Origin of the sequence: Ligilactobacillus sp. WC1T17, from assembly GCA_900110005.1 — a bacterium.
Taxonomy (GTDB): Bacteria; Bacillota; Bacilli; order Lactobacillales; family Lactobacillaceae; genus Ligilactobacillus; species Ligilactobacillus ruminis_A.
In genome coordinates this window covers 1-46,842 of sequence record FOCC01000013.1, presented here as the reverse complement: position 1 = coordinate 46,842, position 46,842 = coordinate 1, and the positions used below count along the sequence as shown (strand labels likewise).

Below are 46,842 nucleotides of genomic sequence, written 5' to 3'. Positions count from 1 at the left end.
GGTTTCCAAAACCTGTCAAGCTATGGCCAAAATAAGACGGTTTACTATGACAGTCAAGGACATATGCTTTATGGCAGTCAAACAATCAATGGTAAAGTTTATTACTTCAATAAAGTTACGGGCGCTTTGGAGTCGGTGACTGACGCAACAACAGATACAGCGGATGATTAATAAAAGGGCTGGGGGGACCAGCCTTTTTATTTACTAATTTTTTTGTGGTAAAATATGACTAAGTAGAAAAGTTAAAGGTTGTGACAACATGGAAAATCTCATTGCATTGCCAGGCGATACAATCGGAATTATCGGTGATAGTCAAAATGGCATTATGCTGGCCCGTGCTATTAAGCAGATGGGGTTTAAGGTAGCTGCTTATTGCAGCAGTCAAAGTGTACCGACGTTAGCAGAGGCTGATGTAAAAATCGTGGGTAAGTTGACTGAAAAAGATAAATTGCAAGATTTTGCCCAACGTTGTAATTTAGTAACATATGAATCTGAATATCTTAATTCAGAAGTAATTGCCTTTTTAGAACGGTTTACAAAGGTTCCGCAAGGCCGCAATACTTTAGAAATTACGCAAGACCGTCTTTTAGAAAGAGCTTTTTTTGAAAGCTTAAATTTGAATATTGCGCCTTATGCAACAATCATCAGTATGGATGATATTTACCAAGAAATTAGTTCGATTGGCTATCCTTGTGTTTTAAAGCCGATTCAAAAAGGCTTCGGTAAAAGTCGGCAAAGGATTATCAAAAAGCAGGCTGATATTGTGAAATGTGCTGATATTATTGATTATGGCACTTATATTTTAGAATCTTGGGTGGAAAGTCAAAAAGAATTGTCACTCTTTATGGCGCGCGACAGTTCAGGTCAGGTGAAATTTTTCCCAATGGTTGAAAATATTTACCGCGACCGCGTTTTGCATGAAAGTTTAGCGCCAGCTGACATTGAACCGGACGTTGAAGCTGAAGCTAAAAGAATTGCACAAACAATTGCTGATAACTTAAAATATGTCGGTGTGATGCAGGTGGCTTTCTTTATGACTGATGAAAAAAATTTATATGTTAAGCGGCTCGTACCGACTTTAAGTGTAGCCGGCTATGTTTTTGATCAAGCTTCCAGTGTATCGATGTTTGAAGAACATGTGCGTGCTTTGATTAATATGCCTTTAAAAGAAGCACAGCTAACCACGCCTAGTGCGATGGTCTTAGTTTCCACCAAAGATCGTGATAAGGTCCGTTTGCAATGGGCCTTAAAGGACAATTGGTCATATCGTGTTTTCCGAATTCCTGAAACATTGCGTCCAGTTGAAAGGGAAGGCTATGTTTTAGTAGCGGCTTCCAGTGCTCAAAAAGCTGCTTTGCAGGTTGAAAGTACTGGTATTTGGGATGCATTGCCAGAAGAATAAAAATAAGCTTGGACCTACTTGGTCCAGGCTTTTTGTTTTTAGTTAATTTTAAAAGAAGTTAGAGGGCTTTTTTGCTATAATAAGAAATGATTGATTATTTTTAGAGAGGATTGAACAAGGTGACGCAAAATAATTTATTGAGCGGGATGAATGACAAGCAGTCAGAAGCGGTGATGTGTACTGAAGGTCCGCTGCTTATTATGGCAGGTGCCGGCAGTGGCAAAACGCGTGTTTTAACGCATCGTGTAGCTTATTTAATTGAACATGAAAATGTCAACCCTTGGAATATTTTAGCGATTACCTTTACCAATAAAGCTGCTAAAGAAATGCGGGAAAGAATTGATAAACTCGTTGGTGAAGGTTCGCAGGATGTATGGGTTTCAACGTTCCACGCTCTGTGTGTGCGCATTTTGCGTCGAGATGCTGAAAAAATCGGTTTTAGCCGCTCATTTACGATTGGCAGCCCTAGTGAACAGAAGACTTTGATGAAGCACATTGTAGCTGATACCTTAAATCTTGACACCAAGCAGTTTGATCCGCGCACTTTCTTAGCTGCGATTTCGAATTGGAAAAATGACCTCATCGAACCTGAGACAGCTTTGAAAAAAGCTCAGATGGAAAAAGATTTTATGGCGGAAAACATTGCCAATGCCTATAAGATTTATCAAGAAGAATTGCACAAAAATCAAACCATGGATTTTGATGATCTGATTATGAAGACGATTCAATTGTTTGAACAAGATGATGATACTTTAGGATATTATCAACGTAAGTTCCACTATATTCATGTCGATGAATATCAAGATACCAACGAAGCACAATACCGCTTGGTCAATATGTTAGCGCAAGGTTATCGCAACCTGTGTGTTGTAGGGGACGCCGACCAAAGTATTTACGGTTGGCGGGGTGCTAATATGAAAAATATTATGAATTTTGAACAGGATTATCCTGATGCGACTGTCATCAAATTGGAACAAAATTACCGTTCTACCAAGGTTATCCTGCAAGCTGCCAACGAAGTGATTGAGCATAATTTGGAAAGACAGGCCAAAACTTTGTGGACGCAAAATAATGAAGGCGATAAAATTACCTATTATCGGGCGCAAAATGCTAACGATGAAGGAGCTTTTGTGGTTAAACAAATTCAAGCGGGACTTAAACAAGGCCGTAATTACCGCGACTTTGCCATTTTGTACCGAACAAACGCCCAGTCAAGAACGTTGGAAGAAACATTTGTGAAGACCAATATTCCTTATAAATTAGTGGGAGCCCACCGTTTTTATGACCGCAAGGAAATTATGGACATTTTAGCTTACCTGCGCTTAGCTTCAAATCCGCATGATTCGATGTCTTTTATGCGGGTGGTTAACGAACCCAAACGCGGGATTGGAGCTACATCAATGGCCAAATTGCAAACTTTCGCTGATATGCATGGGATGTCTCTATTTGATGCCGGTAAAAATATTGTGCTGACGGATATTCCGGCGCGGACCGGCAACAAAATTGCAGCTTTTTGCGATATGCTGGAAAAATTCAAGCAACAGGAAGAAAAATTGTCGGTCACAGAAATGACGGAAGAAATCTTAAAGCAGACCGGCTATCAAAAGGCTTTAGAAGATGCTGATAATTTGGAAGCACAAGGACGCTTAGAAAACTTGCGTGAATTTTTGACGGTTACTAAACAATTTGATGAAACATGGGAACCGGAAAATGAAGATAGCGATCCTTTTATTGACTTTTTAGCTGATTTAGCCTTGGTATCTGATCAAGATGGGGTTGATGAAACCGATGATGTCGTGACCTTGATGACACTGCATGCGGCTAAAGGCTTGGAATTTCCAGTCGTCTTTTTAGTAGGGATGGAAGAAGGCATTTTCCCACTAGGCCGCGCTGTTGCTGATGAAACGCAGCTCGAAGAAGAGCGTCGCTTGGCTTATGTGGGAATTACTCGAGCTGAGGAAAAATTATACCTCACCAATGCTTTTTCACGGATGCTTTATGGTCGTACTCAGCAAAATAGCGCTTCGCGTTTTATCGGTGAAATTTCCGATAGCTTGCTTGACGAAGCTAATGAAGTTGTCAGCCCAGCTAAAACACAAACCTTTGAAGCACATCCATTTGACAAGCCTTTTATTAAGAAGACTACAGTTTCGCAGCAAACAACAGGTGCTGACAAAAAGACGTGGAATGTGGGCGATAAGGTGCAGCATAAAGCTTGGGGCCAGGGAACGGTCGTTAAAGTTAACGGTCAGGGTGAAAGCATGGAATTAGACGTTGCTTTTGCCGGCAAGGGCATTAAACGTCTTTTAGCTGCTTTTGCACCAATCACCAAAATTTAGAAAGGATGCAAGATGGATAAAACAGTAGCTGAAGCTGAAATTATACAATTAAAGGAACAATTGAATAAATGGAGTCAAGAATATTACGTTGATGATAATCCTTCAGTTGAAGATCATGTCTATGATGCTGCTTACCAGCGCTTACTTAGTTTAGAAGCGAAATTTCCTGAGCTTAAGACGGCGGATTCACCGACGCAAAGGGTTGGTGGCAAGGTTTTAACCGGCTTTGAAAAAGTGAACCACGAAATTCCGATGTTATCGTTAGGTGATGTTTTTTCCAAAGCTGAGCTGGCCGATTTTAGCGAGCGCCTGTATCAAGCCAGCGGCAGTGAATTTCCTTACAGCTGTGAATTAAAAATTGACGGCTTGGCCATTTCATTGACGTATGAAAATGGGCTTTTTGTCAAAGGCTCGACGCGGGGGAATGGCTTGATTGGCGAAGATATTACCGAAAATTTAAAAACCATCAAGGCTATCCCGATGAAGTTAAACAAGCCGGTGACAGTTGAAGTCAGAGGTGAGTGCTATATGCCTAAAAAAGCCTTTGTTGCTTTAAATGAAGCCCGCGAAAAAAAGGGACAGCCGATTTTCGCCAATCCGCGCAATGCGGCTGCTGGTTCTTTACGGCAACTTGATACCAGCGTAACTGCCAAAAGAAATTTGAGCACTTTCATTTATTATTTAATGGAACCGGAAAAATTCGGCGTTACAACGCAAAGTGAGGCTTTAAATCTCATGGCTTCATGGGGCCTAAAAGTCAACCAAGAATCCCGCGTTTGTCAAGGCAGAGCACAAATTGAAGCTTACATTGATGAATATCAAAAAAAGCGGCCTGATTTGACCTATGATATTGACGGGATTGTCCTGAAAGCCGAACCATTTAGTGTGCATGAAAAAGTTGGCAATACGATCAAAGTGCCGAAGTGGGCAATCGCGTACAAATTTCCGCCAGATGAACAAGAAACAATCGTCAGAGACATTGAGTGGACAGTAGGCCGTACGGGGGTGGTGACGCCCACAGCTGTTATGGATCCGGTTATTTTAGCCGGAACAACAGTTGAAAGAGCCAGTTTGCACAATCCTGATTATTTGAAAGATAAAGACATTCGTCTTTTAGATACGGTTAAATTGCACAAGGCAGGCGATATCATTCCCGAAATTTCTGAAGTTGTCTTGGCTAAAAGACCTGAAGATGCTAAGCCTTATGCCATTCCAACCCAATGTCCCGCCTGTCAAGCTGAGCTGGTGCATTTGGATGATGAGGTTGCTTTAAGATGTATTAATCCGCAATGTCCCGCCCAAATCAAGGAAAGCTTAGCGCATTTTGCTTCCCGGAATGCGATGAATATTGGCGGCTTGGGGCCGCGCATTATTGACCAGCTGTTTAGCAAAGGCTTTATTCATGATGCGGCTGACTTATATAAATTAACCTTTGAGCAGCTGTTAACCCTGGATAAATTTAAAGAAAAATCAGCCCAAAAACTGTTAGATGCCATTGACCGCAGTCGTGAAAATTCCTTGGAACGCCTGCTGTTTGGATTAGGTATCCGCCATGTCGGCACTAAAGCGGCGCAAATTTTGGCTGCTCATTTTAAAGATAGCAATCATTTAATGCAGGCCCGCGTTGATGAAATAACAGCGATTGATAATTTAGGGCAAATTATTGCTGACAGTGTAGCGACTTATTTTGCCCAGCCGGCTGTTCAAAACTTAATGGCTGAATTTAAGGCTGTAGGTGTCAACTTAACTTATCTGGGAACAGGTAATGATAGTCAAGTTCAAAATAGCAGTTTTAGCAATTTGACGGTTGTTTTGACAGGTACCTTGGACCACATTAAGCGTAGCGATGCCAAAGCTTATTTAGAAGCGCATGGCGCTAAAGTTACCGGCAGCGTGTCGAAAAAAACAGACTTGCTGATTTGCGGACATGATGCCGGTTCAAAATTGGCTAAGGCGCAAACTTTGGGAACTAGAATTATGAATGAAGAAGAATTCCTGCAAAAGATGGAGGAAGAAAAATAATGATGAAGAAAAAACTGGTTGCAGCGGTTATGTGTGCAACAGCCCTGCTTTTAACTGCTTGCGGCAATTTAGGCCAAGCAACGTCAGGAGGAACGACCAGCCAAACGACGACAACTAGCAAAAAAGGCTATCAAACCACCGGTCAAACCGATAGTACTTATTATCAAGGGGTTATTAAAAACGGCCGCTATTTGACCAACAAAGCTCGTGGGATTGGGGTCTATCAAAATTCTGAAAATATTCTCAATTTAAAGAGTTTTGAAGCGGGATTGACTAATTTATCCAAAGAACAATTTTCTACGAAGAATTATATTTTTAGAGAAGGACAGATTTTAAATAAGGCCACGCTTATCAACTGGCTGGACCGCAAATCAAACAGTAACCCCGATGGCTTAAACCCCGTTGATAACGGAAAAACCGATGCTGATAAGCGTAATCCGATTTATGTTCAGCAGATTGAAGAACAAGATTACATGCAGGAAAAAAATGGCAGTTTGACTTTGGCTGGCATTACCATTGGGATTGGGATGAACCAAAAGGATTACTATCAAAAAGTTGAATATGGTGCTACTTATACCACCACCATTTCCAATGCAACCATGGTGGCTGAAGGGAAAAAGGTAGCAGCTACCGTCTTAGCTCGTTTAAGACAAAAATCAGCGGTAGGCAATAATATTCCGATTTTAATCTGTATGTATAAACAAGCACCAAATGACAGTTTAGTTGGCGGGTCGTTTTATGCTTATACTTTGAGCAGTTCTGGTACCTCTATTGGTTCTTGGACGGATACGGATGTCAAAAGCGTGGTTTTCCCCGCAACCGATACCTCCAGTCTGCCTAATTCAAATGATGAAACGTCATTTGAAAGTTTCAAGAATAAAACCCAAAGTTTCTTCCCTAACTTAGCAGGTGTGACGGCTCAAGCACAATATAAGGGTAAGACCATGCAGGGGATGCATGTTAATATTTCAACCCAGTTCTATAGCACTACTGAAATCACCAGTTTTACCCAATTTGTTGCGCAAATGGCTAAAACCTACCTGCCGTCAGGGATTCCGGTTGACATTACGGTCAAGGGTTCTGATGGAACAGTACAGTCGTTCTTGTCACGAGACGCGGATGATTCGACTTACTACACCCATGTCTTTAACAGTTACTAATTAGATACTTTATAAATTTAAGATAATCGATTAAAATAATAATAACTAGATGAAAAAGAGGGATAAAGATGGCAATTACTGCAAATGAAGTTGAGCACGTAGCTTCCTTAGCAAAGCTCAAATTTACCGACGAAGAATTGCAAAAATTCACCGGCCAAATGGATGCAATCATCGATATGGTTGAACAGTTACAAGAAGTTGATACGACAGGTGTTCCTGTGACTTCAACTGTGACTGATGCAACCAATGTGATGCGTGAAGATGTGGCGGTTAAAGGAACAGACCGCGACTTATTAATGGAAAATGTGCCTGAACATCAAGATGGTCTCATCAAGGTTCCAGCCATTATCGATGAAAGTGAGGAAGCTTAATGGATTACTTTAAAACTGATTTAAAAGGCGTGCACGAAGCTTTAGTTAAGAAAGATTTGAGTGTTGAAGAACTCACCCAAGAAACTTTTGCCACCATCAAAGACCGTGATCAAAAAATTGATGCCTTTTTGGCTTTAAATGAAGAAAAAGCTGTCAAAAAAGCTCAGGCAATTGATGCCCGCGGCGTCAACCAAGACAATGTTTTAGACGGGATTCCTGTTGGTATTAAAGATAATATTGTTACTAAAGGCTTGACGACAACAGCTGCCAGCAAGATGCTTTATAACTTCAATCCTATCTACAATGCGACTGTGATGGATAAGTTGGATGAAGCAGGGATGATTACAGTCGGCAAACTTAACATGGATGAATTTGCCATGGGCAGTTCCACTGAAACCAGTACTTTTAAAAAGACAAAGAATGCTTGGGACCAAACCAAGGTGCCTGGTGGATCGTCTGGCGGATCAGCTGCTGCAGTTGCTTCCGGGCAAGTTTTAGCAGCTTTGGGTTCTGATACCGGTGGTTCCATCCGTCAACCGGCTGCCTTTAACGGAATTGTCGGGGTTAAGCCAACGTATGGCCGCGTTTCCCGCTTTGGGTTAATTGCTTTTGCTTCCAGCATGGATCAAATTGGACCTTTGACCCGCAACGTTTATGATAATGCTCTGATGTTAAATGCTATCAGTGGACATGACAGTCGTGATTTTACGTCATCTGCTAAAGAAGTTCCTGATTTCACACAAGGTATTGATCAAGGCGTTAAGGGTATGCGGATTGCTGTGCCTAAGGAATACTTCAGCGAAGGTGTTGACGCGGATATTCAAGCTGCTGTTAAAGACGCGATTAAGACTTTTGAAAAATTAGGCGCTACGGTGGATGAAGTTTCCTTGCCTTATAGCAAGTATGGGGTACCAGTTTACTATATCATTGCCTCTTCTGAAGCTTCTTCTAACTTACAACGTTTTGACGGTATTCGTTATGGCTTTAGAGCAGACGATGTCAAGAATTTGGAAGATGTTTATGTTAAATCACGTTCCGAAGGCTTTGGCGATGAAGTAAAACGCCGGATTATGCTGGGGACTTTCTCCCTTTCAGCCGGGACTTATGATGCCTTCTTCAAGAAAGCAGCTCAAGTAAGAACCTTGATTTGCCGTGATTTTGAAAATGTTTTTGCAAATTACGATTTGATTATCGGACCAACTACCCCAACGACTGCTTATGGCTTGGGTGAAAGAATCGACGACCCTGTGACAATGTATATGAATGATATTTTGACAATTCCGGTTAACTTAGCTGGTTTACCTGGGATGTCGCTTCCAGCAGGCTTCAGTCATAAGATGCCAATTGGTTTACAACTCATTGCACCACGATTTAGAGAAGATACAATGTACAAGGCAGGATTTGCCTTTGAACAAGCTACTGATTTCCACAAGGCATTTCCTGTGATTGGAGGTCAAAATTAATGAATTTTGAAACAACTATCGGACTTGAAGTCCACATCGAATTAAAAACCAACTCAAAGGCCTACTCACCAGCGCCGGTTGTCTATGGGGCTGAACCAAATACCAACACGAATGTTATCGACTGGGGCTATCCGGGTGTTTTGCCACAAGTTAACAAGGGCGCTTTGGAATTTGGGATGCGGGCTGCTTTGGCTTTAAATTGTGAAATCAGAAAAGATATTCACTTTGACCGCAAAAATTATTTCTACCCTGACAATCCTAAAGCTTACCAAATTACCCAATCTGATACACCAATTGCCCATGATGGCTGGCTTGAAATCGAATTGGAAGATGGTACTAAAAAGAAAATCGGGATTGAAGAAATGCACGTTGAAGAAGATGCAGGTAAAAATACCCACAATCCAGACGGCTATTCTTATGTCGATTTAAACCGTCAAGGTACACCATTAATTGAAATTGTCTCTAAACCAGACATTGCTTCTCCTGATGAAGCTTATGCTTACTTGACCAGATTACGCCAAATTATCCAATTTACCGGCGTTTCTGACGTTAAGATGGAAGAAGGTTCCATGCGGGCGGACGTTAACATTTCTGTACGTCCGGTCGGTTCTGATAAATTCGGCACTAAGACAGAAATGAAGAACTTAAACTCCTTTGAACACGTCAAAAAAGGTTTGGAATACGAAGCTAAGCGCCAAGCTAAAGTATTGATGGCCGGTGGTAAAGTTCAACAAGAAACCCGTCGTTTCGATGTACCAACGGGGACGACTATCTTGATGCGTGTCAAGGAAGGTGCCAGCGATTACCGTTACTTCCCAGAACCAGATTTGCCGCCAATCCATATTTCGGACGATTGGATCCAAGAAGTCAAAGCTTCCATTCCAGAAATGCCTGATGTAAGACGTAAGCGTTATGTCAATGAATGGGGTATCCCAGAATATGACGCCGGCGTTTTGACACAAACCAAGGAAATGTCTGATTTCTATGAAGCAACCGTAGCTGCCGGAGCTGATGCCAAGTTAGCTGCCAACTGGCTGATGGGTGAAGTTTCAGCTTATTTGAATGCTAATAAAGTTGAATTGGCTAAAACAGCTTTGACACCCGCACATCTGGCAACAATGATTCAATTGATTGAAGATGAAACGATTTCTTCTAAGATCGCCAAAAAGGTCTTCAAAGAAATTATCACCAATGATACTGAACCTAAAGCTTGGGTTGAAGCTAAAGGCATGGTTCAATTGTCTGATCCAGTTAAATTGCAGCCGATTATTGATGAAGTCTTGGATAACAATGAACAATCAATCATTGATTTTAAGAATGGTAAAGATCGTGCTGTTGGTTTCTTAGTTGGTGCTATTATGAAGCAAACACGCGGTAAGGCTAACCCTAAGGTGGTTAATAAGCTGCTCATGGCCAGCTTGAACGCCCGCTAATTTTTGAGGTGAAAAGATGCAAAAAAGATGCCGCATTATTTACAACCCAACTTCTGGGCGGGAAATGATGAAGAATAATTTGGTTGATATTTTGAACATTTTAGAAGGGGCAGGTTATGAAACAAGTGCCTATGCCACGACCCCCGAAAAAGATTCAGCTAAAAATGAAGCTGCAAGAGCTGCTAAGGCAGGTTTTAATTTAATTGTGGCTGCCGGTGGGGACGGTACGATTAACGAGGTTGTTAATGGTTTAGCTCCTTTGAAGCATCGGCCTAGATTAGGGATTATCCCCGCGGGGACAACCAATGATTATGCGCGTGCTTTGAAAATTCCGCGTGAAAGTCCGATTGATGCTGCGAAGGTTATTGCTAAAGGCCAAACCGTCAAAATGGATATTGGCCAGGCCAATGATAAATATTTTGTCAATATTGCAGCCGGCGGTTTATTGACGGAACTGACTTATGGGGTTCCTTCTGAAATTAAGTCATTATTCGGCTACTTAGCTTACCTGGTTAAGGGAGCTGAACTCTTGCCGCGAATTAAGCCGGTTAAAATGCGCCTTGAATACGATGATGGTGTTTTTGACGGCATGGCCTCCATGTTTTTCTTGGCCTTGACTAATTCTGTGGGTGGTTTTGAACAGATCGTACCTGATGCATCATTTGATGATGGTAAATTTACTTTGATTATTGTTAAGACCAGCAATTTGCTCGAAATCTTACAATTAATCCAAATGGTCTTTAATGGCGGTAAACATGTTAATGATCCAAGAATTTTATATGTGAAAACTTCTAAAGTAGTCGCTAAAGCACCAAAAGACCGGATGATGATTAATATCGATGGTGAATATGGCGGCGATGCTCCAATGATCTTTAAAAACCATAAGCAGCACTTAGAAATTTTTGCTAACACAGATGAAATTCCTGATGATGCTATTACAAGTAAGGACGAGGCTGCCGAAGAAAATGCTAGGGAACAATTTGTCGAAGGTGTGGACAAGTTGCGTAATCTTTCTGAAGAACAGCTTGAACTAAGCGATAAAGATAAGTAAAAAGCACATTTTAAAGCTTTCAAGAAAAAATCTTGAAAGCTTTTTTGTTATATAAAACGATGTGGTTTACACAATAAAGTCCAACAGGATGTAGTGATTTAAGCGGTTAACTATTTGTGCAACCGTTTAAAAAACATGTGCTATATTATCCTTGGAGAAAATATGGCGTAATTTAAGGGAGATTATGTTCAGGGATGGACAAAGGGGCGCCATAAAAATATCTGGGGAGATGAAAAAATGAAGGTTTTGTGGGAAAAACAATTTGAATTAAGAGCCATTATTGAAAATTATTTACGGCAAAAGGGGTATAGTAAAAAAAGCCTTGCAAAAACCCTGCCGTCAGCGAATATGTTAAAAGATACGGTAAGTATTAGCGATGAGGGGTTAAAACTTTTTGAAAATTCAATTAATAATACCAGCATAACGCCGCAGAGTTAGCCAAAGCTCCTGCACGGATTGATGCGGATGATTCTTGGCAGGGTGATTATAGTGGCGGTATTTCCAGTCATTATAACTAGGTTCGGAGCGTGTATCGTTTTTTAATGTACACGTAATGTAATCGCGTGACGCGATTCCTACGATTTTAATCGTAGGTAGTTCAATTAGTAAAATTATAACGGTTGTTTTTAGCACGCTGCTTTTACGTTTTGGGGTTAAATGTACCTTCTTTTTGAGCTATAATAGTAGTTATGAATTAACAAGGAGAAAAAAATGGCTAGAATTAATGCACCAGTTAAAAATAAAGAAGAGTTGGAAGTTGAAATCCAAGATCTCAGTTATCAAGCGATGGGGGTCGCTAAAGTTGAAGGTTACCCTCTTTTTATCGAGAATACCTTGCCAGGTGAAGTTGCACTAGTTAAAGTGACTAAGACCACTAAAAATTTCGGCTATGCTAAATTACTGGAATTGATTAAAAAATCGCCTGATAGAATTGAAAGCCAAAATCGCAAGTATATGCAGACAGGGATTGCGCCTTTAGGCCATTTAAAATATGAAGCACAACTAAAATTTAAGCAAAAGTTGATTCAAGATTTGCTCAAAAAAGCACATTTAGACGATATTGAAGTTCAAGCTACCCTAGGGCAAAACCCTCCTTATGGCTATCGGAATAAAGCTCAGGTTCCTGTGAGAAAGGTCAATGGTAAGCTTGAAATCGGCTTTTTTAAGCAAAATAGCCATGATTTTATGCCGCTTGAGCATTTCATGATTCAAGATCCAAGAATCGATGAAGTATTGCTGGCTGTCAGAGATATTTTGCGCGATTATCATGTTCCTGCTTACAATGAAGAATTGAATACGGGTGTTATCCGGCATATTTTAGTTCGCAGAGGCCATTATTCCAAAGAGGTCATGGTTGTTTTAGTAACCAGACTCAAAGATTTGAGGCAGGGACAAAAGATTGCCCAATTAATCCAAGCCACCTGTCCTGATGTCGTTAGTGTTTTACAAAATGTCAATCCTAAAAGAACAAATGTTATTTTAGGACAAGAAACCAAACTCTTAGCGGGTAAAGAGACAATCACGGATACCTTAAACGATTTGACCTTTGAAATCGGGGCTAAGTCCTTTTACCAAGTCAATCCAACACAAACTGAAAAGCTTTACAATGAAGCAATTAAGCGTGCTCATTTGACGGGTGAAGAAGTGGTCATTGATGCTTATTGTGGTATTGGTACGATTTCTTTAAATATGGCCAAGCATGCTAAAAAAGTGTATGGGGTGGAAATTGTTCCGCAAGCGATTAAAGATGCCAAAGAAAATGCCAAAAGAAACTTTTTAGCCCACAATACTGAATTTGAATTAGGAGACGCTGAATCGTGGATGGCCCGTTGGCAGGAAAAAGGTATTAAACCGGATGTTATCATGGTAGATCCACCCAGAAAAGGTCTAACGGAAAGTTTAATTGAAAGTGCTGTTTTAATGCAGCCGCAAAAAATTGTTTACATTTCCTGCAATCCGGCCACACTGGTGCGCGATTTAGGCCAATTTAAATCCCGCGGATATGAAGTAACCCAGCCGATTTTACCAGTTGATCAGTTCCCACAGACAACGCATGTGGAGACAGTAGTCTTGATGTCAAGAAAAGATAAATAAGTGCCAGAAAGTGGCGTATTTCCGGGCTTTTTCGGAAATTTAGATTTGAAGCCTGACTTCTGAAAAAGCCCGGTTTTCTTATATGTAAACATATCTACTGCAAAATGTGTGTCAGGTTGTGACCTCGGATTAGATGTCACGATTTGAGATAGTGGATTAGATGTTAAGAGAGGTTATACAAATCGAGATTTGTCTGTGAAAAGCCCGTGAATAAGAGGATGTTAATATGTATTGCTTGTGGCAACGGCTCTATTGAATATAGAATTGAGCTATCAAAAACAAGGAGGCAGAGATTATGCTAAATGAAAATATCAAAAGAATTAGAAAGTCAAAAGGGCTGTCGCAAGAAGAACTGGCAATTAAACTGAACGTAGTAAGACAGACAGTATCAAAATGGGAGAATGGTTTGTCAGTTCCAGATTCCAGTATGCTGATTATTTTGGCGAATGAACTGGATACTACTGTAAGTGAATTACTTGGAGAACCTGTAGCAGAACCGACTACCGATGATTTAAAGATTCTTTCTGAAAAATTAGAAGCTATTAATTTGCAGCTTGCAAAAAGAAGTATAACAAAGGTAAAAACGATTCGATGGATTCTTATTTCATTGTGTGCGGTTATAGTGGTAATATTTATCGCACTTGCATCTACGAATAGTTTTTATTTGAATTGGAATTACAATGATCCTGAGTTGGCAGTGGCAGGAACAATACTGCATGGGTTTGAATTCTTGTTTGTAAGACTAGCACCGATTGTTTTTTTGACTTCGGTGGTTGGAGTTGTGGTGACATATAAGAAAAGATAAATTCCAGTTTGTCTATTCAATCCTCTATAAACCCTGTATTTTCAAGGCATATCGCCTATTAAATGTTCAAACCTTATGTATTTTCCCTTGTTTTTGCCCTTATGAGCCGAAACAAGGGAAATTTTTTATTCTCCGCCGATTACCTTATCCAGCAGTCTTGCGGAAGTACGCTTCGCTTCCCTTGTAGCGTGAGCGTAAATGTTCATTGTGGTACTAACATCAGCGTGTCCGAGAAGTTCCTGCACATCTTTAGGTGCTGCACCGTTTGAAAGCAGATTGCTTGTATAGGTGTGTCTGAGCATATGGAAGTGGAAATCCTCCAATTCCTCCACCTTTTTTCTTGCTGTTCTGCACATAATCCCCACCGTACTCGGTGCTTCAAATGCCCCGTCAGGTCTAAGGCAGACAAAGGATAATTCCTTGTATCCCTCTGGGACTTCTTCCGACCTCGGCAGACTGTAAACCTCATAATAGGTGCGGTCTTTTTCTTTGACCTCCAAATAGTAATTAAGGCTGTACAGTTCCCCGTATCGGAAACGGTTTTTGTGTTGTTCTGTTTTCGCAGTTTTCAGGATTGCGGCAAGCGTATCGCAAAAGTCCACGGTGCGGATTTTTTTACGCTTTGTTGCCCCTATTTCTGTTTTGTGCCTTGCCCCGTTGTAACGCATACTGCGGCGTACTGTCAGATATTGTTCTTCAAGGTTGATGTCCTGCCAAGTCAGACCACAAACCTCTCCAATACGCAAGCCTGTATAATAGGCTATCTGTATAGGAAGAAGTGCAGGATTGTTTTTCTTTTTCAGGAAGTCCTCTAATCTCTGATACTGTTCGTAGCTGAGCGTTGGTGTGGAAGCAGTTTCTCCGTCCTCGTCCGAGAACAGTTCGTATTCTTCTTTCTTTCCTCGCCATACCACATACTGCATCGGGTTAAAGGTTATCAGCCTTTTCGGGAATACTGCAAAACGGAACGCCCCTTGCAAAACAGCCGAAAACAATCGGAGATACCATTTGCTGAGTGCCTTTGCGGTTGTACCGTCAGGATTTGTACCGCCAAAGCTGAGAAAATCTATATACGCCTGTAAATGGTCGGCAGTTACGGTTTTCAGCTTTCGTTTTCCTATCGGGTGCTGTTTGATACGGTTGACCGTTCCCTGATAGGACATTACCGTACCATTGCTGAGATTGCCGGGTTTCAGTTCTTCCTCCACCCACAGATCGAGCAGCATACCAACTGTGATGTTTTCAGACTTCGCAACGAATTTCTTTTCCTCATAGTCAGCGATTGCTTTTCTGAGCAGGGCTTCTGTTTCAGACTTGCTTTCTGTTCCCACAAACTCTTTCTGTACTTTTCTGCCGCTTTCATCTTCGATGTAGAAGCGTGCGTACCACTTTTTACCTTTTTTTCTTACAGAACCTTTTGCCATAGATAAATTTCCCCTTTCTATCCGTGGCAATCGGGACTGTGACATATGGTGTGCGTAAAGTAATAAGGTTACTTATGCCGATGAATGTCAATCGGCATTTTCACTTGTCAAAGTGCCACGGAAATTTTCTTTTTCAGCAACCCTTTCCTCGGCTGCTGTCACTATCCCGAACAGGTCGCCCATCTTTACAGCGGTGCGTCCCTCATCGTAGATATGTAAAATTCCATCTAAAAACTGTTTCATATCCTCGATAGGAAGTTCCATTTCTTTACGGTAAACTCTTTCCATAATCGCCCCTGACTCAATCGCATAGCGGCGTAAGGACTGCTTTAAGCCCTCGTCCTCCGCTACACGGTCAACCTCAGCCATAGCGTCTGCAAAGTGATAAGTTATAACCGTATAGAGGTCAATCATCTTTCCGAGGAATGTCGTGAGCAGCTGTTGGTGCGGTTCTCCCTTTACCACAGAAGAAACAGTATCAAGATAATTTTTGATATGTTCCTCCATATCCTTTGCACATAAAGTGCGGCTGTCATATTCCTTATCTTCGGAAAGTCCTGTCAGCCCTCCACCACAATAAACGCAAAACCAATTATCATATCCATCTTATCTTCAGCGAAAGAAAACTGCTTCCTGAGCCTGACATCAAGAGAGCCACACGCAGCGTGTTCTATGATGAAACAGGCAAAAGGGTACGCACCAAGAAAGAAATCACAGGGGCGGACGGGCAGATACGAAAAGGCTGCACCGTCATAAAAAAGGGAGAAATTTATGAAAGCCACCTTTTTACCGTGAAAGATGATAAATTCAAAAGTGAGCCTTTTCTTCGGGAGGTAAAGGAGATTTACACCGACCTTATCAATCGGCATATCTCCGATCCCGAACAGCAGTTAAAGGTCTTTGATAAGAACAGCGTTTATCTTCCCACGAAGAAAATCGGTAAGAACAATCCCAAAGCCGCAGAGATTGAAGCGGATAACGCCGCAAGGCAGGAATGGAACAGGACAGCGGATATGGCACTCATATCGGGTATTTCCGAAGCAAAAATTTTAGAAGTCAAGCAGACCGAGATACACGAAAAAGCAAGCCAATCTATCAAAAGCAAAGGCTGGCTGCCTAATCTGTTCCGTGGGATTGTGGCAAAAGCAAAAGATTTTCTGCAAAACCTTATCCGTGAAAAGGATATGCCACCCAAGCCTACACTTGATATTGATATGGCAGAGTTCCGTCATATGCGAAATCTGATGATAAAGGTACAGGATAAGGCAAGGGAAATTAAAAACTTGCAGGATAAAGTTTTGCCGCAGTTGAAACAGCAGCTTGCCGAAACAAAGGGGCTTTTCAAAGGCAAAGAACGAAAAGCGTTGGAGGTAAAAATCAAAGAAACTGAAGCGGAGATTGCCGGCAGGTTGGATAAAATCCCCGATACACTCAAAGCGGACGGTTATCCCGATGTACAAGTTTTTATGAGGACTTTCCGAGAAATGGAAAGCGTTGTAGAACAGTACAACCGTGACCTTGCCGAGTGGGAATATCAAGTCAGCAGGAAACCGACAGCCGCCGCTAAAGAACAGCACAGACCTCCCGAAAAGCAGAGCGTGTTAAAACATCTGCGTGAGATACAGGAACGCAACAAGCAGAAACCGCCGCAAAGACAGCATAAAAAATCCATTGACAGAGATAGCCGATAGACATTGAAAAACCGCCGTTATGGAGTTACCCATAGCGGCGGCATACATAATCATTTGCAGCTACAAAATTAACAGTTATATTTTTTTGATTTGTTTAACAAAATATAAATTCCAATCAATACCAAAATAGTGATTCCAAGTATCATATACATCGTTCCGATATTTACTTGACTTCCGAAAAAATAAAGATTGCAATCAAGGGAATCTTTTAGTTTTTCAATAACCTCTGTTGGAATACCTTGATTTTGCATTTCGGCAAGCGCCCCTTGCATTGTATGATTTCGGATAAGTGATGTACCATAAGTACCCGGCAAAAATGAGATTATTTTTTGCAGCCCTTCTCCAAATGAAGAAATAGGCATATATGCACCACAAATGAAACCATATCCCGCACTGATGATTGTGCCTACCGCTGAAATTTGTCCTTGTGTTGATAAGAAAAAATTAATAATCGAAGATAATGCTGTTCCAAACAAAACAAGGAGTAAAATATCAAGAAACAAAAAGAATATATCTGCGAGCGACATATACCAACCGACAATAGCCACATAAGTAAGACAGATACCCGTTGCAGCAAAGCAAATAATAAGTGTTGAAAGCAAGGTTGCAACATAATAACTCAGCGAAAGTGTAGCTGACTTCACAGGAGATATTCTTAAATCTCTTATCGTACCATTTGCTTTATCTTGCACCATTAAAAAATTAGAACAAAAAGCAACCGTTACACACGAAACAGCAAGAATAGATGAGATAAGTTGACCGCCTACCAGTCCCTCTATTATGCTTTCTGATAGTTTTAATGAATTAGGTAAATTAGATGTAAAACTATCCCGATACACATTCCCAAGAAAAGTCACATAAAGTACAAGCAATATAGCAGGCGTTATCAAAGAGGTAAAGAACATTCCCTTATCTTTGAAAAACAATTTGATATTTCTTTTGATAAGAATGAAAGCCATACTCATTTTTCTGCACCTCCCACCAATGTTTTGCCCGTAACAGCAAGAAAAACATCGTCCATTTTTCCTTTTGTTATTTCGTAATCATTAAACAACTGCGGATTACGAATAATCAATTCAGTTGCAGCCTTTGTATTCGGTACAGAAAGGCGATAACCGTTTCGGATTTGCTCATATTCTACATCAAGTTCTTTAATATCCTTTTCATCTACATCATAAATTGTGATGTAATCCCCAGTATAAATATTTTTTAATTCAAGCGGAGTACCCTCTGCGGATATTTTCCCATCATCAATGATTACAACATAATCAGCTTCCGCAGCTTCTTCCATATAGTGCGTAGTTAAAAATACAGTCATATTTTCATCTTTGCGAAAACTTGATATAACATTCCAAATAAGTCGGCGTGTCTGCGGATCAAGCCCTGTTGTCGGCTCATCAAGAATAAGGATTTTAGGCTTATGAAACAAAGCCCTTGCAATATCAATTCTTCGGCGTTGTCCTCCTGATAATTTACCAACGGTGCGTTTCAATAAGTTTTCAAAATCTAATATTTTCGCCAGTTCCTCAAGTCGTTTCTTAAACTCCATTCCAGTAATGCCATATAAAGCGGCACGACTTTCCAAATTATCATAAACAGAAAGGGCAGAATCCAAGACAGATGATTGAAAAACTACACCCAGTTCACGCTTAATATAGTCCATATCCTTATCTAAATCGTGTTTATCAATAAAAACGCTTCCACTGTCTTTCGACAGTTGTCCACACATAATATTGATTGTAGTTGATTTTCCTGCCCCATTGATACCAAGAAAGGCAAACAGCTCTCCTTTTTTCACACGAAAACTCAAATTCTGAACAGCGTTTAAACTTCCAAAACTTTTATTAAGATTATTGATTTGAATAATATTGCTCATTCAATTTCCTCCTGTATAATCGGTTTTAATCTCGCATAGAGAGCAATCAATATAATCTTTTCCTGTTCTAATCGAACTCCAAATTAGTAGATGCAGTGCGATACCGTAAATTAAATTCATTATAGCATAATGAATTGCCAAAGTCATTATGAAAGAGAACACATCGAATCATAATTGTGGCAGACAAAGTTTTAATTTTTGACTGCCACAATTTTAATATTCTATATGTTACATTTTTTACTTATAGATAATATCGGCATATACAATTTCTCGTGCTCTTGCCTGTATCTCATTCATTCGACCAACCCACAACATCGGGTTTTCTACTTTAAGTTGTTCGGTCACGCCCTCCTTGTCAGCCATTTGCTCAACCAATCGAAACATCATTTCCGTTGCTTGTTCGTCAATATCGGCAAGGTAATTATTCAATTCGCCGCTTGTGAGCAGCGAAATATAAACCGTCCGTTTATGTTCCTGTAAGTAGTGTTTGTGTCGCTGCCCCCACAAACTGATAGGTTTGTTTTCTTTTTCAGCTGGTAAAGTAAGGCAAGGAATATAATAATCCCCCTGCAACTCATACCATAAACCATTGCTTTCATCATAAATATACTTGTCCATTAAAAAATCCTCCGTTATAATATATTCGCACATATGTCACAGTTCTCCGATTGCCACACTCTGTTATATCTTGTTATGAGACTTTCTTGCCCTTGATTTTGCCCTTATAAGCAGGCAGGGAAAGAGTAAACTTGTGTGAAATCATATAAAGGGATAAGGCGAACACATTGCGATAAATCCTTTATTTTCAAGGCTTTTGGAGGATTTTATTGATAACCTATGGAGAGCAATAATCACTCATAATTTTATGGTTTTCAAATTCAAATTTGCAGGGATGACATGAAAAATGAAGTTTAAGGAACAGAGCTTTATCCTGTTTGCCTATACAAATTATAGGACAATTCATGGTTCTCACGGGCTCGAACCACTGGATTTTAAGGGAAAAGGTGCGTTCCACCATTTCCTTGTACAATAGAGGTTGAGTATGTTTTTCGTTGAACAACCGAGCCATGTTGAAAGCGTAACGGTATTGTAAAAAATAAACTAAGCTACTTGGAGTTCCATTTGCGAACTTGCCAAAAGTATATGGAGGCAGTATGCGGTATTTGTATGGCACTCAGTGTGTGGTTGAAAAATTTATTAAAATTGTGCAAGAAAACATGTTCTTTTAAGGACGTGATGAATTGCATCTTGACTGTTTGGCATACGAATTCGAAGACCGTCTAGTAAGATGGTCTTTTTTGTGATACGATAATTAATATGAAAGACATATTCAACGTCGAAAAGAGGTGAACATAGATGACCAAAGTCGTTAAGGGAATAAAACTGCGATTATATCCCAATCAATCTCAACGGGAACAGATATGGCAAATGTTCGGCAATGACCGTTTCGTTTGGAATCAGATGTTGGAGATGGCTAAGGAACGCTATCAAAACAATCCGAACAGTCTTTTCATCAACGAGTACGGCATGAACTATCTTTTGAAACCGCTCAAGCGTGAGTATACGTTTCTTAAGGATAGTGATTCCACCAGCTTTCAGGTTGTAAACCACAATCTCGCTCAGGCGTTCAACACGCTGTTCAGACATCGGGGTGGTTATCCGCATTTTAAGAACCGGCACTCATTACGTCAATCATATACCGGACGTTCGACTTGTAAAGTGCTTGCCCGACGGAGAATGCAATTGCCCAAACTGGGCGCAATCCGCACAAGCAAAACAGGTCGTGTCGGCGATGCTAAGATCAAGCGTTATACCGTCAGTTACGAACCGACAGGCCGTTACTATCTGTCGTTGATGGTTGAAGCAGAGGTTAATCAGCTGCCTAAGACTCATCAAGCCGTTGGTCTGGATATGGGTCTCGCCGATCTGGCAATAAGTTCTGACGGCGTCAAGTACGGCACGTTTAATGCAAAACGGTTGGAAAAACAGGCCGTCCAATGGAAACGCAAATATTCTAGACGCCGTTATCTCGCTCAATGTCAGGTGTGGAACTGGAATCACAACCGCTCTGACCATTTGGAAGATCTTGATGATTATTCCAACTGGCAGCGTGCAAGGGTCAATAAAGCCCGCTGTCAGAAACGGATTGCCAATAAACGCAGAGATTACCTCCACAAGCTGACAACTGATTTAGTCAGGAACTATGACGTGATTGTAATTGAAGATTTGAGAACCAAGAATCTGCAAAAGAATCACCACCTAGCCAAATCAATTGCCAATGCCAGCTGGTACCAATTTCGCACAATGTTGGAATACAAGTGTGCTTGGTACGGCAAACAATTAGTCGTCGTGAAGCCTGATTACACCAGTCAGATCTGTTCGAACTGCGGCTTTAACAGCGGAAAAAAACCGCTGGAAGTCCGCGAATGGACATGTCCGAAGTGCGGTATTCACCACGACCGGGATGTCAATGCGGCAGTTAACATCCTGTATAAAGGTTTAAATGCCATCGGTCAGGAACTGGCCTTGGTAAAACAGCGGAGTTCTGTAAGTCAGGTGGCTGGAATACCAGTGTAACATCCTGAATACTACTTCGTGTTCCCAGAAGCTCGGTCATTTATGGCCGAGTAGTTCACTTAAAGAGAGTAGTGCCGGTAAGTGCCAAATTCCACATCGCTACGTGAAATACTGATGAAACTATCCGGGTCAACCGTGTGGATTAATTTACGCAATTCATTCAGCTGAGCTTTAGGGGTGCAGACTAAGATAACATCGGTAGGCTGATTGGTATAAACACCTGTCCCATGTAAAAGGGTAGCCCCGTGACCAAAGGTTCGCAGCTGAGCAGCAATGAGCTCGGTTTTTTTCGTATAAATTGTAACGGACACATCTTCTTGCAAAACGAAGGTATGATCCATCATCAAACTTGTTACCAACATCCCAATCATGCTGTAAACCAGGCGACTGGGTCCAAAACAGATAACACTGACAACTAAAATGGAACCATTAACCAAGCTGTTGAGAATGCCGACTTTTTTATGCAGCTTTTTTTGACAATAAGTTACGATGATATCCGATCCACCTGTGGTAAAACCTTGGTTAAAACAAAGCCCAATGCCAATTCCTAAAAGACCGGCTCCCACAACGGTATTGGTCAATTGATCATGCACTAAAGCAATCTCAGGAATGAATTTAAGGAAGATAATATTAAAACCAACGGCCAAAACGGAGAATAAAATATAGCTAAAGCCGAATTCATACCAGGCAAAAACAAAGAGCGGTATGTTCAAAAGAGCCACTAAAAGACTCATGCTAACGTGAATTCCTGCTTGCAAGAACAAGGCTTGTATGAGTTGGGATACCCCTAAGAGACCGGAAGAATAAGAATTAGCATGTGATAAAAAAATATTAATAGCCATGGCCGAAAGGATGCCGTAGCAAAGAGCCATAAGTAGTTTAAGCCAGATTTTTTGTTTGCTGTCTTTGAGGTTAAGGTTATTCATAATAAAAAAACTCCCACTTTGTTTTTGTAAGCGATTCCATTGCTTTACTTTAATCTTAGCAGGTTTTTTCGCTGATTTTCAAATTTCATCAAAAAAACTCACCCAAAAATTATTTTAGCCTTTTAGAAGCAATTAAGCCAGCTTTCTCAGGACAAAAAAGTAATTTTTTATTCAGCCAACTTCAAAAATACTCAAAAGAGCCCTAAACACAGTTGGCTTAGGGCTCTTTTAGCATTTATTTTTAAAGATTCTTATCTTGCACAATCTTAGTTTGCTTAGAGGCATCAATCATCAATTGCTGGTTAAGTTTGGTAAATTGACTCTGAGCATAATCAGCATTAGTTTGGTTAGCCTGCAATAAGAAATTGTTCAATTGAGAACCTGATAATGATTGGGCTTTTTGCGTAGTATCTTTTAAGTTAGCATTGAGTTGCTTTTTGACTTTCTTTTGAACCTTGGTGACATCTTTATTAACCAATTTGTCTTTGTAAGAATCAGTTAAAATCTTCGTTTCCTTGTATGTCCAGTAAGCTGAAGTATTATCCGGTGTCGAAGTTCCTTTTTGATATTGGCTTGGAGTATTGTTTACGTTTGTGTAAAATGGCACATAAACGCTGGTAGCTGGTGAAGCCATGGCTAACCATTGGACAGCAGCGATGGAACTTGGAACATTGTTGCGGATTTGCAAGATGTGGGATTCAACATCAGTTGGCACGTTGATAGGACGGTAGACGCCGACCCATTTGCCGTTGGTATCATATTTAGTGCCGGTAAAGTGAGAGCTTAAGACTTTTTGTACATTAGCGACCGTAATCTTTTTATCAGCCTTCATAAACATTGTAAAATGTTTTTGAGTGATGGATTGTATTTTGCTCGGGGTCAAAATACGTTGACCATCCCAGACACGTGGACGGTTGTAGACGGAATCTTCTTTGTTATTAGTCCCGAAAGCTTTGGCAAAGTTGACTTTGCCGTTTTTAAGGCCATTTAATTTGTGCTTTTTAACAAATTTAACCAAATCAGGGGAAGCCAGGTAATTTTTTGAATCCTTCAAGTTAAGGCTGCCAATCATCATTTGGTTAGGGATAACGGCGTATTTGTTGTCAGGAACGCGCACAGCTGCCCATTTATGACCTGCACCGATTTCCATGTACCAAATTGAATCTTTGTCGCTGAAGATAACCCCATTATTTTCAGCAGATCCCTTGGTTTCGATGATATGCCCCAGGTATTGAACCCCTTCTTTAGCGGAATGAATATAAGGCAAGACTACATCGAGCATGGAAGTTTCAGCTAAGCCATTTTTGACAAAAGGATCAGCCTTTTGAGATTTTTTATTAGTGGTTCCTGATTCAGTAGCACTCATCGTGACGTTGGCACTGTTAATGCCGGCTTCACCGAACTGATATTGACCGGATTCTTTTTCCCAGTCTGGCGTAGCGGTGTAGCGCAAAGCTTGTTTAGGCAGGGTAACGGTAAAACTGTTAGACTTGGAAACGTATGTCGTAGGTCCATTATTGGTAGCTGGATGGACAATAAAATGTTTAGCCCAAGCGGTGTCAACATCTTCGTTGCGGGCAATGATGGTTGAGCCGTCTTGGCTGGCTTTTTTGCCGACTAAAATAGTTGTACAGGCCTTGGCCGAACCCCCCAGGCCAAGTGTAATAGTAAAAGCTGCTAAACCTGCAGCATTTTTAAGTGGATACATAAAAATTCCTCCTTAGCGTAAGTCTCCTCAAAAGCATGTTAACGCTTACATTTAAAAAATGTCAAATTTATATTTAAATAATATTAGTTTTATATTTTGAAAAATAACTAATTCAGTTGAAATTAGCCAGTATTTATGTTTTTTATAAGAGTAGTTTTTTAAATAAAAATGAATAGTTGCTTTCGTTAATGAAAGCGCTTATAATCGAATTTATCTTAAATAAAAGGGGCATTCACCATGAAAATTGAAATTATACCGGCCCTGGCTGATAAGAAAAACGATGTTTTAACCCTGCAAGAGGTTGCAACGGCTTCTTTTACGGCGATGTTTGGACCTTATCATGACGCTAGCGAAGTTAAAAAATATACAGATGAAGCTTATCAGGTATTTGTCTTGATTAGGGAATTGCAGAATCAAAACAGCAAGACTTATTTTTTAAAGCTGGATGATAAGGTTATCGGATATTTAAAGCTTAATTGGAAGGATGCACAAACGGACGCGGTGTTTGAAAACGCGATGCAGTTACAGCGGATTTATTTGCTGCCTGAATATTGGAACCAGCATTTAGGCGGCTACTTGATGGATAAGGCCCTAGATAAAGCTAAAAAGTCACAGGTGAAAACGGTGTGGCTGGGTGTATGGGAACATAATGATCGAGCTCGCCATTTTTATGAGCGGTATGGTTTTAAAAAAGCAGGCGAACATGTTCTTACCATTGGCAAAGATCATCAAAAAGATTATTGGTATGCTTTAGATATTTGAGACTTTTGCTAAATATTTTTGAAGGTTGGCCAAGCATTTATTAAGATTAATGCTAGTAGTGACAAGAAACATTAAAGTAAGAAAAACAGGATAATTTAATTTTGGATTATCCTGTTTTTTTGAATTTCATAAGAGGCTGAATCATTTCTTTTAGTACTGACTTGGTGTATGATGGATAAAAAGTTGAGAAATGGGGTATGGCCATGAATTTAGAAGATTTTACCAAAGAAGAACAAGCCCAAATTAAAGCCGGCCTTTCAACCGCTGAGATTACGGATAAGGAAGCCGCTGAAAAAATTTTAGCGCTGGTTCCGGCTGAATGGATTAAAAAGATTCCCTTCCTTGTCAGAAAGCATGCTACGACTAAGACCGTTGAACGGCTTGCTAAGCAAAATCCAGAGCTTTATGCGGTAGCTAAAAAGAAAGGCGCTTTGCCTGAAAAAGAACGTGAAGAATTACGGCAAATTGTGACCGACATCTTTGAAGAAAAGATGAATAAGCACAAAATCAAATAAAAAAGATGGCTAGTTTTGATTAGCCATCTTTTTTTATTTAGTTGCTGATTTTAATTAACTGTAGTATGCAATGCTGTGGAAAAAAAGAATAAAAAAACGAGATGCTTAATTTTGGCTAAGCTTGTCATTATAAAAAGATGACAAAAACATTTTGCAAAAAGCTAGTTTTAAAAAATAAAATATAATTACTTTTTATCTATGTAAACGGTTACCGGAGCTGTATAATATAAATATATAAGTGAATTAATTCACTAAAGTTCTTTTAAAGAGGTGAGCATTTTGGAAAATGCAACAGAAAATAAACATCGTTTTAAAATGCCTTCAGCATTTACGATTTTATTTTTCATTATTATTATTTTAGCCGTTTTATCCTGGATTATCCCAGCCGGCAAGTATGCTACCGATGCTTCAGGTAATATTATTGCGCACACTTATCATCAAGTAGCATCGCATCCGCAAGGAATTTGGGACGTTTTTATGGCCATGGTCGTTGGGATGATTGGCGACAGTAAAACTGAAGGTGCGATTCAGATTTCATTATTTATTTTAGTTATTGGCGGCTTTTTAGGGGTTGTCAACAAAACCGGTGCGCTCAACAATGGGATTGCCGCGGTCGTCCACCGCTATAAAGGACGGGAACGCAGCTTGATTCCAATCTTAATGATTGTCTTTGCCTTAGGTGGGACAACATATGGTATGGGAGAAGAAACTTTGGCTTTTTATCCGCTTTTGATTCCTGTGATGATGGGGTGCGGGTTTGATTCAATTGTGGCTGTAGCAGTAGCTTTAGTTGGGACACAAGTCGGTGTTTTAGCAGCTACAGTGGATCCATTTGCGACCGGAGTAGCTTCAGCCACTTTGAAGATTTCGCCAGGTGATGGCTTGGTAACGCGGTTAATTTTACTGGTAATTGTGACAACAATCAGTATTTTGTATGTGATGCATTATGCCAGCGAGATTAAAAAGGATCCGACAAAGTCCTTGGTCTATGCCCAACGCAAGGAAGATGAAAAACGTTTTATGGCTGATAATGCCGAAGTTAAGCCTTTGACCAAGGTGCAAAAGCGGGTTTTATGGCTCTTTGCTTTAGCCTTTATCATTATGATTATGGGGTTGGTGCCCTGGACTGATTTAAATTCACATTGGACCTTCTTTAATACCTTGACTGATTGGCTGCACAACCTGCCGGTATTAGGCATTTTAATCGGCAAAGACCTGCCGGCTTTAGGAACTTGGTGTTTCAATGAAATTACCTTATTATTTATTGTGATGTCAATCATAGTGATGCTGGTAGCTCATATGTCGGAAAGTGAATTTATCGATGCTTTTATGGGAGGCATGGGTGAATTACTCAGTGTTGCAATTATTGTAGCGGTCGCTCGTGGGATTCAGGTTGTGATGAACAACGGGATGATTACCGCGACAGTTTTGCATTGGGGTGAAGTAGGTCTTAGCGGTTTATCACGAAGTGCCTTTATTATTTTGACTTATATCTTCTATATTCCAATGTCATTTTTGATTCCATCAACTTCTGGTTTGGCAGCTGCTACCATGGGTATTATGGGACCTTTAGGCCATTTTTGCCACGTTTCAGGCAGTTTGGTCATTACAGCTTATCAAGCAGCTTCAGGCTGGATTAACTTGATTACCCCGACATCTGGTATTTTGATGGGGGCGATGGCGATTGCTCACGTTAATGTCAGTGTTTGGTGGAAATGGATTGCTAAATTGATGGTTATTTTGTTTGTTATCAGTTGTGTCTTTTTGGGCATTGCAGCAGTACTTTAGAAAAGAGGCAGAAAAAATGTCAGAATTAGTTCAAGCAGCTGATAGAGAGGCTGCCTTAAAAGCTTTAAAAAAAATGATTGCTGTTCCTTCATATAATGAACCAGCAGAGCCTGGTGCTCCTTTTGGCCCTAAGATTAAATTGGCGCTGGCAGAAATACTCAAAATTTGTGCAGAGTTAGGTTATCAGACTTACCAAGATCCAAACGGTTATTATGGTTATGCTGAAACCGGCAGCGGTAAAGAAACCTTTGGCATTATTGGACATGTGGATACGGTACCTGCAGGTGATTTAAGCACTTGGATTCATGATCCATTTTCAGGTGAAATTATTGATAATGCGGTTTATGGCCGGGGTGCTCAAGATGACAAGGGCCCGGTAGTGGCAGCTTTATTTGCCGTGAAAGCCTTGGAGAATCGCGGCTTTAAATTTAAGCAAAAGATTCGCTTTATTTTTGGTACCGATGAAGAAATTTTATGGCGGGGTATTGCACAATATAATAAAAAAGAAGAATCGATTACGCAGGGCTTTTCGCCGGATGCCAGTTTCCCTGTAACCTATGCTGAAAAAGGTTTGCAACAAGCCTATCTGGTAGGACCGGGGTCTGATGAAATTACGGTTGATACCGGCAGTGCCTTCAATGCGGTTCCTGACCGGGCTGAATATTTTGGCTCTAAACAAGCTGAAGTCAAAGCGGCTTTAGCAAAAAGGGGATTTGCCTACCATGAAGAAGATAGCAAAATTGTGGTGGAAGGCAAAGCTATTCATGCGATGCTAGCACCTAAAGGTGTTAATGCGGTCTTAAGGTTAGCCTGCGCTTTGGATGATGTTTTTGAGGGCTTTTTACCGTTAGATTTTATTGGCAAGTGCTTCAAAGAAGATGCGACAGGCAAAAATCTCTTAGGTGATGTGCAGGATGAATCAGGTCATTTAACTTTTAATATTTCAAGTTTAAAAATCACTCCAAAGGAAACCCGTATGCAGATTGATTTAAGAGTGCCGGTTACCATTAACCATGAAGCTTTACTGGACCGGTTGCGTCAAAAAGTGAAAGATTATGACTTGATTTATGAACCCTTTGATTATTTAGCTCCTTTGTATGTGCCAAAAGATACGGCTTTAGTACAAACATTGATGCAGGTCTATCAGAAAAATACCGGTGATATGACGGCGCAACCGCAGGTTAGTGGCGGTGCAACCTTTGCTCGGACTATGCCTAATTGTGTAGCTTTTGGCGGGATGCTGCCTAAGACACCTGATTATATGCACCAAGCCAATGAACAGTGGCCTGTTGATGACATGTTTAAAGCGATGGACATTTTTGCTGAAGCAGTCAAAAAATTGTGTGTTGATTAAAATAAAAAGCTGCCATAACCGGCAGCTTTTTTTTAGGTTAGAGTTTTATTTCCCAATCAAACAGGGCTTTAATTAAGCTTGCATTTCAGGGACATTTTTATAATTATATTACTAGTAATATAAGAGGAGGATTTAAATGTCCAATTTTGAAGAATTAAATGGAGCGATTAAAGTCTTTTGCCAAGCAGGTGAAATGAGACGCCATAAGCTTGTGCAGGCGATAATTGCTGAAAAAAAGAGCCGACAGCTTATCAAGCGTTGACACAAGACTTGGAAATTTCGCAGGAAATGATTTCACGCTATGTTAAAAGATTGACAGCAGAGGGGCTGTTATTAAAAAAATATCAGCAAAATAACAAAAAATCAGTTTATTTGGAAATTACGCCTTCAGGTCAGTTAGTCGCTGATATTCACCGAGAAATGCACCAAAGAGAGGCAACGTATTATGCTGATTTATTGAAAGATGTTTCTGATGCAGACCTTGAAGCGGCTATTAAGTTGTTAAAAATGTTGTCATAAAAGCCGGCAAGTCTCGTAATCATGCTTTTTTGGTATGGATATATATTTAAGATAAGTATTTGTAATAGTTGATTTAAGGCCATTATAATGAAATTGAAAGGGGGAGGAATGCAGGTTAAAATTAGCGTTGCCGGACATGAAGTTGTAGCCAAGTTAAAAGATAATGCGGCGGCGAAAAAATTGTGGGACAGTCTGCCCCAAACTTTCAATATGCAAAATCTCTATGGCCTGGAAATGTGTGCCCGTTTAGGCAGAGGTGCCTTGCCCACAAGAGAAGCTCAAAATATGAATTATGCAATTGGTGATATGTCCTATTGGCCGCCTTTAGGCAGTTTAGTTATTTTGTATCAACAAAATGGCGAAATTTTTGAACAGGAGCCTTTAGGGCATATTGACAATGATATTTCATTTTTTGAAGGTATGCTGACAAGTGCGATTACCTTCAGCAAGATTTAATTAAGTATATGGTATATATTAAAATGAGGAGTAAGCAGTTATGAGTAAAAAAATTGTTCAAACAGCAGGGCGTGACAGGTTAGGAGACTTTGCACCTGAATTTGCTCACTTTAATGATGATGTTTTATTTGGAGAAAATTGGAATAATCAAGATATTGATCAAAAGACCCGCAGTATCATTGTGATTTCAGTCTTCATGGGCCGAGGCTTGGCAGACAGCTCGCTTCAGTTCCACTTGCAGACAGCTAAAAAAAATGGGGTAACGAAAAAAGAAATTGCAGCGATTATTACCCATGCTGCCTTTTATGCCGGCTGGCCCGTTGCTTGGGCAGTCTTTAACCTGGCTAAAGATATTTGGACTGAAGATAATGACGAAGTACACGGCGGCTTCTTTGGTTTAGGCAAGCCAAATGATGCTTATGCTCAGTATTTTGTAGGCCAATCATATTTGAATAGTGAATTAACAGATCCAAATAATCCAATTGCTATTCATAATGTGACTTTCGAACCTGGTTGCCGCAATAACTGGCATATTCATCACGCTTCCAAGGGCGGCGGTCAAATTTTGATTTGCGTTGATGGCGAAGGCTGGTACCAAGAAGAAGGCAAGTCGGCGCAAAGTTTGAGGCCAGGTGATATTGTGGAAATTCCAGCAGGCGTTAAGCACTGGCATGGAGCTAAGAAGGATTCTTGGTTTAGCCATTTAGCTTTTGCCGTTCCAGGTGAAGATACTTCTAACGAATGGTTAGAACCTGTTTCAGATGAAGAATATAATCAATTAGAAGACTAGTAAAAAAGGATTCGCCAGCGGCGAATCCTTTTTTATCAATTTGGCCACAGCGCAGACAATTATTTGATGAGAGGAGTCAGGCGCTTTTTTTCGCTTAACAGATAATTAGCGTAAAAAGGCAATGAAGCTTCTTCGTCGCTGATAGGAATACGGACGCGGTCATTATTGGGATTACGCAAAATTTCATTTTGCGGTGTTAAATTGGTCGTGAAATAATAAAAGGCTGAGTTATTGACAATTTCAACGAGTGCTTCAAAACTGTCTTGATAAAAGAATTTGACTTCAGAAATGTAGCGCTTACTTTTATTTTTCCAAATACCGATATTATCAATGACAACAAAACTCATCCCTTTCAGATCTTGGAAAGAAACGTTTTTTTAGCTGCTAAAGGATGGAATTGATTGGTAAACACCCTTTCATATTTTTTACAAGTCAATCTTAGCATGGCTTAAAAAAAGCACCCCCAATTCTTAAAGCTATTGGGGATTGTTTTTAAAGTTTAACTTGTTTGAAGACATCAATCAAGCCTTGGAAGCTGTCGCAAAGAGAGGGGTTTTATGGAAAGTGATTTTAAATTTTAAATAAAATAACCGAGACGCGCTGAAAGTCTCGGTTATTTTTATTCTTCTATAGGTAGTTTTTCTTTGCGGCGCTTAACGTCGTCTTTAATTAATTGATAAAGAGCGGCAAATAACGGCACTGTCACCATCATCCCAATGATTCCGGAAAGACCGCCGCCAATCATCACAGCAGTAAAGACCCAAATACTTGGCAGTCCCAAGGATTTACCGACCACCAGCGGGTAGGTAATTCTGTTGTCGATTTGCTGCAAGACCACGATAAAGACCAAAAACATCAAGGCTTTAAATGGTGATGTCGCAAAAATTACGATAAAGCCAACTGTAGCCCCTAAGATAGCACCGATAATAGGAATCAAAGCCGTAAATGAAATGACGGCTGAAACCATGGCTGCATAAGGGAAGCGGAAAATGGACATGCCGATAAAGCACATGATACCAAGTAAGATAGCATCTTTAAATTGGCCGGTAATGTAGCTGCTATAGCTGTTATCAAAGACGCCGATAACATATTTAAGATGATTTTCGACTTTTTTAGGCAGGTAAGCATCCATAACTTTGTTGAATTCACTGCCGACTTTTTCTTTAAATAACAAGACGTATACAGAAAAGAAGATGGCAACTACGGTGGTAGTTAAGATTGAACCCACCGTTGAAGCGGCACTTTTAAGGGTTGACAGATATTTAGTCCAGTTTTTGTTATCTTTAATCAAATCATTTTGGGTGAAATTTTTTGCGAGCTTTTCAAGATCAATTTTTTGCCAAGCCTCTTTAAAAAGACTGTTATTTTCTAAATAGCGGATAAGCTTATAGATAGCACTATCTTTATTATTAGAAAAAAGCAATTGAATACATTGAATCAGCTCAGGCACGACCACTTGCAAAAGCAAGGCCACAATCACGATGATTGAGGCATATGCTAACAAAAGGCACAAAGGACGCTTTAATTTAGTCAACGGCTGCGGCTTGAATAAGTTAGTATATAAATGCTCATATTGCTTTAAGATAAGGTTGACGATATAAGCAATGACACACCCGATTAGCAAAGCTTTACCTTCTGAAATCAGGGTACCTAAAAATTTGACGATACTTGACCAGTAGGTAACAGCTAAAAAAAGTAGGAAGAGTACACTGGCGAATTGAATATCGCGTTTACGCAAGATTTTTTTCAAAAACTCACCTCCATGATATTTCATTATAGCATATGCACTTTTTTTAATGATAAAAAAGCTATATTATTTCAGAAAATTTTCACTGAAGATTGCTGGATGAAATGGCAAAACATATTTCTTGACAAAAAGTAAGCAAGCCGGATATAATACGCATATCAACTAGAGAAAGGGAGTAAAGTCATGTTTACGATGTTAAACCAAAAAGTTAATACTTGTTGTCCATGTTGCTTTGGTAACATGTTTTTTGGTATATCCTGCATGACTAAAACTCCAGCATAACTAGGTATATATATCTAGGTAAAAAGCTTGCAGTCATGGGGACTGCAAGCTTTTTTCTTTAATTTGAGATAGAAAGGATGATTTGATGAATGAAGAAGTCCAACGATGTAAGTGATGGTGTAATGACGAAGCTAAAGATAGGTATTTTAAATATTATGCATGATAAAAAAGATACCAAAAATCGGTTCACAAATGTTTTAACGAACACTCAAACACCCGTTGAATTACGCTTTTTTTATCCCGTAAGCCATTATCGTAATCGTCCAGTTCCCAAAGATGTGAGCACTATGCTAGAACCGCTTGATTTAAATAAAGTCAAAGATTTGGATGGCTTTATTATCACAGGCGCTCCGGTTGAGCAGCTGGCATTTGAAGAAGTTGATTATTGGGATGAATTGACAGTTTTAATGGACTTTTTAGACCAGCAGCACATTTGGCAGTTATACGTCTGCTGGGGAGCAATGGCAGCGGGGTATCATTTTTATGGTGTCCATAAACATGCTTTGCCCAAAAAAGTTTTTGGCATTCAGGCCCACAAGGTGGTAAATAATAGTCCTTTGTTAAATGGGATGGGGAAAACTTTTTTTGCTCCCCATGCACGTTACGCCGAAATGGACCGTCAGGCTTTTTTGCAAGCCGGGGTGGTTGAAATTGCCCGCAGTGAAAAAGGATGCTTGTTCTTATTAGAAGATCGCCCGCAAAGACGAACCTTTTTATTTGCCCATTTAGAATATGGACGCAATGCTTTAAAAAGTGAATATGAACGCGAATGGCAGGCTAAGGTCGCACAAAGAGAGCACTTGGCCCAGCCTAAAAATTATTACAACTTAAACGGACAGCCGACTTTTAGCTGGAAAAATACCCAGCGTAACTTTTTTAACAACTGGCTATATCAAATTAAAGAAACGAGGAAATTAAAATGACAGTATATGAATCCGTAACAGACTTAATTGGCAAGACACCTTTATTTAAATTACACACACCAAGTGATAGTGCTGATGTTTTTGTGAAATTGGAATTTTTCAATCCAGCCGGATCTATCAAAGACCGGATTGCTTTAGCAATGATTGAAGAAGCTGAAAAACAAGGCAAGCTTCAAGCGGGCGCTACCATTGTTGAACCAACTTCAGGTAACACAGGCATTGGATTAGCGGCGGTGGGAGCTGCTAAAGGCTACAAAGTCGTCATTGTGATGCCTGAAACGATGAGTATTGAACGCCGCAAATTGATGGCCGGCTATGGGGCTAAGCTGGTATTAACACCTGGTGCCCAAGGAATGAAGGGCTCAATTGCCAAGGCTGAAAGCTTGGTTAAAGAAAACGGCTGGTTTATGCCGATGCAGTTTGAAAATCAAGCTAACCCGCAAATTCATGAACAAACCACAGGGCAAGAAATTTTGGCTGATTTAAAAGGAACTAAAATTGATGCTTTTATCGCAGGTGTCGGGACTGGCGGGACCTTGACTGGGGTTGGTCATGCGCTTAAAAAAGCCGATAGCAGCACCAAAGTTTACGCTTTGGAACCGGCCGAATCACCGGTGTTAAAAGAAGGACATGGTGGTAAGCATAAGATTCAAGGCATTTCCGCAGGCTTTGTACCCGATGTTTTGGATCAGACTTTATATGACGGCATTGTTGAAGTAGAAAGCGAAAAAGCCTTACAGACAGCCCGGCAAGTGGCAGCTAGAGAAGGCTTTTTACCAGGAATTTCGGCGGGCGCCAATATCTATGGTGCCTTAAACTTAGCCAAGGAATTGGGAGCAGGACATACAGTGGTGACGGTTGCGCCTGATGGCGGTGATCGTTATCTTTCAACAGATCTTATCCAGTTAGCTGATTAAGTAAAAAGGTTTTGGCTTTTGCCAAAGCCTTTTTTGCTAGCAAGTACCATTTGAGGGCCAAACGGTGTATAATGAAACCGCATACAAAAAGCGTAAGGAGGATTTTTTATGTTTACAAAAGCAATTACAAGACAGCCAGCTAAGACAATGATTGATGGTATTACCACTTATACGGCTGAGGGCAAGCCGATTTATGAAAAAGCTATTGCTGAACATAACACTTATGTCTCCATTCTCAAAGAACTTGGTTTAGCAGTTACGGAACTTCCGGCCCTTGACCAGTATCCTGATTCCTGCTTTGTTGAAGATCCTGCTGTGGTGATGGAAAAATGCGCCATTATCACCAACCCAGCCCGTCCTTCGCGCAATGGTGAAAAAAATGAAATCCTGCCAACGATTAAGCAATTTTATGCTGATGATCAAATATTTAAGATTAAGGCGCCTGGAACCCTTGAAGGCGGCGACGTGATGCGGGTAGGCAACCATTTTTACGTGGGCTTGTCTGATCGAACTAACGCTCAAGGTGCAGCGCAATTCAATGAAATTGTCACCAAATTTAGCTATACGTCATCAACGGTACCTGTCACTGAAGGATTGCATTTGAAAGATTTTGCCATTTACTTAGAAGATGGCAATATGCTGGTGACCGCTAAAATGAATCAAATTGAGGCTTTCCAGCAATATAACCGCTTTGTTATTCCACCAGAAGAGGTTTATGCGATTAATAGTTTAAATATTAATGGGGTTGTCATTGTGCCCAAAGGATATCCAACCACGTTAAAAATTATTACTGATCTGGGTTATCCGGTTAAATTAATGGATTGTAGTGAATTTCGCAAGATTGACGGCAGTTTAACCTGTCTTTCTTTGCGTTTTTAAATAAAAAAGACCGGCTAAGAGCTGGTCTTTTTTACTACTGTTTATCCAAATTGAAGGTTACTTGATAATTAATATTTGAAATCGGCTGCAGCTGGTATTTGGCAGTCAAAAAGCATGGCAAAAGGGCACATCTTTGGTTATTTTCTACCAAACGGATAATGTTGGCCGGCAGTCGGATTTAATTTTTGACTACCAGACAAATGTTAAATTATATAAAATTTCCAGCCTAAACTATTAGTAGTCTGGGGCAAAAATAATCCAAGCTTTGTTTTTGAGGGAGCTAAAGCTTTTGAAAAAGATGACTCACAAACTAAAGTAGTGGCATTAGATGGGGACATTTTGTTTTAGAAAGCCACTATCAAGAAATAGCTAAGCTGATTTTAGAATATTTTGCCTAATTAAAAAAGACGCTTTTTAGCGTCTTTTTTAATTATTTGAGTTTTTCTTTTTGGATATTTTCTTTGATAATTTGATTGGTTATTTGGAAGAGTTTTTCAGATCCTGGGCGAGAGCGGTTTTGTCGGCCGTAAACTTGGTTGGCGCTGATATCATGACCAGTCCAATCCATGCCGTCATTGCTGTTATTTAACAATAATGGCTGAAAATTATCCATCACCCGAGCGAATTTAGCTTCCGGAGTTTGTTCCGCGTTGAATTCTTCAAATAAAGCTTTTAACACTTGGCCTTGATCAGCTGGCAGCATAGAAAAAAGCCGGTCTTCAGCCTTTTTTTCGCGGCTAGCCTGGGTTTTAAGGCCATCATTATCATAGGCATAGGTATCACCAGCATCAATTTCAACTAAATCATGGATTAACAGCATCAGCATCACTTTGGCCACATCGATTTTTTCGTTGGAATATTCTTGCAATAAGTAGGCCATAATAGCCATGTGCCAAGCATGTTCAGCGTCGTTTTCGCGGCGCCCGTGATGGGTTAAATGCGTTTGGCGTAAGATATTTTTAGATTTGTCGATTTCTAAGATAAAGTCAATTTGTTTTTGTAAACGTTCATCCATCGTTACAACCTCGTTTTATTTGCATTATAGCACGAAAAAAGACTTTCTTTTAAGAAAGTCTTTTTTTGTTATTTACTAAAATTTTTATCCTGTAAAAGATATTGTTTTCCGGCCGTTAAATCGTATTGCATGAGTTGATAATTGCTGTGGACATCATGAGAAATATAAGGCATCCAATAATTGAGGATAAAATAACTGCCGCTGCCGCATATGGTAAGAGCCAAAGCCCATTTTTTATTAAGCGGTTTTTTAGTGCTGATTAGACTGCCGGCTAAAAACAAAAAGGTGCCAAAAAGCAAGCCATTGCCATTTAACAATTTAAGCGGGTCAACTTAAAAGACATTTGGCAGGCCGATGATGATGGTTAAAAGAAAAATCAGCTTGGCCCAAGACAAATTAAGCAGCCATTCTTGGCTAAAGCTCCACAGCAAAAGCCCTAATAATGTACCTGTTCCCAGGTAATAAGTTCCTTTGAGGATGGGAAAAACAGTGGCATAGACGCTGTTAAAGGTAAAGGTTTTATTTAAGCAGACAAGAATAATTTGAAGGCTAAAACTTACAGCTACTGCTAAGAGCCATAATTTAACCACTCTGACATAGCGGAAATTTTTTTCTTTAGCAAATAAAAAGCCCAAAAAGATTAAAAGCACATTTTTGGCTAATAAAAATAGTTCTTTAAGGAAGACTAACTGCATAAATTTAGGCGTTACCTTATCAGTTAAGGTAAAATTAGCAAGAGAAAGTTGCCAAAATTGCTGACCAAAAAGGAAAAGTATGACTAAAAGTACAGCAATAGGGACTAAAAAAAGATTATAATGTTTTTTATCATGTTACATCCTCAATTTAGTAATATCGTTACATTCCATTGTAACAGATATTTTTTTAATTTTTTTCGAAAAATTCTTGCAAGTGAATGAGCTGAGTGTTAAATTATATTCATAATATATTAATGTGCAATGAAAAGATGAGTACCTATGGCTCAAAGCCCAGAGAGTCGCGCTAAGCTGAGAAGCGATGTTTGGAAGTAGGGAAGATGGTCTTGGAGCAATGCGGGGTAAAAAGCTGAACCCCGCACGCAGACATGCGTTACATGGAATGCTTAGGCATAAGGCTTTTTAGCGAATTTGGGTGGTACCACGTTGGAATTAACGTCCCTAAAGACAATGACGATTGTCTTTAGGGACTTTTTTATGGGAGGAATTATAGATGAAGTTAAAAAAAACCAGTGCTGTTTTAGCAGGTTTAGCCAGCGTTACCCTGTTGGCAGCTTGCTCTAAACAAAATGATAGTCAAAATAAAACCAAGCAAGTGCTTAATTGGACGGAATCAACAGCGATTGCAACACAAGATCCTTCTTTGGCGACCGATACGACATCTTTTAATACGCTTTTGAATACGCAAGAAGGTTTATACCGGTTGGATAAAAAGCAAAATCCCAAACCGGCTTTAGCCGTTAAGACGAAAATTTCGCAAGGAGGCAAAGTCTATGATTTTACCTTGCGCAAAAATGCCAAATGGTCAAATGGCCAGCCGGTGACGGCTAAAGACTTTGTCTATGCTCACCGGCGAACGGTTAACCCTAAGACGAAAGCTTCGATGGCTTTTTATCTTTATCAGATTAAAAACGCTAAAGAAATCAATCTTGGTCAAAAAGCCGTTAATACTTTAGGTGTCAAAGCCATTTCTAAATACCATCTTCAGATAACGTTGACCAGACCGGTATCTTATTTTAAGCGGCTGCTAGCTTTTCCACTGTTCTTTCCGCAAAATAAACAGGCTGTAGCTAAGTATGGCGACAAATACGGGACCCAGGCTAAGTATCTTGTTTTTAACGGACCATATCGTTTGACGAAGTGGACGGGGTCTAATAAGAAATGGACCTTGGTTAAAAATAAAACCTATTGGGATCAAAAAAAGGTACATTTAACCAAGATTAATGAATTAGTAACTGAAAGCACAACGACTTCTTATAACCTATATCAGGCTAAAGAAACCGATGAAACCCTGCTGACAGGCTCGCAAGTCAAGGCCAACCAGCAGAATGCCGCTTACCATCAAAGAAAAGCGTCAGCCTTATCAAGACTGGAATTAAATCAAAATAAAGTCAAAGCTTTCACCAACCTTAAAATCAGACGCGCTATTTCTTTAGCTATCAATCGCAACTCTTTGACGAATAATATCTTACAAGACGGCTCTACACCGGCTAAGGGCTTTGTTCCTTCAGGGATGGGTTATAATCCTAAGACAAAGCAGGCTTTTCAAGATGAAGCTTACGACAAATCAGCTGTCAGCTACAACCTTAAAAAAGCAAAACAGTTGTGGCAAGAAGGTTTGAAAGAAGAAGGAATTAGTTCCCTGACAGTGACCTTGTCAGCTTCGGATACAGATAGTGCTAAAAAAGTTGCGGCCTTTTTGCAGAGCAGCTTAGCAAAATTACCGGGCTTAAATGTTGAAGTTCAAACCATTCCCTATACCCAATTAATTACTAAGCAGGGCAAAAAAGATTATGAGATGACCCTCAAGAACTGGCAGGCTATCTTGGCTGATCCGATTAACTTCTTAGATATTTTTGAAAAAGATTCCAGTTACAATAATAGTGGCTATAATGACAACGAATTTGACCGTTTGTTGGATGAAGCTGAAAATAAATACGGTAACCAGCCTCAAAAGCGTTGGGAAAGATTAGTCGCTGCTGAAAAAGTGTTGATGGCTACGCAGGGGACTATTCCTTTGTATCAAGTAGCTAAGCCACAACTTTTGCGGACCAGCGTCAAAAATGTTTTGTACAATCCAACCGGCTGTCCTTACGATTTTAAGACAGCGTCAATTTCAAAGTAGCGTTATCCATAATAATAAATGAAAAAATAATTTGAATAATTTAATTGATTTCACAAAAATAATTGACAGGCCTAAAGCTTAATGCTAGTATATGAACATATTAATTGAGTCGTCGAAAAGTAGCGCCAACCTTGGGAGTCAGAAAGCCGGTGGATGATGCGAACCGGTCAGGGGGAGGAAAGCCAAATACAGACGTTAGGTACTCAGCGGGCTTGGGCTAATGCCGTTATCAATTAGCAAGAGAAGTTTTTAGCTTAAAGCTGGGTGGTACCGCGGTCACACGTCCTGGTTGACATTTTGTCAGCCAGGACTTTTTTGTTTTGGAGGTGGAGCGGATGAAAAAAGCCTGTCAAACCAAGTGGCAGTTACTTGGAACAAAGAAAGGAAAAAAGATATGAATAAGAGAGTTAATTTTATTGAAGCAGTTGCGATTTTAGGTTTGATGATGTTAATTTTGGGGCTGAGTGTGATTGCTTTTGGTTTATCACCCCAAGTTCCAGTGTTAAGTGTGACAGGTTTGCTTTTTTTATTTGCCGCTATCAAAAAGATTCCCGCTAAAGAATTAATGGCAGGAATTGAAGATGGAGTTAAAACGGCCATTGTACCGCTGTTTTTATTTTTATTAATCGGGACGCTCATTGCGGTGTGGATTCAAGCCGGCATTATTCCAAGTTTGATGGTTTTAGGCTTTAAATTAGTGAATGCCCATTTTTTTGTTCCCTCGGTCTTCATTGTATGTGCTTTGGTCGGGGTGGCGATTGGCAGTGGCTTTACCACGATTTCTACCATTGGCTTAGCCTTGTTTGGCATGGGTGAAACCTTGCAGATGAATTCAGCTTTGGTAGCAGGCGCCATTATTTCCGGGGCAATTTTTGGGGACAAGATGTCGCCTTTATCTGATTCGACTAATTTAGCTTCAGCGGTGGCGGGGTCTGATTTATTTGCTCATATTAAAAATATGTTGTGGACGACAATCCCAGCTTTTATCGTTTCTCTCGTCGCTTTTTTAGCACTAGGCATGAGCGGGCAAGATTTAAATTTTAAAAATATTAATGTTACGGTGGATGTGTTAAGACAAAACTTTACGATTTCCTGGTGGGCCGCCTTGCCGGTATGCTTGATGTTTATTTGTGCTTGGAAGAAAATACCGGCAATTCCGACTTTATTTTTAAATATTGCCATTGCCGGAGGAATGATTTGGCTAAAAAACCCTCATTTTAGCTTAAAGAAGATGACGACCCTGATTCAAAGCGGATTTGTAGCGCAAACAGGAAACCGTACGGTTGATGCTTTGCTTTCTCGCGGCGGAATCGATAGTATGATGTCAACGGTGGCATTAATCATTATGACTTTGGCTTTAGGCGGCATTTTGATGCGGTTGGGCGTGATTGAAGAGGCAATGTCGCCGGTAGTTAAAAAGTTAACCCGTCCCGGCCAGTTGATTATCGTGGCTATTTTGGCAGGAATCGGGGTTAATTTATTTGTCGGTGAACAATATTTATCAGTGATTTTACCGGGAAATGCCTTTAAACCGGCTTTCAAAAAGCTTGGACTTGATCCCTTGGCACAAAGTCGGGTGTTAGAGGACGGCGGATCGGTTATCAACTACCTGGTTCCCTGGGGCGTTGCTGCATCTTTTGCCGCTTCGACTTTGGGTGTGTCAGTACTAGCCTTTTTGCCTTTTACGGTCTTTGCCTGGTCATCACCCCTTTTTTCTATTTTATCAGGAATTTTAGGTATTGGCTTAAAGCGGCAAACGTCAGCGCCCAAGTAGCTATGCGTTTACGGTATGCTAGCTTGCATGACTGCTAATTTACCCTAAAGGGGCGAGAATGCCCCCACTTCTATAAGTTGGGGATGAATCGCCTCTTTTGAAGCACTCGGCGCTTCTTTTTTCTTGATTCGTTTTAAATCAGATATTATAAAATCAGATATTATAATTAGTGCATAAATTGTAAAAGGTGATAAACACAATGGAATTGGACAAAAATCAACATTCGGTATATTCAATTAATTATCATCTTGTAATGGTGATAAAGTACCGCAGAAAAGTGATATCTGATGAAATATCGGGATACTTAAGAGCTACGTTTGAACGGATAGGCATCACTTATGGTGTTGAATTAGTAGAGTGGAATCATGATAAAGACCATGTTAATGTACTTTTTAAATGTACTCCCCAAATCGCCCCTGCTAAATTCATTAATGCATATAAATCAGTTAGTTCAAGACTGGTTAAAAAGAACTATCCTGAAATACGTCAATATTTGTGGAAGGAAGCTTTTTGGACTAAAAGCTACTGTTTAATTTCCACTGGCGGAGTTTCAATTGACGTAATCAAACAATATATTGAAAGGCAGGGTCAAAAATAATGGTTTTAAAAGGAGAAATTCACCCTGGAAAAGTCTTTACGCAAAAATTTGATCTAGACCATGTTCAAGCAGCTTATGATGCGATGAGCAACCGTTAGGCTATCAAATCATTATTGGTAGTAGCTGCTAAATAAAGTTTGAATGAAGACTGCTTTTTTGTGTGGAACGAAGAAGCGGTCTTTTTTTTGAAAAAATAACTTCCAGCCAACTGTTCAGAGACCAAATAGCGGACGTTTTCATAAAACTACGTAAATATTGGCTTAAAAAGGCGGCTTTTTCATGAAAAGATTGTATTTTTTTGAAAAAAAGCCTGTTTCTATAGTAAAATTAATTGTAACTTTTAAATTTTTTTAAGGAGAAAGCTTGTGCAATCATTAAATAAATCTCCTGCTTTTCAGGCTGGTAGTCACTAAAAAGCAAAAGGAGATAGAAAATGGATGAATTAAATTTTAAGGGCAAGTATATTACTTGGCCGACGCTTGCAATGATGGCGTTTGTTACAGTTATCGGTTTGGAAGATATCATGTATAATTTCCAAAACCAAGGGATGTCAGTTTTAACTTCTTGGGTTATCATGGTGTTCTTTTATGTGATTCCATACGCGCTGATGGTTGGTCAACTGGGCTCAGTCTTCAATCATGAAGGGGGAGGCCTTTCTTCATGGGTGCGCGGAACTGACGGCGAATTTTTAGGCTATTTTACGGCTTGGACTTATTGGGCTGCTTCGATTCCTTATGTTATCGATACGGCTAACTGCTTCTTAGTTGACATTGGCTGGGGCTTAACAGGTACTGATAAATTTGAAGATACCAGCGTAATCTCGACACCAATGTTTACCTTGATTTCCTTTATTTTATTCTTGCTCGTAGTGCTTGTTTCACACCGTTTCAAAAATTCTTTGGAAGTCTTGTCTGATATTGGCGGGATTGCGATGTTTGGGATGACTATTTTATTTGTCTTGATGGCTTTTGTCGGCCTTTTTATGTCAGGTGGACATACTGCAAGTACTTTTTCAGTTGATACCATCATCCCTAAATTTGACCTTAAATATTTTTCAACGGTCGGGATGTTAATTTATGCAGTTAACGGGTGTGAATTGATTGCACCTTACGTTACTAGAATGCGCCATCCGCAAACTGAATTTCCTAAAGCGATGATTATGCTGGCCTTCATGACGGTCTTTTTGACCTTCTTTGGGTCTATTGCCTTAGGTATTTACATTGATGCTAACCATATGCCTAACGACTTGAAGATGAATGGTGAATATTATGTCTTTGGAGCTATGGGTGAACAATTTGGAATTGGCAAGAGTTTGGTTTATATCTATGCTTGGTGCTCACTGGCCTTTAATGTGGCTTTGATGGCGGTCTTATTGGATGCGATGACGCGGATGCTGATCAGCGATACCGGTGACAAGTATATGCCGAAGTTCTTAAAGAAGACTAATGCTCAGGGCCTTCCTGTTAATGGCTATGCCTTAACGGTCTTTTTAAGCGGCTTTATTATGGTTTTAGGTGTTTTCTTACCGGAAATGAACGATGTCTTTAACTGGCTGTTAAATCTTAACGGGATTATTTCCCCTGCGGTAACATGTTGGATTTTCTATTCCTTCATGCGCATTCGCGGTAAGGATGCTGCCAAGTATAAGTCAGAATATGTCTTCATTAAAAATGACAAACTTGCTTGGCTGGCCGGCTTGATTTTACTGGTGGTAACAGCTGTGGCTACGGTTTTAGGGATTGCTCCGCAAGATGTTAAGCAATTCTCCAGCACATGGTGGTATGAATTAGTTATTAATATTGTTTCAATTGTTGTTTTAGTTGGACTTGGCGTTATCTTGCCAAATATCAGACGACGTGAAGATGAATACGGTTATGCTTTTGACAAATATCAATGGCGGTGGATTATCGGCTTAGTCTTAGGGTCAATTATGGTTGATGTTTGGCTGGGCGGTACCAAAATTCCAGGACGTATTTGGATGATTGTTGTTGAAGCAGTAGCCGCTTTATTAGCTGTTTGGCTGATTGGCCGCAGGAAGCCAGGCGATAAGCCTTATAAAATTGAGATGGATATCTAATAAAAAAGCTCAATCCCTATTAGGGATTGAGCTTTTATTTTTTAACTTTAAAATATGCCGGCGTGCGACCAACATGTTTTTTTAACCGCGGGGGTGCAGCTAATTCAAGCTGGTCTTGAAAGGTCCGCTTGAGGTTGCTATAATGAATCTTTTTATTGAGCAGCTGCTCTAAGATGACTTGCAAATCTTTCATGGTAAAGACGCCTAAAAGTTGTTCCATGGCACTTAAACCTTGGGTCTGCAAGCGGGTTGTTAAGGTTTCCAGGGCATAGCTGAGAATTTGGCCATGATCAGAAGCAAAGTCAACTTCAGAAAGCTCAGCTAAAGCATACCAGTGGTAGTGATATTTGTGAGCTTCGGCGGATAAATCAACCGTTTCATCTTTGGGAGAAAGTTCGACGAGCAAAGGACAGGAAATCACCCAGCCTCGGGGATCACGTTTTGGTGAAGACCAAGGGGAGAGAAGTTTGAATTGCTCCTTTTTTAAGGCCAGGTTGGTTTCTTCCTTAATCTTGCGGATGCCGGCTTCTTTTAAGTCTTCATAAGGCTGCAAAAAGCCGCCGACTAAAGCCCATTTATTACGCCAAGGATTTTTATTGCGCTGAACTAATAAGACTTCGACTTTTTTTAGTTCGCGGTTATAGCGAAGGGTAATAATATCCACAGCCACACTGGGCTTGGGATAATTAGGTAAATCCTGCCTTTTATACCAGGTTAAGAATTCTTTTTGCGATGCAACTTGTTCATAATAGTAGCGTTCTTCTTCTTTACTAGCAAATTGCATAAAAAAACTCCTTTAAAACGATGTTATAAAATATTTTTGATTTTAGCGGTCGTATCACAGTAGCGGTCATAAAAGCTATAATCAGGTCCAATCGTGTCTAAAGCGACAAATCGGTCGGAAAGATGGTACATTTGCGCTTGACGTTTTAATTCTTCAAAAAAGCGCAGACCATCATCAGCCCATTCTTCAGACCGGCCGCCATCAAGGGCAAAAATTCCGGTCGGTTTAGTGGCAATAATCAAATCAAGCGGTTCTAAGTTAATATAGTAGTCAAAGAGCGGTTTTAAACTTTGGTATTGATTTTCAGTCAAGTAAAGCTTGGCATATACGGCCGTTGCTAACGGTGTTGTGTCTAAAAAGGCTAAGCCGTTGGTTGAATGCAAAACAGCTTTTTGGTTTACCTCATGTTGGGAGGTGACAAAAAAGCGGTAATCATCAACGGTTAAGTCATCATCATTAATGGCCAAGCTGACTTCCAAATCACGCGCGGTCTCTTCGGAAAAACTGGCGTTGAAGCTTTGGGCCAACCGGCGGATTAAGGTCGTCTTCCCGGTGGAAGGAGCACCGATAAAGGCGATTTTTTTGACATAGTCCGCTCTAAAAGGTTTGGTAATTTGGTCAAAATATTTAAAGGGATTGGCTTGAATCTTTTTAGGGTCAAGGCCTGTCCAGGCTGATTTGACCAGGTTAATTTTGTTTGCCAAAGTTTTTGGTGCTTGCTTCAAATTAGCTAAAATAAGGTCTTCTTCGCTTGTTTTTGCGGTGTACCAAGTTAATTGCCGCAGTTGGTTTAAATTAACTTGAGCTTTGGCCAGCAATTGCGGGATGGCAGCTAAATTTTTAGTTATCGGAAATGGTTGACCGGCGACAAAAACGCTCGGCTCATTTTGAAAGAAAGTCTTTAAATGACGTATCTGGCGAGCCAAAGCGCTTGGAATATCATCATAGCCGATAACAAGGGTCAAATCATTTTCGCACAAAGACTTAATGACCATTTGGTAATGACTTTGGCAAAATGGGGCGAAATATCCGTTAATCAGGCCGATTTTTTGGGCATGACGAGCTATTTCATTATATTGAGGCTGTTTATTTTCAAGCATTTTAAGCCACCTTATTTTCTTGCGGTTTAAACCATAAGTAAGCGCCGTAAACGGCATTGATAAACATCACAATTTGTAAAATAAACATGGAGAAGGCTGCAGCACCGCCGTTGCTCAATTGAACGGCCCAGACTTCAATATTGATTGCGTCCAAGATAAGCCAAACAATCCATTGTGAGCGGTAGCCGTAAGTCATCAAAATTTGACCGGCAATGCCTAAAGGAAGCAAAGCGGCGTCAATGTAAGGATTAGAACCGTTAGCCTTCAGACTGACAAATAACACGATAAAGTAGACGATAATGGTACCCAAAACGGTCAATAAAGCAGTAAGTTTGGACATTTTTTTAGCTTTTAATTCAGCTGTGTCGCCTTCAATGACGGCATCTTTAGCAATGTCGCGATGCCAAATGGAAACCCCGACAAATTGCATTAAGAAATAAAAGCCTTGACTGAACATATCGCCGACTAAACGGTTATTAATAGCAACAACAAACCACACGGCACATTGTAAAATACCCCAAGAGTAGTTGGTTAAGCGGCCTTGATCAACTAAAATCAGGTTCATGATGGCTGAAATACCGGTAATCAGACCAATCCAGCCCATCAGGTCAAAAGATTTGCCCAAGATAAAGGCCACAAGCTGACTTAAGAGCATCACGGTCATCATACCTTTAGAAGTCGTAGTCAAAGTCACCACATCATGAATGTTATTCTTTAAGGATAAGACCTCTTTCATTCCTGAAGCTAAGTGACCGAGATAGTTTTGTTGTTTGACGTTTTCCATAATAGAAAAATCTCCTTTGTTTTTAGGGAGGCGAATGGACAACCCTCCTAGTTATTTATCTCAAAACGAGATTAATGAAATTATATCACTTTGAGATAAAAAGGCAAAGCTTTTTTTACTTGGAAAAAGTAACCGAAACATCACCTTTACCTAAAAAAAACTGCATGCTTTGCTTTGTGGCACCATCAATATGGCCGAGTAAGGTGAAATTCCATGAGTTTTGATTATAAAACGGGCTTGACCTCTGATTTTAATCAGGGGTCAGGCCCGCCAAACTGTCTTATCTATTTTTACCATAATAGCCTTTAAGTTGCCTTCTCATAGCTTCTGTATACTGCGATTCAATATATTTTTCTACAACGTCTTTACTCATATCACCTAAAGTCCCCATATAATAACTAGGCGACCATAAATGTCCACCCCACAATAATTTTTTAGTTTCAGGATATTGTTTAAACCATATTCTAGCTGACGCTCCTTATTAAAGTGGATCCATATAAAACTAGCCAAGTAGAATATGGAACTGAATATGAAGAAAAGCACGAGTTAAGAGAGACTAATAAAGATGGTAAACGCAGATATGTTTCAGCATATACTG

The 46,842-nt window shown here is 40.0% G+C and carries 43 protein-coding genes, 2 pseudogenes and 1 other annotated feature; of the genes and pseudogenes, 30 read left to right on the top strand and 15 right to left on the bottom strand.

The features are described 5' to 3' along the window. Positions 1-12: 12 nt before the first annotated feature. From BMX26_RS09630 to BMX26_RS08055, 12 genes are all read left to right on the top strand, one after another. Positions 13-171: a hypothetical protein gene (locus BMX26_RS09630; protein WP_412771412.1), complete on the top strand. Its 159-nt coding sequence runs from the start codon at positions 13-15 to the stop codon at positions 169-171. Between the two features lie 88 nt (positions 172-259). Beyond that, entirely contained in the window at positions 260-1,402 is a 1,143-nt protein-coding gene (locus tag BMX26_RS08105; RefSeq protein ID WP_075530928.1) for an ATP-grasp domain-containing protein, read from the top strand. A 119-nt stretch (positions 1,403-1,521) separates the two neighbouring features. Beyond that, positions 1,522-3,741, top strand: a complete 2,220-nt coding sequence (gene pcrA / locus BMX26_RS08100; RefSeq protein WP_075530927.1) for a DNA helicase PcrA — start codon at positions 1,522-1,524, stop codon at positions 3,739-3,741. 12 nt (positions 3,742-3,753) lie between these two features. Then, on the top strand, positions 3,754-5,763 hold the full coding sequence (ligA, locus tag BMX26_RS08095) for an NAD-dependent DNA ligase LigA (protein WP_075530926.1): 2,010 nt from the start codon (positions 3,754-3,756) through the stop codon (positions 5,761-5,763). After that, a complete protein-coding gene (locus tag BMX26_RS08090) occupies positions 5,763-6,923 on the top strand; it encodes a CamS family sex pheromone protein (protein ID WP_082272516.1) in 1,161 nt (386 codons plus the stop codon). The genes ligA and BMX26_RS08090 overlap by 1 nt, the downstream gene beginning before the upstream one ends. Before the next feature lie 68 nt (positions 6,924-6,991). Next, the gene (gatC, locus tag BMX26_RS08085) at positions 6,992-7,294 is read left to right on the top strand and encodes an Asp-tRNA(Asn)/Glu-tRNA(Gln) amidotransferase subunit GatC (RefSeq protein WP_075530925.1); all 303 of its coding nucleotides are present in this window, start codon (positions 6,992-6,994) and stop codon (positions 7,292-7,294) included. Beyond that, on the top strand, positions 7,294-8,757 hold the full coding sequence (gene gatA / locus BMX26_RS08080) for an Asp-tRNA(Asn)/Glu-tRNA(Gln) amidotransferase subunit GatA (protein WP_075530924.1): 1,464 nt from the start codon (positions 7,294-7,296) through the stop codon (positions 8,755-8,757). The genes gatC and gatA overlap by 1 nt, the downstream gene beginning before the upstream one ends. Beyond that, on the top strand, positions 8,757-10,190 hold the full coding sequence (gene gatB, locus BMX26_RS08075) for an Asp-tRNA(Asn)/Glu-tRNA(Gln) amidotransferase subunit GatB (protein ID WP_075530923.1): 1,434 nt from the start codon (positions 8,757-8,759) through the stop codon (positions 10,188-10,190). Before gatA ends, gatB begins: the two co-directional genes overlap by 1 nt. 16 nt (positions 10,191-10,206) lie before the next feature. Next, positions 10,207-11,241, top strand: a complete 1,035-nt coding sequence (locus tag BMX26_RS08070; RefSeq protein ID WP_075530922.1) for a diacylglycerol kinase — start codon at positions 10,207-10,209, stop codon at positions 11,239-11,241. A 246-nt stretch (positions 11,242-11,487) separates the two neighbouring features. Next, positions 11,488-11,679, top strand: coding sequence for a hypothetical protein (locus tag BMX26_RS08065; protein ID WP_180366064.1), 192 nt, complete (start codon positions 11,488-11,490; stop codon positions 11,677-11,679). 273 nt (positions 11,680-11,952) lie between these two features. Continuing rightward, entirely contained in the window at positions 11,953-13,335 is a 1,383-nt protein-coding gene (rlmD, locus tag BMX26_RS08060) for a 23S rRNA (uracil(1939)-C(5))-methyltransferase RlmD (RefSeq protein WP_075530920.1), read from the top strand. A 295-nt stretch (positions 13,336-13,630) separates the two neighbouring features. Further along, positions 13,631-14,140: a helix-turn-helix domain-containing protein gene (locus tag BMX26_RS08055; protein ID WP_075530919.1), complete on the top strand. Its 510-nt coding sequence runs from the start codon at positions 13,631-13,633 to the stop codon at positions 14,138-14,140. Between the two features lie 125 nt (positions 14,141-14,265). Here BMX26_RS08055 and BMX26_RS08050 read toward each other — a convergent pair whose 3' ends face one another. Then, positions 14,266-15,564, bottom strand: a complete 1,299-nt coding sequence (locus BMX26_RS08050; RefSeq protein WP_075530918.1) for a tyrosine-type recombinase/integrase — start codon at positions 15,562-15,564, stop codon at positions 14,266-14,268. 87 nt (positions 15,565-15,651) lie between these two features. Continuing rightward, the gene (locus BMX26_RS08045) at positions 15,652-16,071 is read right to left on the bottom strand and encodes a hypothetical protein (protein WP_225355230.1); all 420 of its coding nucleotides are present in this window, start codon (positions 16,069-16,071) and stop codon (positions 15,652-15,654) included. 158 nt (positions 16,072-16,229) lie between these two features. Between BMX26_RS08045 and BMX26_RS08040 the strand changes: the two genes are divergently transcribed. Next, positions 16,230-17,255 (top strand): MobA/MobL family protein, encoded by a 1,026-nt coding sequence (locus BMX26_RS08040; RefSeq protein ID WP_225355229.1) that lies wholly within the window; start codon positions 16,230-16,232, stop codon positions 17,253-17,255. Positions 17,256-17,323: 68 nt separating this feature from the next. Here the strand turns inward: BMX26_RS08040 and BMX26_RS08035 are convergent, their stop codons facing one another. The 3 genes from BMX26_RS08035 to BMX26_RS08025 all read right to left on the bottom strand — a co-directional run bounded on the left by BMX26_RS08035 (position 17,324) and on the right by BMX26_RS08025 (position 19,749). Further along, positions 17,324-18,220 carry an ABC transporter permease gene (locus BMX26_RS08035; RefSeq protein ID WP_075530917.1) on the bottom strand — a complete coding sequence of 299 codons (897 nt, stop codon included), beginning with the start codon at positions 18,218-18,220 and terminating at the stop codon, positions 17,324-17,326. Beyond that, entirely contained in the window at positions 18,217-19,131 is a 915-nt protein-coding gene (locus tag BMX26_RS08030) for an ABC transporter ATP-binding protein (protein ID WP_075530916.1), read from the bottom strand. The genes BMX26_RS08035 and BMX26_RS08030 overlap by 4 nt, the downstream gene beginning before the upstream one ends. Before the next feature lie 237 nt (positions 19,132-19,368). After that, positions 19,369-19,749, bottom strand: coding sequence for a TnpV protein (locus BMX26_RS08025; RefSeq protein ID WP_075530915.1), 381 nt, complete (start codon positions 19,747-19,749; stop codon positions 19,369-19,371). A gap of 738 nt (positions 19,750-20,487) precedes the next feature. Here BMX26_RS08025 and BMX26_RS08020 point away from each other — a divergent pair. Beyond that, on the top strand, positions 20,488-21,708 hold the full coding sequence (locus BMX26_RS08020; protein WP_075530914.1) for an RNA-guided endonuclease TnpB family protein: 1,221 nt from the start codon (positions 20,488-20,490) through the stop codon (positions 21,706-21,708). 59 nt (positions 21,709-21,767) lie between these two features. Here BMX26_RS08020 and BMX26_RS08015 read toward each other — a convergent pair whose 3' ends face one another. Next, positions 21,768-22,634: a YitT family protein gene (locus BMX26_RS08015; protein WP_075530913.1), complete on the bottom strand. Its 867-nt coding sequence runs from the start codon at positions 22,632-22,634 to the stop codon at positions 21,768-21,770. A gap of 241 nt (positions 22,635-22,875) precedes the next feature. Continuing rightward, on the bottom strand, positions 22,876-24,342 hold the full coding sequence (locus tag BMX26_RS08010; RefSeq protein WP_075530912.1) for a C69 family dipeptidase: 1,467 nt from the start codon (positions 24,340-24,342) through the stop codon (positions 22,876-22,878). A gap of 237 nt (positions 24,343-24,579) precedes the next feature. On the opposite strand from BMX26_RS08010, the gene BMX26_RS08005 reads away from it, so the two are divergent. From BMX26_RS08005 to BMX26_RS07975, 8 genes are all read left to right on the top strand, one after another. Continuing rightward, positions 24,580-25,104, top strand: coding sequence for a GNAT family N-acetyltransferase (locus BMX26_RS08005; protein WP_075530911.1), 525 nt, complete (start codon positions 24,580-24,582; stop codon positions 25,102-25,104). Between the two features lie 203 nt (positions 25,105-25,307). Further along, positions 25,308-25,619, top strand: coding sequence for a hypothetical protein (locus BMX26_RS08000; RefSeq protein ID WP_075530910.1), 312 nt, complete (start codon positions 25,308-25,310; stop codon positions 25,617-25,619). Between the two features lie 315 nt (positions 25,620-25,934). Then, entirely contained in the window at positions 25,935-27,407 is a 1,473-nt protein-coding gene (locus tag BMX26_RS07995) for a YfcC family protein (protein ID WP_412771411.1), read from the top strand. Positions 27,408-27,423: 16 nt separating this feature from the next. Beyond that, on the top strand, positions 27,424-28,761 hold the full coding sequence (locus BMX26_RS07990; RefSeq protein ID WP_075530908.1) for a M20 family metallopeptidase: 1,338 nt from the start codon (positions 27,424-27,426) through the stop codon (positions 28,759-28,761). A gap of 136 nt (positions 28,762-28,897) precedes the next feature. After that, positions 28,898-29,023: a hypothetical protein gene (locus tag BMX26_RS09915; RefSeq protein ID WP_412771410.1), complete on the top strand. Its 126-nt coding sequence runs from the start codon at positions 28,898-28,900 to the stop codon at positions 29,021-29,023. After that, entirely contained in the window at positions 29,020-29,280 is a 261-nt protein-coding gene (locus tag BMX26_RS07985) for a hypothetical protein (RefSeq protein WP_075530907.1), read from the top strand. Before BMX26_RS09915 ends, BMX26_RS07985 begins: the two co-directional genes overlap by 4 nt. A 108-nt stretch (positions 29,281-29,388) precedes the next feature. Then, the gene (locus tag BMX26_RS07980) at positions 29,389-29,736 is read left to right on the top strand and encodes a cyclophilin-like fold protein (protein WP_075530906.1); all 348 of its coding nucleotides are present in this window, start codon (positions 29,389-29,391) and stop codon (positions 29,734-29,736) included. Positions 29,737-29,776: 40 nt separating this feature from the next. After that, on the top strand, positions 29,777-30,526 hold the full coding sequence (locus tag BMX26_RS07975; RefSeq protein ID WP_075530905.1) for a carboxymuconolactone decarboxylase family protein: 750 nt from the start codon (positions 29,777-29,779) through the stop codon (positions 30,524-30,526). 59 nt (positions 30,527-30,585) lie between these two features. On the opposite strand, the gene BMX26_RS07970 is transcribed toward BMX26_RS07975, so the two are convergent. Both BMX26_RS07970 and BMX26_RS07965 read right to left on the bottom strand, forming a co-directional pair. Then, a complete protein-coding gene (locus BMX26_RS07970; protein ID WP_075530904.1) occupies positions 30,586-30,873 on the bottom strand; it encodes a hypothetical protein in 288 nt (95 codons plus the stop codon). Between the two features lie 272 nt (positions 30,874-31,145). Further along, positions 31,146-32,276: an AI-2E family transporter gene (locus BMX26_RS07965; RefSeq protein WP_075530903.1), complete on the bottom strand. Its 1,131-nt coding sequence runs from the start codon at positions 32,274-32,276 to the stop codon at positions 31,146-31,148. Positions 32,277-32,644: 368 nt separating this feature from the next. On the opposite strand from BMX26_RS07965, the gene BMX26_RS07960 reads away from it, so the two are divergent. The 3 genes from BMX26_RS07960 to BMX26_RS07950 all read left to right on the top strand — a co-directional run bounded on the left by BMX26_RS07960 (position 32,645) and on the right by BMX26_RS07950 (position 35,274). Then, the gene (locus BMX26_RS07960; protein WP_075530902.1) at positions 32,645-33,478 is read left to right on the top strand and encodes a homoserine O-acetyltransferase/O-succinyltransferase family protein; all 834 of its coding nucleotides are present in this window, start codon (positions 32,645-32,647) and stop codon (positions 33,476-33,478) included. Continuing rightward, positions 33,475-34,395, top strand: a complete 921-nt coding sequence (gene cysK, locus BMX26_RS07955) for a cysteine synthase A (RefSeq protein WP_075530901.1) — start codon at positions 33,475-33,477, stop codon at positions 34,393-34,395. Before BMX26_RS07960 ends, cysK begins: the two co-directional genes overlap by 4 nt. A 108-nt stretch (positions 34,396-34,503) precedes the next feature. Continuing rightward, the gene (locus BMX26_RS07950; protein ID WP_075530900.1) at positions 34,504-35,274 is read left to right on the top strand and encodes a dimethylarginine dimethylaminohydrolase family protein; all 771 of its coding nucleotides are present in this window, start codon (positions 34,504-34,506) and stop codon (positions 35,272-35,274) included. Positions 35,275-35,704: 430 nt separating this feature from the next. Here BMX26_RS07950 and BMX26_RS07945 read toward each other — a convergent pair whose 3' ends face one another. Next, positions 35,705-36,289, bottom strand: coding sequence for an HD domain-containing protein (locus tag BMX26_RS07945; RefSeq protein ID WP_075530899.1), 585 nt, complete (start codon positions 36,287-36,289; stop codon positions 35,705-35,707). Between the two features lie 332 nt (positions 36,290-36,621). Further along, positions 36,622-36,984: a hypothetical protein gene (locus tag BMX26_RS07935; RefSeq protein ID WP_075530897.1), complete on the bottom strand. Its 363-nt coding sequence runs from the start codon at positions 36,982-36,984 to the stop codon at positions 36,622-36,624. Positions 36,985-37,236: 252 nt separating this feature from the next. Further along, positions 37,237-37,448: a binding site (T-box leader), on the top strand. A gap of 47 nt (positions 37,449-37,495) precedes the next feature. Between BMX26_RS07935 and BMX26_RS07930 the strand changes: the two genes are divergently transcribed. From BMX26_RS07930 to BMX26_RS07910, 5 genes and pseudogenes are all read left to right on the top strand, one after another. After that, positions 37,496-39,127: a peptide ABC transporter substrate-binding protein gene (locus BMX26_RS07930; protein WP_075530896.1), complete on the top strand. Its 1,632-nt coding sequence runs from the start codon at positions 37,496-37,498 to the stop codon at positions 39,125-39,127. A 394-nt stretch (positions 39,128-39,521) separates the two neighbouring features. Then, complete coding sequence (gene nhaC, locus BMX26_RS07925; protein WP_075530895.1) at positions 39,522-40,901, top strand: Na+/H+ antiporter NhaC; 1,380 nt, start codon at positions 39,522-39,524, stop codon at positions 40,899-40,901. Positions 40,902-41,100: 199 nt separating this feature from the next. Continuing rightward, the gene (gene tnpA, locus BMX26_RS07920) at positions 41,101-41,499 is read left to right on the top strand and encodes an IS200/IS605 family transposase (protein ID WP_075530894.1); all 399 of its coding nucleotides are present in this window, start codon (positions 41,101-41,103) and stop codon (positions 41,497-41,499) included. Between the two features lie 2 nt (positions 41,500-41,501). Beyond that, a pseudogene (locus tag BMX26_RS07915) lies at positions 41,502-41,597 on the top strand (alcohol dehydrogenase); the annotation flags it as partial. 335 nt (positions 41,598-41,932) lie between these two features. Continuing rightward, positions 41,933-43,576, top strand: a complete 1,644-nt coding sequence (locus tag BMX26_RS07910; protein WP_075530893.1) for an APC family permease — start codon at positions 41,933-41,935, stop codon at positions 43,574-43,576. Positions 43,577-43,610: 34 nt separating this feature from the next. On the opposite strand, the gene BMX26_RS07905 is transcribed toward BMX26_RS07910, so the two are convergent. The 4 genes and pseudogenes from BMX26_RS07905 to BMX26_RS07890 all read right to left on the bottom strand — a co-directional run. Beyond that, entirely contained in the window at positions 43,611-44,360 is a 750-nt protein-coding gene (locus BMX26_RS07905; RefSeq protein WP_075530892.1) for an NUDIX domain-containing protein, read from the bottom strand. A gap of 23 nt (positions 44,361-44,383) precedes the next feature. Continuing rightward, complete coding sequence (locus BMX26_RS07900) at positions 44,384-45,460, bottom strand: AAA family ATPase (RefSeq protein ID WP_075530891.1); 1,077 nt, start codon at positions 45,458-45,460, stop codon at positions 44,384-44,386. Between the two features lies 1 nt (position 45,461). After that, entirely contained in the window at positions 45,462-46,244 is a 783-nt protein-coding gene (gene pnuC / locus BMX26_RS07895) for a nicotinamide riboside transporter PnuC (RefSeq protein ID WP_075530890.1), read from the bottom strand. A gap of 280 nt (positions 46,245-46,524) precedes the next feature. Then, positions 46,525-46,722: pseudogene (locus tag BMX26_RS07890) on the bottom strand (transposase); the annotation flags it as partial. Positions 46,723-46,842: the final 120 nt, after the last annotated feature.

Coding starts and splice junctions, on each gene's coding strand:
- BMX26_RS08105 (WP_075530928.1), top strand. CDS start 260: ATGGAAAATCTCATTGCATTGCCAGGCGATACAATCGGAATTATCGGT.
- ligA (WP_075530926.1), top strand. CDS start 3,754: ATGGATAAAACAGTAGCTGAAGCTGAAATTATACAATTAAAGGAACAA.
- BMX26_RS08090 (WP_082272516.1), top strand. CDS start 5,763: ATGATGAAGAAAAAACTGGTTGCAGCGGTTATGTGTGCAACAGCCCTG.
- gatC (WP_075530925.1), top strand. CDS start 6,992: ATGGCAATTACTGCAAATGAAGTTGAGCACGTAGCTTCCTTAGCAAAG.
- gatA (WP_075530924.1), top strand. CDS start 7,294: ATGGATTACTTTAAAACTGATTTAAAAGGCGTGCACGAAGCTTTAGTT.
- gatB (WP_075530923.1), top strand. CDS start 8,757: ATGAATTTTGAAACAACTATCGGACTTGAAGTCCACATCGAATTAAAA.
- BMX26_RS08070 (WP_075530922.1), top strand. CDS start 10,207: ATGCAAAAAAGATGCCGCATTATTTACAACCCAACTTCTGGGCGGGAA.
- rlmD (WP_075530920.1), top strand. CDS start 11,953: ATGGCTAGAATTAATGCACCAGTTAAAAATAAAGAAGAGTTGGAAGTT.
- BMX26_RS08055 (WP_075530919.1), top strand. CDS start 13,631: ATGCTAAATGAAAATATCAAAAGAATTAGAAAGTCAAAAGGGCTGTCG.
- BMX26_RS08050 (WP_075530918.1), bottom strand. CDS start 15,564: ATGGCAAAAGGTTCTGTAAGAAAAAAAGGTAAAAAGTGGTACGCACGC.
- BMX26_RS08045 (WP_225355230.1), bottom strand. CDS start 16,071: ATGGAGGAACATATCAAAAATTATCTTGATACTGTTTCTTCTGTGGTA.
- BMX26_RS08035 (WP_075530917.1), bottom strand. CDS start 18,220: ATGAGTATGGCTTTCATTCTTATCAAAAGAAATATCAAATTGTTTTTC.
- BMX26_RS08030 (WP_075530916.1), bottom strand. CDS start 19,131: ATGAGCAATATTATTCAAATCAATAATCTTAATAAAAGTTTTGGAAGT.
- BMX26_RS08025 (WP_075530915.1), bottom strand. CDS start 19,749: ATGGACAAGTATATTTATGATGAAAGCAATGGTTTATGGTATGAGTTG.
- BMX26_RS08020 (WP_075530914.1), top strand. CDS start 20,488: ATGACCAAAGTCGTTAAGGGAATAAAACTGCGATTATATCCCAATCAA.
- BMX26_RS08015 (WP_075530913.1), bottom strand. CDS start 22,634: ATGAATAACCTTAACCTCAAAGACAGCAAACAAAAAATCTGGCTTAAA.
- BMX26_RS08010 (WP_075530912.1), bottom strand. CDS start 24,342: ATGTATCCACTTAAAAATGCTGCAGGTTTAGCAGCTTTTACTATTACA.
- BMX26_RS08005 (WP_075530911.1), top strand. CDS start 24,580: ATGAAAATTGAAATTATACCGGCCCTGGCTGATAAGAAAAACGATGTT.
- BMX26_RS08000 (WP_075530910.1), top strand. CDS start 25,308: ATGAATTTAGAAGATTTTACCAAAGAAGAACAAGCCCAAATTAAAGCC.
- BMX26_RS07995 (WP_412771411.1), top strand. CDS start 25,935: ATGCCTTCAGCATTTACGATTTTATTTTTCATTATTATTATTTTAGCC.
- BMX26_RS07990 (WP_075530908.1), top strand. CDS start 27,424: ATGTCAGAATTAGTTCAAGCAGCTGATAGAGAGGCTGCCTTAAAAGCT.
- BMX26_RS09915 (WP_412771410.1), top strand. CDS start 28,898: ATGTCCAATTTTGAAGAATTAAATGGAGCGATTAAAGTCTTTTGCCAA.
- BMX26_RS07980 (WP_075530906.1), top strand. CDS start 29,389: ATGCAGGTTAAAATTAGCGTTGCCGGACATGAAGTTGTAGCCAAGTTA.
- BMX26_RS07975 (WP_075530905.1), top strand. CDS start 29,777: ATGAGTAAAAAAATTGTTCAAACAGCAGGGCGTGACAGGTTAGGAGAC.
- BMX26_RS07970 (WP_075530904.1), bottom strand. CDS start 30,873: ATGAGTTTTGTTGTCATTGATAATATCGGTATTTGGAAAAATAAAAGT.
- BMX26_RS07960 (WP_075530902.1), top strand. CDS start 32,645: ATGAAGAAGTCCAACGATGTAAGTGATGGTGTAATGACGAAGCTAAAG.
- cysK (WP_075530901.1), top strand. CDS start 33,475: ATGACAGTATATGAATCCGTAACAGACTTAATTGGCAAGACACCTTTA.
- BMX26_RS07950 (WP_075530900.1), top strand. CDS start 34,504: ATGTTTACAAAAGCAATTACAAGACAGCCAGCTAAGACAATGATTGAT.
- BMX26_RS07945 (WP_075530899.1), bottom strand. CDS start 36,289: ATGGATGAACGTTTACAAAAACAAATTGACTTTATCTTAGAAATCGAC.
- BMX26_RS07935 (WP_075530897.1), bottom strand. CDS start 36,984: ATGCAGTTAGTCTTCCTTAAAGAACTATTTTTATTAGCCAAAAATGTG.
- BMX26_RS07930 (WP_075530896.1), top strand. CDS start 37,496: ATGAAGTTAAAAAAAACCAGTGCTGTTTTAGCAGGTTTAGCCAGCGTT.
- nhaC (WP_075530895.1), top strand. CDS start 39,522: ATGAATAAGAGAGTTAATTTTATTGAAGCAGTTGCGATTTTAGGTTTG.
- tnpA (WP_075530894.1), top strand. CDS start 41,101: ATGGAATTGGACAAAAATCAACATTCGGTATATTCAATTAATTATCAT.
- BMX26_RS07910 (WP_075530893.1), top strand. CDS start 41,933: ATGGATGAATTAAATTTTAAGGGCAAGTATATTACTTGGCCGACGCTT.
- BMX26_RS07905 (WP_075530892.1), bottom strand. CDS start 44,360: ATGCAATTTGCTAGTAAAGAAGAAGAACGCTACTATTATGAACAAGTT.
- BMX26_RS07900 (WP_075530891.1), bottom strand. CDS start 45,460: ATGCTTGAAAATAAACAGCCTCAATATAATGAAATAGCTCGTCATGCC.
- pnuC (WP_075530890.1), bottom strand. CDS start 46,244: ATGGAAAACGTCAAACAACAAAACTATCTCGGTCACTTAGCTTCAGGA.